Origin of the sequence: Sphingomonas sp. CD22 (assembly GCF_034556155.1) — a bacterium.
GTDB lineage: Bacteria > Pseudomonadota > Alphaproteobacteria > Sphingomonadales > Sphingomonadaceae > Sphingomonas.
On the sequence record NZ_JAYDYX010000005.1, the window covers coordinates 111,048 to 168,718 of the forward strand.

Genomic DNA, 57,671 nt, shown 5'->3' on the forward strand with positions numbered 1-57,671 from the left:
AGTTCGAACACCAGCAGCGTCGAGGTCGCCGTGGCGCAAATCTGACCCTTGTCGTTGTGCAGCGTGGCTTCGGTGAAGGCGGCGCGCCGGCCCATCGAGATCAGGCGGCCGGTCGCGCGGATCGTGCCGCTGGTGCTGCTCAGGCCCTTCACGAACGACACCTTCAACTCCAGCGTCGTATAGCCGTATCCGGGCTTGAGCGCGGTATGTGCCGCGATGCCACAGGCGCTGTCGAGGATCGTCGCGATATAGCCGCCGTGCACCGACCCCATCGGATTGTAGGCGCTTCCATCGGGGGTAGCTTCGAAGACGGCATGGCCATGATCCGCTTCGATCAGCGAGATACCCAGCTTCTCGCCGAGCGGCGGTTGCCGTCCGGTGGCGAGCAGCGCGCGAACCTGGGTGAGCCCGTCGGCACCTTCAGCGGCAATCGATGACATACGTCTCTCCTTCTAGTTGGTCCGGCTGGCCACCATCGCGCCTGTGCCTGGCGGAATATCTCTTTGTCCAAAGCAAATATGAAGCGTTCGATCAAAGAGCTCTCTCTGAAGGCCCTTGCTACACCGCTCCGCGGCGCTGGCATCGACTTCGGTTGGCGCGAAGCGGGCGACTACTGTATTCATCGCGCTGCCAGAAGCCCGGCTCTGCTTTTAACTCAAGGGGCCAGCCTTAGTGATTACGCGTGCAGCAAACCATAAGGAGGCTACATGATCGCGCCGCAAGTCATCATCGACAATCCCCCCACGGTCGCTGCGCCGGTCGGGGCGTACTCTCACCTCGCTGCCGTGCCGCCGGGAACACGGATGCTGTTCGGATGCCCGCGCGGTCGATTACGTGGCAGACATAATTGAGCCGTTTTTCATCACCAATTTGACGTGTTCAACGGCGGCGATGTCGGTGGTGGGATCGCCTGCCACGGCGATCAGATCGGCGAGCAGACCGGCTTTCACCGCACCGAGTTTCTCGGCAAGGTGGAGCCAGCGCGCGTTGCCGGAGGTCGCGGCGATCAGCACCTGCGCCGGTCGCATCCCCGCGCCGACGAGCAACTCCATCTCGCGCGCGTTCTTACCATGCGCGAATACCCCGACATCGCCGCCCATACAGATCGGCACGCCGGCTTTCAGCGCCATCCGCAGGCTCGCGCGATTGATTTCGACCGCACGCGGCGCAGGATCGCTGCCGTTCCAGCCGCGGTAGCGCGACGTCGCGTCCGACGCGGCGAGCGTCGGGCATAGCGCTATCCCCTTGGCTGCCATCGCCGCGAAGATTTCCGGCGTACCGCCATATCCGTGCTCGATCGTGTCGGCGCCGGCGGCGATTGCGCGCCGCATGCCCTCTGCGGTGGCGGCGTGGACCGCCACCGGGCGTCCTGCATCGTGCGCGGCGGCGACCGCCGCGGTCATCTCGGCGAGGCTCAGCGTCGCGCGGCTGTCCTCGCCCGCACGCCAGCGATAGTCGGCATAGAGCTTCACCCAATCGGCGCCCGCGGCGATCTGGCGGCGCACCGCCGCGACGATCTGATCGACGCCCGACACCTCCTCGGCGCCCTGCGGCACGGCGACGCCGGGTTCGAAGCCCTTCGGGCCGTAGGCGCCCAGCGCGACGATCGCACGCGTCGCGACCGACAGCCGCGGTCCGGGTACGATCCCCTGATCGATCGCCGCCTTCAGCCCGACATCGGCATAGCCCGCCCCCTCGGTGCCGAGATCGCGTTCGCTGGTGAAGCCGGCGAGCAGCGTCGCCTTCGCATGCGCGACCGCGCGGGCGGTACGCAAAGCGAGCGGCTCGTGCAGGACCTGATCGTCCCAGCTCGTCTCGTCATAGGGATGCAGGAACAGGTGGCCATGGCCCTCGATCATACCGGGCATCAGCGTATCCCCCGCCAGATCGACGATCCGGGTCCCGGCGGGCACCGGCAGGTTCGGCCCGACCGCGACGATCCGCTCGCCGCTGACGAGCACCTGCCAGCCGGGGTGGACGATCCCGTCGACGCCATCGAAGACGCCGGCCGGTTTCAGGAGGATCGACGCCGGCCCCGACGCTGGCCCCGACGCCGGCGGCGCTGCGGGCACCGCGCTCGCCGGGGTCAGCAGCAGCATTGCGAGCAGCAGTTCGATCGTTCGCCGACGCATGGTCTTTCCCCTTGTCCCGCCTTAGGCTGCGGGCATGGATAAGGTCCTTCGGCGCATGCGCAATCCGGTGATCCTGTTGGCGCTGCTGACGGCCGCCCCGAGCCCGCCGCCGACCGAAGCGACACGCTGGCAGGCGCAGGCCGCGCGCGTCACGATCACGCGCGACGATTGGGGCATCCCGCATGTCCGCGGCCAGACGGATGCCGACGCGGTGTTCGGCCTGATCTACGCGCAGGCCGAGGACGACTTCCCCCGCATCGAGGCCAATTACCTGACCGCGCTCGGCCGTACCGCGGAAGCGCTGGGCGAGGATGCGATCTGGGCCGATCTGCGCCAGCGGCTGTTCGTCGATCCGGCCGAGCTCCAGGCCGACTATGCCGCCAGCCCGGCCTGGCTGCGCACGCTGATGCAGGCCTGGGCCGACGGGCTGAACTGTTATCTGGCGACCCACCCGCAGACCAGACCCAAGGTCCTGACCCGCTTCGAACCCTGGATGGCGCTGAGCTTTACCGAGGGCAGCATCGGCGGCGATATCGAGCGGATCACGCTGAGCGACCTCAAGACCTTCTACGGCACGCCCACCCCGCCTACCCCGGAGGATCTGGGCGCGGTTCCGCGCGAGCCCGCGGGATCGAACGGTATCGCCATCGCGCCGCGCCTGACCGCGAACGGCAATGCGCTGCTGCTCATCAACCCGCACACCAGTTTCTATTTCCGGTCCGAGGCGCAGATGACGAGCGGCGAAGGCCTGAACGCTTACGGCGCCAGCACCTGGGGCCAGTTCTTCATCTATCAGGGCTTCAATCCCAAGGCAGGGTGGATGCACACCTCGTCGACGGTCGACAATATCGACGAATTCGCCGAGCGTATCGTGCGGGTCGGCGCGGGCTTTGCCTATCGCTACGGCAGCGACCAGCGCCTGGTCGCGACCCGCACGGTCACGCTGCGCTACCGTAGGGACGATGGCACGATCGGCGAGCGGCGCTTCACGACCTATCGCACGCATCACGGGCCGATCGTCGCGAAGAAGGCGGGGCGCTGGATCGCGACGGCGCTGATGTGGAAGCCCGTCCCCGCGCTCGAACAAAGCTATCTGCGCACCAAGGCGACCGATCTGGCGAGCTATACGGCGGTCGCCGACCGCAAGGCGAATTCATCCAACGACACGCTGTTCGCCGACGACAAGGGCGAGATCGCGTTCCTGATGCCGCAGTTCATGCCGGTCCGCAGCGACCGGTTCGACTATACCCGTCCCGTCGACGGCAGCGATCCGGCGACCGACTGGCACGGGCTGCACAGCCTCGCCAGCCTGCCGAACGTGGTGGGCCCGCGCACCGGCTGGGTGCACAATACCAACGACTGGCCGTGGAGCGCGGCGGGGCCGGACAGCCCGAAGGCGAAGGACTATCCGCGTTATATGGATCAGGTCGGCGGCAACGCGCGCGGCGTGCATGCCGATCTGCTGCTGACCGGAAAGAGCGGCTGGACGGCCGAGAGCCTGCGCGCCGCCGCCTTCGATCCTTATCTGCCCGCCTTCGCGCGATTGCTGCCCGGCCTCGTCGAGGCGTGGGACGCCCTGCCCGCCCGCGATCCGCGCCGTGCCTCGCTCGCCGCGCCGGTCGCCTTGCTGAAAGCGTGGGATCACCGCTGGAGCCGCGATTCGGCCGCGACCAGCCTCGCGGTGTTCTGGGGCGATCACCTGTGGCGCGAGGTCGGTGGGTTCGCGCAGGCCGAGCGGCTCAACGTCCCCGATTATATCGCCACCCGCGTCGGCGCGGACGCCAAGCTCGCCGCGCTGTCGGAGGCGGTCGACCGGCTGACCCGCGACTTCGGCGGCTGGCGCGTGCCGTGGGGAGACATCAATCGATTCCAGCGGATCGACGATGCGATCGCGCCGCACTTCGACGATGCGACGCCCTCCCTCCCCGTGCCCTTCACGTCGGCGCAATGGGGCAGCCTGGCCTCGTTCGGTGCGAAACGCTGGCCGGGCACGAAGCGCTATTACGGCACCAGCGGCAACAGCTTCGTCGCGATCGTCGAATTCGGTCCGCGCGTGAAGGCGATGGCGGTGATGGCCGGCGGGCAGAGCGGCGACGTGCGCTCGCGCCACTTCACCGACCAGGCGGCACGCTATGCGCAGGGCAGGCTCCGCCCGGTCTATTTCTATCCCGACGAATTGAACGGGCATATCGAACGTCGCTATCGGCCGGGCGGCTAGCGCCTACATTGCGCAGCGGCCCGGTCGAGCCGCGCAGGCGTCGCGGTGACGGCATGGGTGGGGCAGACGCCGGTCCCGACGGCGGATCGCGAAGACCGACATCTCCTCGCCGTCCCGCTCATCATGACAGTTGGATGAACTTCGCCGACGCATGGACACAAAAAGACACAAATCCAGTTATCACGGGCGGGTCGGCGCCGGGTCGTCCCCACGAATTGGGGTCATCCCGTATGGATCAAACTGCCTTCCTCCTCGGGTTCACGATCATGTCGCTGGGCTCGCTCGCGATATACGTCACCGGAAAAAAAACGCATCCCTCGGGCCATCATACCCTCCTGCACGCCAGCGTGCCGTTCATCGCGGCAACGGCCTATCTCGCCATGGCCTTCGGCATCGGGACGCTGTTCAAGCTCGACGGATCGATCACCTATCTCGCCCGGTATCTCGACTGGTCGGTGACGACACCCATCCTCCTGTCGAGCCTCGTTCTTCTCGCCTTTCACGAATGCGGCAGGACCGGCGAGGTCGGCGGTCACCTGACCGCGATCATCGTCCTCGACGTGTTGATGATCGTCACCGGTCTCGTCTCGTCGCTAGCGGGCCCTTCGCTGGCGAAGTGGGTTTGGTATGGCTGGTCCTGCGTCGCGTTCCTCGGCGTGCTGTATCTCCTGTGGGGACCGTTGCGCACGCTGGCGATGAGCCGCGGCGCCGCATTGGGGGCGGCCTATAACAAGAACGTCGCCTTTCTTACGATCATCTGGTTCCTGTATCCGATCGTCTTCCTGATCGGGCCGGAGGGGATGAAGATCATCGCGGACCCGGCATCGGTCTGGGCGATCCTGATCATGGATGTCATCGCGAAGGTCGTTTACGCTTTCTACGCCGCCAGCAACCTCGACAAGGCGCTGGCCGAACATGGTGACGAGCGCGGCCATCGGTCATGACGACGCGCGCGTCGGCGATCGGCGGCAGCCTATTGCTGGCGGCGGCCTCGGCCGCCGCCTTAGGGTCGCTGACCGTCCAGCTCGCCTTTGCCGTCGTGGCGATCGGCGTGATCGGCATGGCGCACGGTGCCAGCGACCTCGCGATCGTGGAGCGTCGCCGACGCCCGGTGTTCCTTGCGCTCTATGCGCTCGTCGGCATCCTCTGCCTCTCGTGGTGGATCGCCGATCCTGCGGTGGCGTTGCCCGCGTTCCTCGTCGCGTCCGCCGTGCATTTCGGGCTTGAAGATGCGCCCGACGGCGCGATCCTCGAGAAGATCGTGCGCGGAACGAGTCTCGTCGCGACGCCGGCGACGTTCCATATGGGCGCGCTCACCGAGCTGCTCAGCCTTGCTGGTACCCCGACCTTCGTGCCGCCGATGGTGGCGGTGATGGCCTTCGCCGGCGGCGGGGCCGCGGCCTGGCTGATCGCCGGCGCCATTCAGCATCGCGATGGTCGCCTTCTGACGGGGACGGCGGCGCTTCTCGTTCTGCCGCCTCTGGTCGGATTTTCGGTCGGCTTCCTTATGCTGCATGCGCTGCCGCAGACGGCCGAACGCAGCGATCAGCTCGGCTGCGCCGACATCGCCGACTATCTTCGGGCAACGGGGCCGATCCTGTTCAGTGCCGTGGTCCTGATCGGGATCACGGGCGGGCTGCTGCTGCGGCTCGATCCGTCGGGGGTACGCCCCTTGTTTGCCGGCATCGCCGCGCTCGCCGTACCGCATCTGCTCGTGACGCCATGGTTCGAACCGCTGGAGCGGCCGTTCGGGGCAATGCGGGGTCGGAGAAGGATGATGATCGGTATTAGCAACGGATAGAACGGACGCCGCGGCCCGGATCGTTCCGGGCGGCAATCGTCGCGCTATCGTCGCCCCGCCGAGATAATCCGGAACATCGTGGCACCTCAATACCTTGTCGATCAACGAACAGTGATCCTCAGGTGGAGACGGGTATTGAACGAGCGCACATGCGATGTGGCGATCATCGGAGCGGGCACCGCGGGGTTGAAGGCCTATAAGGCAGCGGTGGCGCGCGGCGCCGACGTGGTGATCGTCGAGCGCGGACCCGGCGGGTCGACCTGCACGCGTGTCGGCTGCATGCCCTCCAAACTGCTGATCGCCGCGGCGCGCGTCGCGTATCAGGCCCGCAAGGCCGGCGAATTCGGGATCGTGACGGGTGAGGTCTCCGTCGATGCCGCCAAACTGTGGAGCCGTGTCCGGCAGCAACGCGATCGCTTCGTCGACTCGATTCTCGACGATTATCATGCCATCCCTACGGACCGAGTCGTCCATGGCAGCGCCCGCTTCACCGGTCCGCGGACGATCGCGGTCGGCGACGACCGGATCACCGCGCGCCGCGGCATCATCATCGCGACCGGCGGACATCCGATCATCGCCGAGACGCTCGATCCGGTCCGCGACCTCGTCCATACCCACGAGACGATCTTCGAACTCGCCGATCTCCCTGAGACGATGGCGGTGCTCGGCGCCGGGGCGCTGGGGCTCGAACTGGCCCAGGCCTTCGCCAGGCTCGGCGTTGCGGTCACCGTCATCGATGAGGGCGAGATGATCGGCGGCCTCAAGGACCCGAAGACGAATGCGGCCGCCATCGCGGCGATCGGCGAGGAATTCGCATTCCAGCTCGGCGTCGACGCATCCGCGGCACTGACCGACGACGGTCGTGCACGACTGAGCTGGTCGGGCGGCGCGGTCGAGGTCGACCTCGTCCTCGCCGCGACCGGGCGGCCGCCGTCGCTCGACGGGCTCGATCTCGATACCACGGGCATCGCGCTGGACGATCATGGCACGCCGGTTTTCGAGAAAAATACACGCCGCTGCGGCGACAGCGACATCTTCATCGCCGGCGACGCCAATGCGTGGCGCCCCGTGCTGCACGAAGCGGCGCGCGGTGGTCGCATTGCCGGCGATGTCGCGATGGGCGGGCCATCCGCCAAGCCCCTCCCGGCCTTCGCGATCGCCTTCACCGAACCCAATCTGACGGAAGTCGGTATGTCGTTCGATGATTTGCCGGAGGATGTCCGGATCGGCGAGGCGAGTGTCGCCGACAACGGCCGGGCGACCGCGGATGGCGAGGATCAGGGGCTGGTCCGCCTGTATGCCGATGCCGACGGCAAGCTGCTGGGCGCCTCGATCGTCGCCCCCGAAGGCGAGCATCTCGGCCATCTCGTCGCGCTGGCGATCGAACGCGGCATGGATGCGGCGGCCTTCGCCGATCAGGCCTGGTATCATCCGACGCTCGAGGAACTGCTGCAAAGCGCCGCGCGCGATCTGCTCGGCGACGACGGATGACTGCGGCGTGACCCTGCTAACATAAGATAATTCGTCGCAGGGCGATATCTACCGGAACGGACCGGTCGCTGCATCGTCGGGGCATGCAGTTGATTTTGCGAGGGTGCATGACCGGACCGACGGTGGTATTTCTTCATGCGCTCGGCGCCAGTGCGGGTGAATGGACGCAGGTCGTCGACCGGCTGCCGGGGCGCGATTGCGTCGCGCTCGACCTTCCCGGATTCGGCGACAGGGCGGATGCCGGATATGCCGGTGTCGACGCGATGGCGGACTGGCTGGCGGACGAAATCCGCTCGCGTGCGCCGACGTCCTGCGTGCTCGTCGGCCACAGTATGGGCGGCAAGATCGTCACGCTCGTCGCGGCGCGCGCCGCCGCCGGAGAGATCGGCCTGTCGGGGGTGCTCGGCGTCGTGCTCGTCGCGGCCTCGCCCCCGTCGCCCGAACCGATGGACGAGGATCGCCGCGCCGAGATGATCGGCTGGTTCGCCGCGGGGCAGGCCTCCAGCACCGATGCGGCGACGTTCGTCGATGCCAATAGCGCGACGCCGCTGGCGGGTCCGCTACGCGACGCGGCGATCGGCGATGTGCGGCGGTCGAACCGGGAGGCCTGGCTCGGCTGGCTCGAACGCGGCAGCCGAGAGGATCGCGCCGCCGATACCGCCCGCATCGCGATCCCCGCGCTGATCGTCGCCGGTGCCGAGGACGGCGACCTCGGCGAGGACGCGCAACGCCGGCTCAACCTGCCGCATTATGTCACCGCCGACCTGCAAGTCGTGGCTGGCGCGGCGCATCTCATCCCGTACGAGCAGCCGGACGTGCTCGCCGCGCTGATCGACGGCCATGTGGCGACGGTCGCCGGCGCCGCCCTGCCCGCGGAGTTCGCGACGATCCTCGGCTCCGATCGTGTCAGTCGCGCGACGCGCGCGGCGATGCTGGCGCGGATGCGCCCGCCGGCCGCGGCAACGGGCTGGACGGCGGAGGAACGGGCGACGACCGCAGCGCTGGTCGCGCGCATCCTGCCCGACTGCGGCGGGGCCGATGCCTTGGCGGATCGCATCCTGGCCGGCATCGCCCAAGGTCCCGGCGACGGCTGGCGGTTCGCCGCCCTGCCGCCCGATCGCGCGGCATGGCAGCGCGGGCTCGCCACCCTGGCGACCGCATCCGGCAGCTTCGCCGCGCTCGCGCCCGATGCGCAGAGCGGGCTGCTGGAACGCATCGCCGGCGGTCAGATCGGCAGCGTCGACGACGCGGCGTGTCTCTCGCCCGGGCAGATGGCCTTGTGGTTCGAGGACGTGCGCGCCGAGACGGTGCGGGTGTGGATGTCGCTGCCGGCGACGATGGCGGCGATCGGCTATGACGGCTTTGCGGTCGGCGGCGACGGGCGGCGCAAACAGGGCTATACCCGCACCGGCGCCGACGATCCGGAAGCCTGGCAGCCTTCGTTGGAGCGCATCGCGTGACGGCATCGCGCTATGCCGCGGCGGAGGTGGTCGATGCCGTGGTGATCGGCACGGGCGCGGGCGGCGCGCCGCTCGCCGCGCGGCTCGCACAGGCGGGATTGTCGGTCGTCGCGATCGAGGCGGGCCGGGCCTTCCGGCCAGACGATCACGTCGCCGACGAGGTCGCGGCCGACATCTACTGGATGGAGGAGCGGCTGAGCGGGGGAGCGACGCCCACCGCCTTCGGTTCGAACAATTCGGGCATGGGGGTCGGCGGGTCGACGCTGCATTGGGGCGCCTTCTGCCCCCGCCCCGATCCGCGCGATCTGCAACTGAAGACGCTCACCGGCGAAGGCGCGGACTGGCCGATCGATCACGCCGAGCTGATCCGCTACATCGACGCGGTCGAGCGGTTCACCGGCGTATCGGGCCCGGCCGATTACCCCTGGGATGCCACCCGCCGCTACGCTTATCCCCCCGTCGCGCGCAACGCCGCGGCCGACGCGATGGCGCGGGGCTGCGCGGCAATCGGGATCACCGCCACCGACGCGCCCGCGGCCCTGGTCTCGCGCGACCATGACCAGCCGCATTGGGGACAGCGGCAGGCCTGCGTCAATTGCGGCACCTGCCATCAAGGCTGCCGCACCGCCGCCAAGACGAGCATGGACACGACCTATCTGCCCGTCGCGGTCGCCCATGGCGCCGAGATCCGCGCCGAGGCGCGCCTGCTGTCGTTCGAGTTCGACGGCAGTGGCCGGATCGGCGCAATCGTCTACCGGCAGGGCGGAGAGGAGCATCGCCAGCGCTGTGCCGCGGTCTTCCTGTGCGCCGGCGGCATCGAGACGCCGCGCCTGCTGCTCAACCTCGGCATCGCCAATTCGAGCGGTCAGGTCGGGCGCAACTTCATGGCGCATGTCGCGACGCAGATCTGGGGCCGGTTCGACGCCGACATGCGGATGAACCGCGGCTATCCCTCGTCGCTGATCAGCGAGGACATGATGCGGCCCGGCGATGCCGGCTGTGCCGGCGGCTATCTGATCCAGAGCCTCGGCGTGCTGCCCGTCACCCTCGCCACCGGCCTCGCCCGCGGGGCCGGCATCTGGGGCGAACGGCTGCAGAGCGTCCTGCGCGGATACAATCGGATGGCCGGGATCGGGATCAACGGCGAATGCCTGCCGCATGCCGACAATCGCCTGACGCTCAGCGACGAGGCCGACGCCTTCGGTCATCGCAAGGCGCGGATCGACTTCAGCTATCACGCCAACGAACAGGCGATCGACCGTCACGCCCGGCGGACGCTCGCCGACATCTGGGCCTCGGCGGGCGCGAGCGACATCTTCGCGGTCGATCGCTCCGCCCATACGATCGGTACGTGCCGCATGGGCCGGGACGGCGACGCCGCGGTGGTCGATCCCGACGGCCGCAGCTTCGACGTTCCCAATCTGCTGATCTGCGACAATTCCGTCTTTCCCAGTGCGCTGGCGGCCAACCCTGCGCTGACGATCATGGCGCTGTCGCTGCGCACCGCCGACCGTTTTCTCGCATCCGACCGTTGAGGAGTTCGTCATGGATTTGGGTATCAAGAACCGTATCGCGCTGATCAGCGGCGCCGATTCGGGCATGGGCAAGGAGACGGCGCGGCTGCTGCTGGAGGCGGGCGTGCGCGTCGCGATCACCGATCAGCCCGGCGGCACGCTGGACGAGGCGGTTGCCGAACTGGCCCCGCTCGGCGAGGTCGTCGCCGTGACCGGGGACGTGACCAGCCCCGATGACGTGCGGTCGATCTGGGCGGAGGTGCGCGACCGGCTCGGTCACCCCGATATCTACGTCAACGCCGCGGGGGTGACGGGGGCGACCGGCGACTTCCTCGACGTCGACGACGCCGGCTGGCAGCAGACGCTCGACATCAATCTGATGGGCGCGGTGCGGATGTGTCGCGAGGCGATCCCGGCGATGCGCGGGAACGGCTGGGGCCGGATCGTCCTGTTCGCGTCCGAGGATGCGGTGCAACCCTATGTCGACGAACTGGCCTATTGCGCGTCGAAGGCGGGCATCCTCGCCCTCGCGAAGGGGCTGTCCAAGGCCTATGGCGGCGACAACGTGCTGGTGAACACCGTCTCGCCGGCCTTCATCGCGACGCCGATGACCGACACGATGATGCGCAAGCGCGCCGAGGAACGCGGCGAGAGCTTCGACGCGGCGATCGAGAGCTTCCTCGACGAGGAACGGCCGGGCATGGTGCTCAAGCGACGTGGCCGCGCCGAGGAGGTCGCCGCGGCGGTCGCGTTCCTGTGCTCGGAGCGGGCCAGCTTCATCAACGGTGCCGGCCTCCGCGTCGACTCGGGCTCGGTCTTCACCATCGCCGGATGAAGCGCCGCGGTACCGCTGCGATCGCGGCGTTTCGTTGCGGTGGCGAGACCGTCAGGCGACACCATCAGCAACCGGCGCATACCGTCGGATACCGACGCCATCATATCCGTATCCGTCGGGCCCGGCGAGACGACGTTGACGCGTATGCCACGCGACGCGAGTTTCGCCACCGAGCTGTGCGTGTAGGGCCGCACAGCCGCCTTGGTCGCGGCATAGGTACGCAACGACGTCACGCCCATGCCGTCGGCGATCGACGCGACCAGCACCACCGAGGCTCCGTCGCTTAGCACCGGCAACGAGCCGGTGGAGGTGCAGGACGTCTATGGGCGGCGGTTGCGGTAGATGCGGGCAGGCGTGGCGGATCGTCCGTGCGCCGCATGACGCCGATCGGCACGCTACGTGAAGAACGCCGCGCGCATCGGCAGCATCGCGGCGCCGATGACGGGCGCGTCGGCGCCGATCGCGGAGGCGACGATCCGTGGCGCGGGACGATGATGGCCGCGACGTTCGGGGTTGGTGAAGCGGATGCGCGCGGCGATGCGATCGGCCAGCGCGGGCGGCAGCCTTCCCCCCAGCACGATCAATGCGGGATCGAGCGTCGCGGAGATCGCCGAGGCGACGAGGTTGAGCGAGGGCGCGCAAGCGTCGAGCCACCCGTCGACCACGGGATCGTGCGGATCGAAGCCGGCGAGCATCGCATGCAGGTCGGGCCACGGCTGCCCCCGCGCGGCGAGCCACAGCCGCAGCGTCTCCAGATTGGGTTGCGCCCAGCCTTCGGGCAGGATCGAGGCGAACTCGCCGGCGTTGCGATGGGCGCCGCGCAGCGGCGCGCCATCCGCGACCACGCCGCCGCCGAAACCCGCCGCGAAATAGAGATAGGCGAAGTCGCCGACCGTCCGCCCGACCCCCAGCATCGCCTCGCCCACCGCCGCGACGTTGCCGTCGTTGTCGACCCACAACGGCCCGCCGAGCCGATCGGCGAGCAGCGTATCGAGCGGGATCAACGCCCAGGGATCGAGCTGCGCGGGCGGATTGAGGCGCGCGCCGTCGCCGATGAAATAGCCGGTGACGCCCACGCCGACGCCGATCCGCCGCGCCGGGTCCAGCCCGGCGGTCCGGACCGTATCGTCGATCAGGCGCGCTAGCTGATCGGCCGCGCGCGGGAAATCCGTGCTTTCGAGCGGAGCCGATGCGCGGACCCGGATCGCGCCGGTAAGATCCATCAGGGCGAGCGATACCGCATCGGTCATCACCGAAATGCCGACGGCGAAGGCCGCATCGGCGCGCAGGCGCAGCGGCGCGCTCGGCTTGCCCCGGCCGCTGATCTCGGGCGCCCCCTCCCCCACCAGGCCGCGCTCCAGCAACGGCTCGACCAGCCGGGTGATCGAATGCGGCGCGAGACCGGTCGCCCGCGAGAGGTCGGCACGCGAGGCGGCGCCCCGCTTCGACAGCAGGGTCATCACCACACGCTCGTTGGCGGTCGCCGTCCGACGGCCGTCCTCGCGCAGGAAGGATGCCGGAAAGGCGCCGGCGAACTGGTCGGTCATCCGCCCCCGACACCGCGCCCGCCGCGCCTTGTCAACCGCATAGCGGCAACGGCGGCGCGGACCGCGACCGGGCAGCGTCGCCGACCTGGAGGCCGCGCGGCCGCCGCAGACAGCGCGCCGGGGCGGTGCCGGCTCATCGCACCCAGCGCACCTTGTAGAGGTGCAGATCGGGCACCGGCACGTGCCGCCGGTCGCTGCCGTCCCGCCGCATCACCGTGAAACCGCGTGCCCACCAGCTCCCTTCGGCTTGGACCCAGGCGACACGGTCTTCCACCGCGCTCACGGCCTTGACCTGCCGGCTGGGGTTGAGCGGCGCATAGGGGGCGAAGCCGCCACGATCGGGGTCGAAGCGCCATACGCCGTCGTCGGTCGTCAGATAATAGCCGCCGTCCGGGGCAGCCGACAGATCGTGGCCATCGTGCCGGCCCGGGAGCGACCAGCGCGCGCTTTCGACCAGCCGCGGGCCGGCGGCACCGCGGTCGAGGCGGAAGGCCTGGACGAGATCGTGCGACAGCGCGAACAGCCGCCGGCGGCGCGCATCCCACACTGCGCCATGACCGGACGGCAGCGGCAGCGACTGGATCACCTGCTCGCTGCGCCGGATGTCGTACAGGTCGAGCCGGTCGCCGGCGGGATCGATCGACAGCGCGACCGCGACCAGCCCGCCGGGCAGCAGCGCCGCCGAATGCGCCATCGGCACGCGCGCGCGAAACCGCACCCGCCCGGTCGTGCGATCGATCAGCACCGCGCCGCCGGTGGATGCGGTGACGAGGATCGCGCGACCGTTCTCGACCGGCTTGCACTCGTCGATATGGCCGAGCAGTCCGTCGCGATAGTCGAGCGGCAGATCGGCGGCGGCTTTCGCCGTCCAGCGCCACGACTCGGTGGTGCCGTTGCTGCCGATCGTCAGCTCACGCACCTGATCGTCGCCGCAGGCATAGACCAGGCCGGACACCTCCACCGACGCGGCGGCGAGCAGCATGCCGAGCAATATCATCGTCATAGGTCCCTTCGTCTGCACGGCTGCGCCAAATCGCGCCGCGTCACCGTTATGTCACCTATAGTGATTAAATGACGCTCCCATGTCAGACCTAGGGGGAAATTTCATGCTGCTACGAACCACCTGCCGTATCCTGTTGTTGCTATCCGCCGCGACGCCCGCGATCGCCGTCGCGCAGACCGGCGCGCTCCCGCCAGCGCCCGATCAAAGCGCGTCGGCCACCGCCGGACCGGAGACGGAGGGCGATATCGTCGTCACGGGGGCGCGGCTGCAGGCGAAGAAGGACATCGCCGCCAAGCGCGAGATCGCGGTCATCTCGGACAGCATCAGTTCCGACGAAGTCGGCACGCTGCCGGACTTCGGGCTCGGCGAGGCGCTGACCCGCGTCCCCGGCGTCTCGACGATCCAGAACAATGGCCGCGGCGAGGCGCAATTCCTGTCGATCCGCGGGCTCAACGCCGATTACAATCTGGTCGAGATCGACGGCGTGCCGCTGCCCGCCAACGAAATCTCGCGCCGCAACGTCTCCCTCGACGTGATCCCGTCGTCGCTCGCGAGCCGGGTCGAGGTCTATAAGTCGATGACCGCGGCGATGAACGGCAATGCGATCGGCGGTATCGCCAATCTGCGCACGCGCAGCGCGTTCGACAACGGCGGCAAGAGCTTCGTCGGCGGTCGCGTCGATATCGGCCGCTGGGACTTCCGGCGTACGCGCGGCGGCAATCCGCCCTCGGGCCAGGCCGAGCTGGTCGGCGCGACGACCTTCGGTCCCGACCGCAAATTCGGCATCGTCGTCGCCGGCAGCTATTTCCGCCGGGTGAGCGCGTCGCTCGACAGCGCGAGCACGACGCCGCTCTACGTCGATCCCGCGACCGGCCAGCGGCTGAACCCGGCGGTCAGCGATGCCGGCAACGCCGCCGTCGTGCCGTCGGTCCGCCGCTGGCTGCACTATGACAATCTTCGCCAGCGTTACGGCGGCTTCGCCAAGCTGGAGTTCGACGATCATGCGATGTTCAGCGGCGCGCTGACCGTCGCCGAATTCCATCACACCAACGACGAGGATCGGCAGGCGAACAGGGTCACACCGAACAATGCCTTCATCGCGGCAACCAACAAATACACTTATATCACCAATGTCACGCAGTCGGGCGGCAAGGTGACCAGCGGCAATTACGCACAGGCCGACGAGTCCCGCTTCTTCCAGAAGCGCGGGATCAAATATGCCGATCTGCATGGCGAGCTGACGCCCGGCGACCATATCCGTGCCGATTTCGGGGTCAATTACGCGATCGCCACCTATCGTCAGGACGCGACGACATCGGTCTTTCGCATCCCCGCCGGCACGCGTCTCGCTTATACTTACGCGATCACGCCGGGCGGATTCCCGCAATTCACCTTCGCCGAGCCGGCCTATGTCGCCGATCCGACGAGGTACAATTTCTATGATTACCAGACCACGCCCGACGATCAGAAGGAGAAGGCGCTGACCGCGCGGGCCAATCTGGCGGTCAACATGGCGAATGAGGATGACGGATTCGGCTTTGCGGCGGGCGCCTATGCGCGCTTCCTCGACCGCCGCTACGATCGCACCGTCAGCGACTACACGCCCATCGCCGGAGCCGCATCGCTCTCCAGCTTCATCGCGCCGCAGCGTTATACGCCGTATAACGGCGGCGGGCAGCGCGTGATGTTCTTCGATCCGGCCGCGGTCACCGCCTATTTCGCCGCCAACCCGACCAAATTCACCGCGAACGCGAGCAACGCTCAGGCGAGCCTGCAATCGGATTATACGCTGACCGAAGAGATCAAGGCCGGCTATCTCATGGGACGCTACGCCCGCGACGCGTTGCGGCTGACCGCCGGCGTACGGTACGAGGACACCGGCCTGTCGACGGGCTCTTATAATCTTACCACGATCGGCAAGACGGTGCGTCTCGGCTATGGGCAGCAGCGTCAGCATTACCGCGATTGGCTCCCTTCCGCACAGCTCGACTGGAACGTGACCGCGGACCTGCGCGCCCGTGCCGCCTTCAGCCGCACGCTCGCCCGGCCCAATTACAACGATCTGGCGGGCCGGCAGACGATTGCGATCAACGCGGGGACCAACTTCGTCACCATCACCACCGGCAACGCGCAGCTCCGTCCCCGCCGCAGCGACAATTACGACGTCAGCCTCGAATATTATCTCAACCGCGACGTCCTGTTCTCGGCGGCGGGCTTCATCAAGTCGGTGCGCGACGAGATCCTGACGGTCAGCAACACCGCGCTGCAACCGTTCAACGGCGTCGTCACGCAGGTCACCACCACCCGCCCGGTCAACGCCAGCGGCACGGTGATCCACGGCGTCGAACTCAATGCGGTGATCACCCGCATGGCCTTCCTGCCGCAGCCGCTCGACGGCTTCGGCATCGCCGCCAACGTCACGCTGCTGCAACCGACGCCGCCGACGATCATGATGACCAACGGCATCAGCCGCCGCCTGTCCAGCCTCGTCGAAAGTGCGAACGTCGTCGGCAACGTCCGTGCCTTCTATACGGTCGGACCGGTGACGGTGCAGGGCGCGTGGAACCACCTCTCGCCGCTGCTGCTGACCGCTTCGACCGCCGACCCGACCCAGGACGTCCGCTACAAGGCGAGCGACACGTTCGACGCGCAGATCCGCCTCCGCCTCTCGCGCGCGATCACCATCGTGGCGCAGGGCAAGAATCTGTCGGACAATCGCCCGACGCGCGTGACCGGCCCCGCCTTCAACCTGCTCAGCGAAGAGCTGGAAAACGGCCGGGCTTATAATATCGGCACGCTGTTCCGCTTCTTATCGAATGAAGACCGCCGCTGCCGTACGAGCCGATCCGCCGTACGGCAGCGGCGGCCGGTTGCCGTGGCAACCAGCCTTCAAGCCAAATGCGATTGACTCGCAACGATCCTGTCGGCAGAGCGCCGCCAGGGGGTGCTAATGCGAACTATTCACATCACTGCGCTGGGTTGCGCCTTGTTCTGGGCCGGGACGGCGCAGGCGCAGCAGGCAACCGACGGCGCGCCGGACGGCGACATCATCGTCACCGGCGAAAAGTCGAACCGCACGGTGCAGGAAACGACGACGAGCGTCGCCGTCACCACGCCGGCGCGGATCGAACAGGAAAATATCCTGACGATCCAGGACATCTACAATCGCACCGCGAACGTGTCGGAGACCTACGGCTCGGCCGGGTTCACGATCCGCGGCATCAACAACATGGGGGTCGGCGGCGGCGGCAATGCCGATACCGCGACCGTCTATGTCGATCGCGCGCCGATCCCGCGCGAGGCCCTGTTCGGCGGCCCGACCGACCTGTGGGACGTCGCGCAGGTCGAGATCCTGCGCGGACCGCAATCGACGATCCAGGGGCTGAACGCGCTGGCGGGGGCGGTCGTGCTCACCACGCGCGATGCCTCGACCACCGACTATAGCGCCGACGGACGCGTGCTGTGGAGCGAATATGACGACCGCACGCTCTCGGCCGCGGTCGGCGGGCCGCTGGTTAGGGATCAACTCGGGTTTCGCCTCTCGGCGGAGCGCCGCGCCGATCGCGGGCTGATCCGCAACATCACCCGCGGCGGCTACGACGATGCGCTGCGCTCGCTCAACCTTCGCGGCAAGCTGAAGTGGACGCCGATCGCGCTGCCGGGGCTGGAGGTCCGCGCGAGCTACAATCGCGTCCGGCGCGATGGCGGCTATCTGTACGAATATGCCCGCATCGACCGGCCCGATTACTTCCACGACCGTGTCTCCACCGGTGATGCGCCGAGCCGCGGCAAGATCGACAGCGACATCGCGTTGCTGGACGTCGGCTATACGATCGCCCCGCGGCTGCGGCTGTCCAGTGTCACGTCGTTCAACAAGACGCATTCACATGCTCAGATCGACACCGACGGCACCGCCGCCGACCTGCAGGTGGTCGACAACACCAACGATTTCCGCACCTGGACGCAGGAACTGCGGCTTAATTACGACGGGGAACGGCTGAGCGGCGTGCTCGGCGGCTGGGCCTATCGCCGCGGCGGCGGGCTGATCGCCGCCAACCGGCTCAACATCACCACGCCGACCGGCACGATCGCCGCCCTGTTGCAGGGTGGAGGGTTCCCGGCCGCGGCGGCGAGGCAGATCGCCACGCTCTACACCAATGCGCTGCCGGTGATCCCGATCGCTTATGCTGCGGATTCGCCGCAGCAGGTGCGCACGGCGGCGCTGTTCGGCGACGGGCGCTACAGGGTGACCGACCGGCTCTCGCTGATCGGCGGCTTCCGCTACGATCACGAGGAGAACCGGTATACCGCGGAGACGGTGGCACGCTTCACCGGCACGCTGCCGAACCCCGCCACGTTCGGCGCGACGGGAACGCCGCTGTTCCAGGCGATCACGGCGGTCAATCGCGGCGTGCTCGGGCTGGTGTCGAGCGCCTCGTCGGCGCGGGCGAGCAATGCGCGCAGCTTCGATGCGTTCCTGCCCAAGGCGGGCGTCAACGTCGACTGGACGCGCGATCTCAGCACCGCCGTCACCGTGCAGCGCGCCTATCGCTCGGGCGGGTCGAGCCAGAACCCGGCGCGCGCGCTGCTCGTCGCCTATGATCCCGAATATAGCTGGAATTACGAGGGATCGCTGCGGTCGCGCTGGCTGGGCGGGCGGCTGACGCTGAACGCCAACGTCTTCTATATCGACTGGCGGGATCAGCAGACCAACGCGCTGTTCGGGTTGAACGAATATGATTACAACACGGTCAACGCCGCCAAATCGCACCTCTATGGCTTCGAGGTCGAGGCGCAGGGTCGGATCAGCCGTGCGGTCGATGCCTATGCCTCGGTCGGGCATGTCGTCACCAAGTTCGACGGTTTCACGCTGCCGAGCGGATCGACTAGCGTGATCGATCTGGCCGGATCGCAATTTCCCTATGCCGCGCGCTGGACGCTCGCCGGCGGCGTCAACGCGCGGGTCGGGCCGATCGTTGGCAACATCAACGCCAGCTACCGCGGTCCGGTGTTCAGCGATGTCGGCGTGACGCAGACGCAGACGCGCCTACCGGGGCGGACGCTGGTGAACGCGCGGCTGGGCTGGGAGCGCGACGGCGTCACCCTCTTCGCCTTCGCCCGCAATCTGCTCGACGAAGACTATAGCCAATATCGATATGCCAGCACCGGCCGCGCGATCCTCGGCGAACCGCAGACGTTCGGCGCGGGGGTGGAATTCCACCTGTGATCGCGGCGATGGCGTCGTTTCGCCGATCGTCGGGATGACCATCTCCGGATCGGCTCAAGACGAGACGATCCGGAGGCGTTGGCCGTTCTAGAAGTTGACCGCGGCGCTGAAGCGGAACGAACGGCCCAGGATCGGACGGGCGAGGATCGGCCCCGCCCCCTGCGATCCGATGGTCCGCGGATTGCCCTCGGTCAGCCCGATCTCGTTGGTCAGGTTGTTGCCCGTGACCTGGAGGCGCACATGGTCGAGCACGTCCACCGAAACGCCCGCGTCGAGCTGATAGAAATGCGGCAATAGTTGCTGGTTTTCGGGGTCGGAGAAGCGATCGCCGGTATATTGCAGCGTGGCGAACAGCGCCGGCCGCAGCGTGCCGATCGGCAGCTCATAGGCGGGGGTGACGCGCCAGCCCCATTTCGGCTGACGCTGCACGCGGTTGCCGGTGTTGTCGATCAGGCCGTTGTTCGAGAAGAAGCCGCGATAGGTCGCGTCGAGATACGTCCCCGACGCGTTCAGGCTGAAGCCGCGGAACGGGCGCAGCGTGCCTTCGAGTTCGACGCCGGTCGCCTTCGCGCCGCCGGTCTGGCTCGACGGCACGTTGTTGATGATCTGCGTCGTCGCCAGCCCGTCGAAGGTGTTGTGGAAGCCGGTGGCGTAGAGGTTGATCCACGGCAGCGAGAGCTTGAGCCCGCCCTCATAGGTGTCGACCTGCGCCACGATGGTCAGCCCTTCGCGCAGATTGTCGAACGCCGGGAAGCTGTTGCCGCGGCTGTATCGGCCGAACACGCCGATGGTCCGGGTAAAGTCGTAATTGACACCGGCGGTCCACGACCATTTCGAATCGCCATAATCGATCCGTGTCGGTGCACCGATCACCGCAACGGCATTGTCGTAGAGCGTGGCGGCGTTGCCATCGAGATTGGCCGCCGCCGCGGCCGGGGTGCGGACGGTGCCGGTGACCTCGTGCCGCTGCCAGCGAACGCCGCCGTCGACGCGCAGTTTGGGCGTGATCTGCAGCTCGTCGACGCCGTACAAAGCGTAATCATTGCCTTCATAGCCCGCATTGACGAGGAAGGTCGGGCCGCTGGTGAAACCACGCAGCGTCGCGGCGCGGCCGCCGTTCAGCGTCATGTCGACGACACGGGCATTGGGCGTCGCGGTCAGCAGGATCTGGTTGCCGAGCGACCAATTATCGCGCGTCGTGTAGTTGGCGTAATAGAAGCCGCCGGTCAGCTTGTTCGATCCCGCGGTCCATTCGAGCGCGCTGTCGCTCACGAACGAGCTGATCTTCTTGCGGACTTCCCAGATACCGGCGCGCATCAGCGGCGTCGCCGCGCCGCCCGCCACCGCGCCGCCGCCATTGGCATAGGTCAGGCTGGCGACCGTCGAACCGGCACCGCCCAGCGTCGTCGCCAGTGCCGATGCGGCGGTCGGTGCATCCGCGGGAACGAGGCCGACGGTGTCGGCATCGCCGCCGAGATAGCTCAGCCGCTCGCGCAGGCGGACGCCGCCGGCGACCTCGTAATCGAAGGTCAGGCCGGTGTTGACGACCTTGGCGCCGCGGCCCTCGGCAAGATCTAGCGTGCGGCCGACGAGATTGGTCGTCACCCGCGTTTCGGGTCCGGCGAGCGTGCCGGTGCCCGCGTCGAAGCCGGTATATTCGCTGATCTTGCTGCCGTTCTGGACGATCGGGATCGGCAGCAGCCACTGGCCGTGGTCGTTCAGATAGCGCGCATAGACCTCGACCGAGCCGCGATCATCGTCGAAATCGTGGTGGATGTTGGCGGTGACCTGTCCGCCCTTCTCGGCGCGGTAGCGGGGGTCGCGTATGCCATTGCCCTGCGCGTAATAGCCGCCGACCATGAAGCTGGTGTTGCCGCCGAGCGGGCCGGACACCCAGGCATCGCCACGCGCCTCGTCATAATCGGTGTAGGAGAATTTGGCGAAGCCCTTGAACGTGTCGCCGCCGACGCGCGGCACGACGTTGACGGTCAGGCCGGGCTGTCCGTTCGAGAATAGCGAGCCGGTACCGCCGCGGACGGCCTCGACGCGCTGCACCGTCTCATCGAGGCGAATCAGCTGCGAATTCTCGAGGAACGACAAGGTCGAGGGTGGGAAGATCGGCACGCCGCCGAGCTGGAAGGTGACGAATTGCGCGTCGCCGCCCGAGGGATAGCCGCGCACGAAGATGTTCGCGCCGTTCTGGCCGCCCGAGCTTTCCGCCATGACGCCAGGCACGGTGCGCAGCAGGTCGGCGGTGCTGTTCGGCGCGGCACGCTCGATCGCATCGTTGCTGAGCGTGGTGACCGCGAACGCTGCATTCTGCCGCCGCGTGCCGCCGCCCGCGGTGCCGACGACGATGATGTCCTCACCGGCCTGCGCGTCCGGATCGACGATCCCCGCATCGGGGGCAGCGCGCTGCGCGGTGCTCGTGGCGGGAACGGCCGCGTCGGCCGGGGCGGTCTGCGCATGGGCCTGTCCCGCGATCAGCAGCGCCAGCGGCGCGGCGCTCGCCCACAGATAGCCATTCCCCAGGATCTTGTTCATATCGTCCTCCCTGAACGTTCCGATGTCTACCCGGAACCGTAGCCTCAGCCCTTAGGACCGTTACGGCCATTCGCCAATGCGGCACCGAAGATCGGCTGCATAAATTCGCCGCTCGCCAGCCCTCCAAAAAATCTACCGACACCCTCTTGATCTCCCGATCGGCATTCCCAGTTTTCGCGCGCCGGACGCCGCACCGGGTCCGGACCGGACATCGAGGGCGCCGACTCCCGCGCCGGTGCCGCTCATGTCCAGATCGCTTCACAGGAGGATTTGGAGATGAGGACCAATTTCGACTTCACGCCCTATCGCCGCTCGACGGTGGGCTTCGACCGGCTGTTCGACCTGCTCGAAACCGGGCGCGGCGACGTCGCCGACGGCTATCCGCCCTTCGACATCGTCCGCGAGGGCGAGGATCGCTATCGCATCACGCTGGCGGTCGCCGGCTTCCGCCCCGACCAGATCGAGGTGGTCGCGCAGCAGAACCAGTTGATCGTCACCGGCAAGCGCGAGGCCGAGCAGGACGACGCGCGCTACCTGCACCACGGCATCGCCGCGCGGCCGTTCGAACGGCGCTTCCAGCTCGCCGATTTCATCGAGGTGGACGAGGCGCGCTGCGACAACGGCCTGCTCAGCATCGCACTCAGGCGCGTCGTTCCCGATGCGATGAAGCCGCGCCGGATCGCGATCGGCGGCGGAACGCCCGCCGCTGCCACCCGCATCGGCGAGGGCGACAGCGAGGCGCTCCGCGCCGCCTGATCGCAGCCCCGCCGCATCGATCGACCCGCATCATCTTACTGACCAGAAAGGAGACAGGACCCATGGCCATTCGTGATCTGATCCCCTGGAGCCGCACGGACGAGCGTGTCCCGGCGGCGTTCGGCGTCGAGCAGGACCGGCGCGATCCGCTGCTCTCGCTGCATCGCGAGATGAACCGGCTGTTCGACGACGTCGTCCGCGGTTTCGGCGTTCCCACCTTCGCCGGCACGGAGCGCGCGTTGCTCTCGCCGAAGCTCGAACTCGGCGAGACCGACGACGAGATCCGCGTCACCGCGGAACTGCCCGGACTCGACGAGAAGGATGTCGAGATCGTCGCCGAGGACGGCGTGCTGACGCTGCGCGGCGAGAAGAAATCGGAGGTCGAGGACAGGGATCGCGGCTATTCCGAACGCAGCTACGGCCGGTTCGAACGCCGGATCGGCCTGCCGCGCACCGTCGAGGCCGACAAGGCGAGCGCCAGCTTCCGCAATGGCGTGCTCACCATCACCTTGCCCAAATCGGCCGCCGCCACCGACAACGTCCGCCGCATCCCGATCCATAGCGATGCCGCCTGACGGCTACGCCCGGCCGCGGCGTCGCGGCCGGGCACCGGGCCATGCGGGCAAGCACCAGCGGTGGCGGCGCGCTATTGCGCCTCTCTTGTCGTTGTCACTTTGCCGAACACCGGGGCGTCGACCGTCGTCAGACGATCGCTGGGGTCGCCTGTGACGTCGAAGGCGATGATGCGGTTGACGCCGCGCTGCAGCCACGGTGCGGGCGTGTAGAGCGTGTGGACCGGCCCGATCGACCAGAAGCGGCCGAGATTGTGGCTGCCGAGCCAGAGCTGCCCCTTATGCAGGCCGCGCACGTCGAGATAGGTGTCGCCCGGCTGATCCACCGTCATCTCCGCCTCGTAGAAGCACGGTCCGACGCAGGGCGCGGCCGTGAAGCGAAGGCTCGACGGATCGTCCATGGGCAGGCGGTACATCCGCCAGTCCTCCAGCGTCTTGCCGTCGAGCGTCACCGCGCCGGTCAGCCCGGTCTGTTCGGTGCGGATCGCGTGCGAATAGTTCACCCGCCCGGTATTCTCGACCAGCACGTCGAGCGTCGCGACCCCGGCGCGGGCCGGCAGCGTCACGGTCTCCTGCCCCAGCCTGCGGTCGAGCGTGCCCGCGAGTTTACGGTCGACATAGACCTGCGCATAACTGTGCATGCCCTTGAGCGTCAGCGTCCCGCCCCCGCCCGCCGGCAGCGCGACGCGATAAAGGACATAGCCGTAATTCTGGTCGAGTTCCTCGAAGGTCAGCGGCAGGCGCGCGCGCACCGGATCGGGCAGATTGTCCCATAGCGACGCGCTACGCCGGATCGGCGAGACCGGGAAGGTGACCGCGACCGTCGGCGCCGGGGTGGGCGCGGCGGGCTTGCCCGTCACCTCGGCGATCGCCTTGGCGATCAGGGCATATTTGTAGCGCGGATTGCCCGCCTCATCGATCTGCGCATCGTAATCGTAGCTGGTCGTATCGGGATGGTAATCGGTGCCGGTGTGCGAATCGGCGCCGTTCATCCAGCCGAACGTCGTGCCGCCGTGAACCATGTACAGCGAGATCGAATAGCCGCGCTGGAGCATGAAGCGCATCTCCTCGGCTTCCTTGTGGCCGTCGGTTTCGTGATGGTCCTCGCCCCATTTGTCGAACCAGCCGGCCCAATATTCGCCGACCATGCGCAGCCCCCCGGGCCGATACGCCTCGAGCTTGGCGACCGCATTGGCCGCGCCGCCCGAGCCGAAATTGACCACCGAGGGGAGTTGCGGCAGCGAGCCCTTGGCGAGGTCCGACGCCTGGTTCGAGGTGAACAGCACGCCATCGGCGAGGCCGGCGCGGCGATAGGTCGCCTCCAGCCCCCGCAGATACGCCTTGTCGTCGCCGAAGGCGCCATATTCGTTCTCGAGCTGCACCGCGACGATCGGGCCGCCGTTGGCGAGCAGCAGTGGCTTCACCTCCTGCCCCAGCCGGACGATCCAGCGCTCCACCGCGGCGGTATAGGCGGGGTCGGTCGAGCGCAGGACGAGCTTGCGGTCCTTGAGCAGCCACGAAGGATAGCCGCCCAATTCCCATTCGGCGCAGACATAGGGGCCGGGCCGCAGGATGACGTCGAGCCCCTCCGCCTGCGCGTCGCGGATGAAGGCGGCGATGTCGTTCTGGCCGCTGAAATCGTAGACGCCGGGCCGCGGCTCGTGGACGTTCCAGAAGGCGTAGGTGGTGATGGTGTTGAGCCCCATCGCCTTCGCCTTGCGCAGCCGGTCGCGCCAATAGGCGCGCGGGATGCGGACGTAATGGATCTCGCCGGAGATGACCTGATAGGGCTCGCCGTCCTTGACGAAGCCGGTGCCGGCGACCGCGAAGCCGGGCGCCGGGGCCGCCGGTTGCGCACCCGCCGCCGTCGCCGCCATGGCGAGCGCCGCCCCCGATAAAAGTCGCTTCGCCAGGATCATCCGTCGTTCCCCTTATTGATTGGCCGTCGCCGCGAGCGCCGCGTCGATATCCGCCGCCTCGTGCCGTTCGCGCAGGATGCTGCCCGGCTCGCCCATGATGCGGTTGACGATACGGCCGCGCCGCACCGGTTCGCGCGCCGCGATCCGGTCGGCCCAGCGTTGCAGATCGGGATAGTCGCCGGCACTCAGGAACGTGCTCGCGCCATAGGTGCCGGTGAGCAGTCCGCCATACCAGGGCCAGACCGCGATATCGGCGATCGAATAGTCGTCGCCCGCCAGATAGCTATGCTCCGCCAGATGCGTGTCGAGCACGTGGAGCTGACGCTTGGCCTCCATCGCATAGCGGTCAATCGCATATTGGATCTTGATCGGCGCATAAGCGTAGAAATGGCCGAAGCCGCCGCCGACGAACGGCGCCGAGCCCATCTGCCACATCAGCCAGTTGATCGCCTGTACCCGCGCCGCCGGATCGGCCGGCAGGAAGGCGCCGAATTTTTCGGCGAGATACAGCAGGATCGATCCGCTCTCGAACACCCGCGTCGGCGGGGTCGTGGCGTGATCGGCGAGCGCCGGGATTTTCGAATTGGGATTGAGCGCGACGAAGCCGCTGCCGAACTGGTCGCCCTTGCCGATCTCGATCAGCCACGCGTCGTATTCGGCACCGGCATGGCCCGCGGCGAGCAATTCCTCGAGCAGGATCGTCACCTTCTGCCCGTTCGGCGTGCCGAGCGAATAGAGCTGGAGCGGATGCCGCCCGATCGGCAGCGGCGCATCGTGCGTCGCGCCCGAGACGGGGCGGTTGATGCTGGCGAACTGGCCGCCGTTCGACCGGTCCCACGTCCACACCGCGGGCGGCACATAGCCCGCGGGCAGATTGTTCGCGCCATCCTCGTCAGCCATGATCTTCCTTTCGTCCATGTCCTATCGCCGGGGCCGGCGATCGCCAAGATCGCCGGCCTAGCATGCTGTTTGGCAAGAGTTTTGTCGGTCGCCGAGGCGGCTATGCCACGGCGCGATCGAGTGCCTGGCGCAGATCGGCAAGGATGTCCTCCTCATGCTCCAGCCCGACCGACAGGCGGACGTAGCCGTCGGAGACGCCAGTCGCGAGCCGCTCCTCGGGCGAAAGCTGCGAATGGGTAGTCGAGGCCGGATGGATCGCGAGGCTGCGCGCGTCGCCGATATTGGCGACATGGTAGAACAATGCGAGCGCATTGATGAACGCGCGCCCCGCCGCCTCGCCGCCGGCCAGTTCGAAGCCGACGAGCCCGCCCTGCCCGCCGGTCAGGTAGCGTGCGGCGCGCTCCGCCTGCACGCCGGTCTGCACAGAGGGGTGGATGACCCGCGTCACCTCGGGCCGGGACTGGAGGAAGGCGACGACCGCCGCCGCATTGGCGCAATGGCGCGGCATGCGCAGCGGCAGCGTCTCGAGCCCTTGCAGGATCTGGAAGGCGTTGAACGGCGACAGCGCCGCACCGAGATCGCGGAGCAGCACGGTGCGCGCGCGCAGGATATAGGCGATCGGCCCCAAGGGTTTGGCCGCCTGGCTCCACACCGCGCCGTGATAGCTGGCGTCGGGCGTGTTGAGCAGCGGCTGACGCTCGGGAAACGCCGCCCAGTCGAAATTGCCGCCGTCGACGATGATCCCGCCGATCGACGTGCCGTGGCCGCCGATATATTTCGTGGTCGAATAGACGACGATCGCCGCGCCGTGGTCGAACGGCCGCGCGAGCAGCGGCGCCGCGGTATTGTCGACGATCAGCGGGTTGCCCAGCGGCCGGCCGAGCGCCGCGATCTCGGCGATCGGCCCGACGATCAGCTTGGGATTGGGCAAGGTCTCGACATACCAGGCGCGCGTCCGCGCGTCGCTCGCCCGCGAAAACGCGTGCGGATCGGCGGGATCGACGAAGCGCACCTCGATCCCCTGATCCTTCAGCGTGTTGGCGAACAGGTTCCAGGTGCCGCCGTACAGATCGGTGCCGCTGACGATATTGTCGCCGGCCCGCGCGAGGTTCTGCACCGCATAAGCGGACGCCGCCTGCCCCGATGCCACCGCCAGCGCCGCCGCGCCGCCCTCGATCGCGGCGATCCGCTGTTCGAGCACGTCGGTCGTCGGATTGCCGAGCCGGGTGTAGATATTGCCCAGCTCGCGCAGCGCGAACAGGTCGGCGGCGTGATCGGTGTCGCGGAACTGGTAGGAGGTGGTCTGATAGACCGGCGGCGCCACCGCGCCGGTCGCCGGATCGGCGCGCCAGCCGGCATGCAGCGCGAGCGTTTCGGGGTGCAGCGTATGATCGACCATGGCCATCGTCCTCTTCGAGCGGGTGCTGTGTCGGCCGCGATGCTAGCCACGCGCCCACCGAAGGGGAGATACTTTTGCTTGCCGGTGCCAAGCCGCGGCATCGGCCGCGTCGGCACCGCGCGGGTCAGCCGGACGTCACGTCGACGGGGAAATCGGCGCGCGCGGCGCTCCGTTCGATCCGGACGGCGTTCGGCTCGTCGGTGTGGTCGATCCAGGCGAGCGCCGCCGCGCGGCTGCGGCCGAACGCCATATGCCGGGCGAGCAGCCAGTCGCGGCGCTGCGCCGGCGGCGTGCGGACGTAGCAGCAGCGATCGAGCAGATCGCGCACCGGCGACCAGGGTCCGTCGAGGAGCAGATAATTGCCCTCGACCAGGACGAGCGGCGTGTCCGCCGGAACCGGGATCGCGCCGGCGATCGCCTCCTCGATCGTGCGCTCGAACCTGGGGGCGTAGACGGTCTCGCCGGCGAGCGGGTGCCGCAGGCGATCGAGCAGCGCGACGAACCCCGCCACGTCGAAGGTGTCGGCCGCGCCTTTCCGGTCGCGGCGGCCGAGCCGGTCGAGTTCCGCATTGGCGAGGTGGAAACCGTCCATCGGTACGACGACCGTCTGGTCCGCGAATTGCGCCGCGATCCGTTCGGCGAGCGTCGACTTGCCCGCGCCGGGCGGGCCGACGATGCCGAACAATGCGCGGCCGCCGCGGGCGATCAGCGCGCCGATCGCATTGTGGAGGACGGTGGGCAGCGCGTCGGTCATCGTGCCGCCGCGAAGGTGCCGTTCTGCAAGCTCGCCTCGATCTCCTCGAGCGAACGCCCCTTCGTCTCGGGGACGAAGCGCCAGACGAACCCCCAGGCGAGCAGGTTCATTCCGGCGAACAGCCAGAAGGTCGCGGCGGTGCCCAGCCCCTGGACGAGGCTGAGCGTCGTCAGCGTCACCAGCAGGTCGAAGCTCCAGTGCGACAAAGCGACGAGGCTCATCCCCTTGCCGCGTACCGACAGCGGGAACACCTCTGCACCGACCAGCCAGATCGCCGCCGAGATGCTGCCGACGTTGAACACCTCATAGCCGAGCAGCCCCGCCGCCGCGACCCAGCGCATGGCGCCGGTCGGCGCGCCGTGCGCGAAGGCGACCCCGATCATCGCCAGCCCGATCACCGCCCCCGGCAGGAACCGCAGCATCAATCGCCGCCGCCCCCAGTGGTCGACCGCCCAGGTGCCGAAGATCGTCGTCAGCACGATCGTCACGCCGACTACGAGCGAGGTCAGCAGCGCGGCATTCTGGCCGAGCCCGGCGTTGGTCGCGATGGTGGGCGCATAATAGATCACGGCATTGGTGCCGGTGATCTGCGAGAACATCGCGACGCCGGCCCCGGCGATCAACGCCGGGCGCATCCGGCCCGACAGGAGCGTGCGCCAGCGACCCTCGACGTGCACCGTCTCGCCGATCGCGGCGAGTTCGGTTTCGACCTCCGCCGCGCTCGGCCGCAGCCGCGCGAGGATGGCGCGCGCCTTCGCCACGTCGCCCTTGAGCGCGAGATAGCGCGGGCTTTCGGGCAGCACGATCATGCCGATCAGCAAGATCGCCGCCGGCACCACGCCGAGCAGGAACATCAGCCGCCAGTCGCCCCCCTCGCCCAACAACCCGTCGGCGACGCGGCTGCCGCCGAGCAGCCAGCCGACGATCGTCGACACCAGGATGCCGCCGACGACCGCGAGCTGGAACATCACCACCATCGCACCGCGCCGCGCCGCCGGCGCCAGCTCGGCGATATAGACCGGGATGATCTGGCTCGCCGCGCCGACCGCGAGGCCGAGGACGAGACGCGCGGCGGTCAGCGACGCCACCGACCCGGCGACGGTCGACGCCACGGAGGCGATCATGAAGACGATGGCGGCGACCATGACGGTCGGCCGCCGGCCGATCCGGTCCGACAGCGGCCCGGCGCCCATGCATCCGACGAGCGCGCCGGCGACGATCGCGGCGGTCACGATCTGCTTGCCGACGACGGTGATCGGGAAGCTCTCACCGATGAACAGCAACGCCGCCGAGATGATGCCGGTATCGTAGCCGAACAGCAGACCGCCCAGCGCGGCGATGCCGGCGATCAACAGCACATGTGCACGCATCCACTATCCTCCGTTCCGGCCGATCGACGGCTGACGCCCGGCCGTAATCCCCAATCGCCGCATGTTCCAGAGGGGCGGCGATCTTCGTATCCTGCGGATCGCGATGCCGTGACCGGAGATGCTCCTCGGGCTAAGTCCGAAGCCTGCGCGGCCGCAACGCCGCTTGACGGCGGGGTGGGGCGTCGGCCTAATCGCGCGATGCGCGGCCGCACTTGGGTATCACTGCTGCTCGCCCTGACGGCGTGCCGACCATCGCCGCCGGCGCCTTCCCCGCTCGTCCTGTGGGCATGGGAACGGCCGGAGGACCTGCGCTTCGCCAGGGGCCGCGCGGAGGTCGCGGTCGAGAGTGGCTCGATCGTGCTCGACGGCGAGGCGGTCGAGGCGCGCGGGCGGCGCTTTCCGCTGCTCGTCGCCGAACCACCGACGACGAGCGTCGTCCATGTCGAGATCCGCCGCGATCGCCCCCTCGTCTGGAATGCGGCGATGCGCGCGACGACGGCCGCGGCGATCCTGCATTACGCTACCCGCCTGCCCGTACGCCGCGTGCAGGTCGACTTCGAGGTTCGCGCGTCCGAACGCGCGATATTGCTCGATATCCTCGGCGACGTGCGCCGCGCGCTGCCGGGCGGTACCTTGTTGTCGATGACCGCGCTGGCGTCGTGGTGCGGCGAGAACTGGCTGGCGGGGGCACCGGTCGACGAGGTGGTCCCCATGCTCTTCCGCATGGGCCGGGGCGGCGAGGACGTGCGCGCGATGCTGGCGGAGGGAGGTGATCTGCGTCATGATCGCTGCAGAGGCGCGCTGGGGGTGGCGGTCGGCACGCCGGTGCCGCGTGCGCCGCCGGGGCGGCGGGTGTATCTGTTCGATCCGCGAAGCTGGACGCCGCGCGACTTCGCCGCGGTAGAGCAAGAGGTGAAGCGATGGCGGTGAGGTGGCGCGGTCCGGTCGGCTTTGCATTGGCGGCGGCGCTTGCGACGCGGGCGCTCGGCTCGGGCGATCCGACGCCGCGGCCCGTGTACGTCTTCGCCGATCCGCAGGACGCGGGCGAACGCGCCGCGATGGCGCAAGGGCGGCTGCCGATCGTCAAGGGTGCGACGAGCGATGCATTGCTGTTCCTCGACTGGCGGCGGCTGAACGGGCTGACGGTGGGGCAGCCCGCTGCCGATGCGCTTGCCGCCCCGTGCTGCGGCACCCCCGCGACCAAGCAGCGCGAGTGGCTGGACGCACGCCGCACGATACCGGGGGTGACGGACGTCTATTGGATCGCGGCGGAGCGCAACGGTCCGGCCTTCGTCGCGATCCCCACCTGCTTCGACGATGCCTTCGCGACCGCCGCTGCGACCCTGGCCGAGCGGGTGCGGCGTTACGGTAGCGCGGCACCGGCCGTCCGCGCGTGGGTCGACGCGCAGGACGCCGTATTCACGGCCTGTTCCAAGCCGGTCGCGGCGCTGCCGCCGCTGGCGGCCGACGCGCCGCCGTGGCTGCGCGCCGATCGCGCTTATCAGGACGCGGCCTTGGCGCTCTACAACGGGAACGCCGACGAGGCCGCGCGCCGCTTCGCCGCCATCGCCGGGGATGCGGCATCGCCCTGGCATCGGTCCGGCCTCTACCTGTCGGCACGCGCGCTGCTGCACGCCGCGATCGACACCCCTGCGCCTGCGCGCTTCGCCGCGGCGCATGCGGCGCTCGACCGGCTTGCCACCGCGCCTGCCGGCACGTTCGGACAGGGCGAGCTTGCGCGGATGCGCCAGATACTGGCCTTCCACGAACATCCCGAGCAGCTCCTCGCGCGGCTGGACCGGGAATTGAACGCGCCCGCGCCGCTGCCCGAGCCCGCAATTGCCCTTCGCGACTATCTCACGCTTGCCGACCGGCATCCGGCCAAGCCGGAGGCGGCGGATTGGATACGGACGATCCAGGCGAAGGATCGTGTCGCCGCGCTGTCGCATGCGGAGGAAGGCTGGCGGGCCAGCCGCAGGACCGCCTGGCTCGTCGCCGCCTTGATGCTCGCCGACCCCATGGATGCGGGCGCGGGCGCGCTGGCGGAAGCGGCCCGGCGGGTGCCGCCCGCCGATCCGGCATGGCTGACCGTGCAATATCACCGGCTTCGCTTGCTGACGCCGAATGCGGACGCGGCGCCGATCCGGGCGGAGGTGGACGCGGTGTTGGCGCGCAACGACCTCATCCGGTCGGACCGGAACGTCTTCGAAGCCGTACGGGCGCAAATGGCCTCGTCGCTCGCCGATTTCGCCGCGCATGTGCTGCGCGCGCCTTATTGCCGGACGGGAATCGCCACCTGCACCGCCGACTTCCGAACGGCGGGCGACGGCCTGATCGGCCGACGTCCCTCGGGTGACTTCGCAGGTTTGGGACCGGACGCGCGGGCGATGATCGACCGGCTTCCCCAGCGCGAACGGATGGCAATCGCCGACATGGCCGCGTTGCCGCGCGAAATTCGGCTCGACATCGCGCTCACCAGCTTCGTGCGCGCGGTGCAGCTTCGCGACGATGCTGCGGTGGATCATCTCGCCGGGCGGCTGACGACGCTGCTTCCGCAGGTCGCCGCCGACTGGCGCCGGATCGCGAATACGCCGCCGGGCGCGGACAAGCTGTTCGCCGAGGCGTTCGTGATGATGAAGATACCGAGCCTGCGGGCCGATCTGGCGGATTATGCGCGCCCGACCGGCACACTAGGCCAGTTCGGCGGCTATTGGGTGGATCTGCTGCTGCCACTGCCCGGCCGCAAAGGCGCCTCCCGCCCGTTTCCGCCCGACAGCGCGTATCTGCCCGACGGCTATTGGGACAGCGCCGCTGCGCCGAATCGCATGCAGGATCGGGTCGACCTGCCCTGTCTGGAAAAGTGCGGCCCCGGCATCTTTCCGCTGCATTATCCGCCGTTCGCGCTGCCGCTGCTGCCCCGCGCACAGGAGGAGCGCCGCTCGTTCCTCGTCTCCACCCGGCATTTCGACGCCAGCGGGAATCCGGTGACGATCCGGCCGCCGGGCGCATCGCTCTGGGAGAGCGGTCTCGCCTATGTCGCCAGGCATCCTAACGACTCCCGGGCGCCCGAAGCCTTGTACCGCCTGATCCGGGTCGCACGCTGGGGCGGCGGCCACGACCATCTCGGTCGCCGTGCGTTCCTGCTACTGCACCGGCGGTATCCCCGATCCAGATGGACGACGCGCTCTCCCTATTATTACGATTGAGCGCGATCTTCCGGACCTCGAACACTGCTGAGGACACCGTTGCGCTCTTCGTAGCTACCGCGCCTTATCCCAGCGTGTAGCGCAAGGTCGCGAAGACCGTGCGGGGGCTGCCGTAGTAATTGCCGCGGGCGGTCGAGAAGATGCGCGCATAATAGGTGCGATCCAGCACGTTGTTGACGTTGATCGACACGCCGAGCTGCTCGGTGAGTTTGTAGCCCGCGCGCAGGTCGAACACGGCATAGCTGCCCTGCCGGACCAGCGTCGACAGCACACGCGTGCCGTTGGCGGCGATCGACGACGGCGTCCCGCCGGAGGTGGCACCGAACACGGTCAGCCCGCCGCCGAAGCTCGCGCCGGCCAGCACGCCGGCCGTCGGCGCGTAATTGGTGAATGCCTTGCCCATATGGCGGGGGATGACCGGGACCAGCGATGTGCCCTCCAGCGCCGGGTTGATGTCCTCGAGCAATTTGGTCCGCGCGTAGCTGTAGCCGCCGTTGATCCGCCAGCCCGGCAGGATCTCGCCCGTCGCCTCCAGCTCGATGCCGCGTGCGCGCACCTTGCCGAGCTGATAGTAGAGATTGACGTCGACGGGGTCGTTGACCAGCCGGTTGCGCTGCGTGATCTGATAGGCCGCGGCGGAGAGCAGCAGCCGGTCCTGCATCAGCGACACCTTGCTGCCCGCCTCATATTGCTCGCCGACCATCGGCTGGATGCTGCCGCCGTCGCCCCGCTGGCGGCCGACCGGCTGCGCCTGCGGCGTGAAGCTGTCGGCGTAGCTGGCGTAGAGGTTGAGGTGGCGGGTCACGTCCCAGACCAATCCCGCATAAGGCGTGAAGCGGTTGTCGATCGTATAGCCGGTGCGCGCGCCCGCTGTCGGCAGCACGGTGCGCGTGTCGGTATCGAACCAGGTCAGGCGGCCGCCGCCGATCAGCGTCAGCCCGGCGAGCGGGCTCAGCCGCATCTGGCCGTACAGGCCATATTGTTCGAGGTGGGTGACCGACCCGCCATAAACCTGCGTGACGCATTGCGCCGGAGTCTGCACCGGCGTGCAGATGCCCGCGGCGCCCTGCACGGGATAGGGCGGCAGCGGGCCGTAGGGATCGAGCGGCGGCTCGGCCGGCGAGACGGGATCGAAGACGTCGATCCGCGCATAGTTCGACAGGCGGGTGAAATAGGAGGTGCCGGCACTCGCCTGGTAATCGGCGCCGAGGATCAGCGTCTGGTCGCGGCCGAACAGCGGGAAGCTGCCGATGCCGTTGACGTCGAACGAGCGCGTCTGCTGCTTGCTATCGCCGCGATAGGCGATCTGGTTGGTCAGGCCACGATTGGCCGGCGTCACCGGCTGCGCGCCGATATAGCTGTAGACGTCGACCCGATCGACGTCGGTGTAGAGCCCGGTCGCGCGCAACGTCCAGCGATCGGAAACGCGATGCGCCAGCTCGACGAAGCCCGACCAGGTCTCGGCATCGAAGCGGTTCCAGTCGGCGCCCAGATAGGTCGACCGCCGCACGTCGAGCAGCCGCCCGTCGCTGCCGTCGGCGCCGCCGGCATAGCCGGGCAGGCCGGACTGGACCGCCGGACGGAAGCGATCGTAATTCGCGCCTGCGGTCAACGTCGTCCGCGACCCGATCTCCAGCGTACCGACTGCGAAGGCCGCGAGCCGGTTGCGATGCGCCGTGTCGAAGAATTGATCCTGATCCTGCGCCATCACGCCGGCGCGGAGCGCGGCGATGCCGGCGATCGGTGTCGAGACGTCCAGTTCCAGACGGAGATTGTCGTAGCTGCCATAGCCGGCGCTCGCCTGCATCCGGGCGGTATCGAGCGGCCGCTTGCGCACCAGATTGATGCTGCCCGCGGGATTGCCCGATCCGCTGAACAGCCCGGCCGGCCCGCGCAGCACCTCTAGGCGGTCGTAGAAGAACAGGTCGGGCACCGCCGAAGGGAAGTTGACCGACAGCGTCGGGACGCCGTCGATCAGGTAATTGTTGATCGCGAAGCCGCGCGAAAGGAACGACGGGTCCTCGCTGCCGACGCCGTTGACGGTGATGCCGTTGGTCGCGGTCAGCGCGTCTTCGAGCGTGAAGAGGTTCTGCGCCTCGATCTGCTCGCGGTCGACCACGGTGATCGTGTTGGGCGTGTCCTTCAGCGGCGTGACGGTCTTGCCGACGCCGCGGCCATAGCTCTTGCCGACGACGAGTATCTCGTCCTCGCGCTGCGGAGCGGCCGCGCCCGTTTCCGACGGTTCGCCCGTGGCCGCCGGGGCGGGCACGGGCGCCGCGCCGCTCACCGGAGCCACGCCTGCGAGTAGAACGCTGAGATAGATCACTTGAATTCCCCTTCGATGCGCGGGGACCTAGCGTCATCATTGTTGCGAGTCACTAGCAATATCAATTGCTGGACTATGTCTGATTGTTAACGGCGTGTGGCCGCGGCGTGCGTTGGCGCCGCCTTGCCGATTGCCTGCACCCGCACCCCGCGCTACCCGCCGAAGATGCATCGCGCCCGCCCGCCCCTGTCCTGCCGCGTTCCGGATGAGCCGGCCGCGGATGCCGATACCGACATTTGCGTGGCCGCCGACGGCGCGGCGTTCGACGCCGCCGCGCCGATGACCCGCGCGTTCAACCATGTCGTCGCCGGCCCACATTTCCGCCGCCGTTTCGGACGCTGGCCCCTGCCCGCGGCCGATCCGCGATCGACGATCAACGACGTGATCTTCGGCCGGATGATCAATCCGCGCTGGACGGCGCTCGAACGCGCCTTCGTCGACAAGGAGACCGCGAAACGGGAAGCGCAACGGCTGTCGCCCGGATTGCGCGTGCCGGAGACGCAATCGGTGGTGGCGATGGAGGACGTCCCCTCGCCCGAGGCGCTGTTCGAGACGCTGCGCCCGTTCGTCGGCACCGAGACGATCGCCAAGCCGACGCATGCGAGCGGCGGCACCGTTTTCCTGCGCGACGTCACCGGACCCGACGACCTGCGTCGCCTGTTCTGGCTGGCGCAGGGCGATTACGCCGCGATCCTGCGCGAGATGCAATATTGGCGATTGCCGCGGAAGATCATAGTCGAGGCGCTGGTGCCGAGCGCCGCCGGGACCCTTCCCGACGATTACAAATTCCACTGCGTGCGCGGGCAGCCGCTGGTCTGCCAGGTCGATCACAGCCGCTTCGGCAAGCCGTGGAGCCGGCTCTATCGCGTCCCGAGCTTCGAGCCGATGGACCGCGACGACGGGCTCGAGCCGCCCCCGGGCCACGCGCTGCCCGCCGCCGAGCGGATCGCGGCGATGATGGCGGCGGCCAGGGCGCTGTCCGCGCCGTTCGATTTCGTCCGCGTCGACCTCTACGACGGCAGCGACGGCATCTATTTCGGCGAGCTGACCTTCACCCCGGCGGCATCGCTCGGCATCGCGCCGGCCGCGGCGGGCGACCATGCCGAGAATGCGACGCATCGGGTCTATAGCGGGATCGTGATGGCGGCGCTCGCGGGTGACCGGCGGGGCTGACCGCTAGAGAGGATTTACATCAAGCAAAATCCTCCCCCTGGCGGGGGAGGACTTTCAGCAAACCCGGATGTCGATCCGTTCCTCACCGCCGTCGCGGCGGCATCACCCTACGCGTCAGAACAGGCCGATCTTCGCCCCCAGCGCGTAGATCATGCCGCCGAAGCCCGCCAGAAACAGCACGGTGGCGACCGTCGCGCCGAGATCGATCCCGGCGTGGCGCCGCTTCACAGACCCGGCGCCGCTTTCACGATGCCGTGCACCTGCTCCAGCGTATCGAGGATGAGGTGGAGGTCGTCGGCGGTCAGCGCGCTCGCCTCGTCGACATAGTCGCCGGCGTCGAAGGTCGCGGCGAAGGCGTGGAGATGGTTGAGGGCTTCGCCCAACCGGTGGGTCGCTGCATCTTCGGTCATGCCGCCAGCCTAGCCATCCGCCGGTGATTCGCACAAGCGCGGCGCGGCCGGAGCGCGGTCCGGCCAACCTACGTCAGTAACTTTGGTTTGACAGCGGCCACCGCCCCCCCGCAGGACCGATCCGCGGGAGACGAGCGTGGCCAGCGTCGAAATAACAGGACTGACCAAGGGCTTCGGCGGCGTGACCGTGTTGCAGCCGACCGACCTCGTCGTCGAGGACGGCGAATTCCTCGTGCTGGTCGGCCCGTCGGGATGCGGCAAGTCGACGCTGTTGCGGATGATCGCCGGGCTCGAAGACCCCAGCGGCGGCCACGTCGCGATCGGCGGGCGCGACGTCACCCACGCGGCCCCGTCGGAACGCGGCGTCGCGATGGTCTTCCAATCCTATGCGCTCTATCCGCAGATGACCGTCGCACAGAACATCGCCTTTCCGCTCAAGGTCGCGGGCGTGGCGAAGCGCGAGATCACCGAGCGGGTGGCGGCGGTGGCGGCGATGCTCGACCTTTCCGACCTGCTCGATCGCCGTCCTCGCGCGCTATCCGGCGGTCAGCGCCAGCGCGTCTCGATCGCGCGCGCGGTGGTGCGCCGGCCGCGCGTGCTGCTGCTCGACGAGCCTTTGTCCAACCTCGACACCGCGCTGCGCGCGCGGATGCGGCACGAATTCGCGCGGCTGCACCAGCAGCTCGGCGCGACGATGATCTACGTGACGCACGACCAATTGGAGGCGATGACGCTCGCCAACCGCATCGTCGTGATGAGCGAGGGACGGGTCGAACAGGTCGGCGCGCCGCTCGACGTCTATCGCCGCCCGGCCAGCCTGGCCGTCGCCGCGGCGATCGGCTCGCCGGGGATGAACCTGCTGCCGGTGACGATCGCGCAGGCGAACGCGGACGGGGCCGTGGTCCGTCTGGCGGGCGGTGCCACGGTGCGCAGCGCCGCGCGCGTGCCCGCCGATGCGGTGGGCGCCGCCGCGACGCTGGGGGTGCGGCCGGAGCATCTCGTCGCGGCCGTGGACGGTGCGTTCGCCGGCACGGTCGAGCTGTTCGAGCGGCTGGGGCCGCTGTCGTTCGCGCATCTCGGCGCGCAGGGCGCGATCGGGACCATCGTCGCGCAATTGCCGGGGGATCGCGCGGTGACGCTCGGCGAGACGCTACGCTTCGACGTCGCCGCGGCGGATACGCATCTGTTCGCCGCCGACGGCCGCGCCTATCCCTTGATGCTGCCGCCGAGCAGCCCGGTCAGATAATAACGCTGGAGCGCGAGGAACAGCAGCAGCACCGGCATCGTCGTCACCACCGCCGCCGCCATCATCAATTCGCCGTCCGCGGCGTGTTCCCGCCCGATCGCGGCGATCGCCACCGGCAAGGTGTAGAGATGCTGGTCGGCGAGCACGATCAGCGGCCACAGGAAGTCGTTCCAGCTTCCCAGGAACAGGAACAGCGCCAGCGTGACGACGATCGGGGTGAGCAGCGGCAGCACGATGCTGACGAAGATCCGCGCCTCGCCCGCGCCGTCGATACGCGCCGCGTCGATCATCTCGTCGGGGATCGCCAGCGTCGCCTGGCGGACGAACAGGATCGCGAAGATGCCGGCGAGGCTGGGCAGGATGACGCCGGCATAGCTGTTGACCAGCCCCAGCTCCTTGAAGATCAGGAACAGGGGCAGCATCGCCACCTGCCCCGGCACGACCAGCGACGCGATCAATATCTGCAAGAGCCGCGCCCGCCCGCGGAAGCGCAGCTTGGCGAAGGCATAGCCCGCCGGCACGGTGAGCAGCAGCCCGAGCAGCGTGGAGGCCGCGGCGATCCCCAGGCTGTTCATCAGCGCCGGGACGATGCGATAGTCGAACCAGGCGCCGTCGATCGATCGCCGGACCAGCAGCTCGTAATAATTCTCGCCCGACCACCGCGATGGCCACAACGGCGTCGGCAGCGTGGTCGATTCGCCGCGCGGCATGAACGAGACGACGACCATATAGACGAGTGGCACGATGGTCAGCGCGGTCAGCACCGCCGCCGCGCCGGTCGAGACGATCGTGCGCAGCCGCCTCACAGCCATTCGTGGCGCCTCCCGATCCGCGTCTGCACGATCGTCACCGCGAGGATCATCAGGAACAGCACGAACGCGACCGCGCTCGCCTGCCCCAAATTCCACCATTTGAAGCCTTCGTCGAACATGAAATACAACACCGTCGTCGTGCTCTGCGCCGGGCCGCCGAGCGTCATCACATAGGGTTCGGCGAAGATCTGCAGGAAGCCGGCGACGCTCATCACCGTCGCCAGCAGCAGCGTCGGGCCGATCGCCGGCAGGGTGACGTGCCGGAAGCGGCCCCAGCGCCCCGCCCCGTCGAGCCGCGCCGCCTCGATCAGCTCGCCGGGCACAGCCGACAGCGCGGCGGTGAAGACGATCATGTTGTAGCCGAAGATCTTCCACGTCACGAAGAGCAGGATCGCGGGGATCGACATATGCGGGTCGCCCAGCCAGTCGACCGGCGCGATGCCGACCGCGGCGAGCGCGCGGTTGATCAGGCCGAAGCGCTGGTTGAACAGGATCCGCCACACCACCGCGGTGGCGACGACGCTGGTCACATAAGGCGCGAACAGCAGCACGCGCCACAGCGGCTTCCACCGCACGGTCGCATCGTTGAGCAACAAGGCGACGAACAGCGAGGTGCCGATCGCCATCGGCACGCCGAGCCCGGCGAACAGCAGGGTGTTGCCGAGCGCGCGCCAGAACAACGGCGTCGACAGCAATTCGGTGAAATTGCCGAGGCCGACGAAATGCAGGTTCGACCAGTCGGCGAGCGCGTAGATCGAATAATCGGTGACCGACAGCGCCAGCGCGAGCGCGGTCGGCAGCACGAAGACGAGCGCGATGATCGCCAGCACCGGCGCGGTGAACAGCCAGCCGGTCCGCTCCTGCCGCGTCATGCGATCCGCCCCGCCTCGACCAGCGCGCGGCGTCTGGCCAACAGGCGGTCGACCTGCCGGTCGAGCGCGGCGAGGGCCTGGTCGATCGTCTGCACCTGGCGGACGACGCGTTCGGCGGCGAACTGGATTTCGATCTTGATACGCTCCCATTCGATGACTGGCGGCGTGACGGCGGGCCAGCGCATCTGCTCGGCGAAAGGGCGCAAGATCGGATCGGCGAGCTGCGGCGACGTCCACGCGGCCGCCCGCGCCGGCAGATTGCCGATCAGCCGCTGATAGCGCAATTCGCTCTGTACGGAGGTCAGGTGGCGGACCAGTGCCCAGGCCTCGCGGGGGCGCCTCGTCTGGGTCGATACGCACAGGCTCGTGCTCAACCCGGAGACAACGCCGGCGCCGTGCGGACCGGGCAGCCGTGCCGTCGCCCAGCGATCGGCGGGGATCAGGTCTGCGCGGCGGGCGAAATCCTTCAGCGTCGTCGGCCCGCTCGGCCAGACCGCGCAATAGCCGGTGGCGAAGGCGGCGACCGGGTCCTGGATCTCGGTCGACAGCGCCATCGGGGCGTACCCGTCGGCGTAGAGCGAGGCATAATAACCGAAGGCGGCGCGCACCTCGGGCGTCTGGAAATCGCCGCGCGTGTTGCGGTCGCGCAGCAGCGTCGCGCCCGCCTGCGACAGCATCGTGATCAACCCGTCGGGCCAATTGAGCAGCATCAAAACGACGTAATCTTCGGGCCGGCGGCGTTTGATCGCGCGCGCCATCGTGCGCCAGCCGTCCCAATCCTCGGGCGGGCGGTCATAGCCGGCCTGTGCGAGGATATCGCGGCGGTAGAATTGCACCTGTGGCGCGACCGACCACGGCACCGCGTAACTGCGGCCCGCAAAGCGCGTCGCCGCCAGCACGCCGGGGACCAAGTCGGCGACGAGGTCGGGCGATTGCAGCGGCGCGATCGCCCCGATCATCGCGAACTCCTGGACCCAATCGTCATAGAGCATCAGCACGTCGGGCATCGCGCCGCCGGCGAAGGCGGTGAGCAGCTTCTCGTGGCTCGCGGTGGTCGGCAGCGACTGCACCTCGACGTCGATGCCCGTCGCGGCGGTGAAGGCGGGGATCAGCAGCGGCGAATAGTCGCCTTCGTAGCTCATCGCCCATAACGACAGTGGCTGGCGTGTCGCGCCGGTTCCGGCACAACCCGCGAGCGCCAGCGCGGGGATCAGCCCGAGCGCGGACCTGCGCGTCCATGCGACGTCCGTGCTGCCCTCTCCCATCGCCGCGACGATGGCGCATCCGGCGCTGCCGCACCACCCACGCTTTCGATTAAATTATTCAGATACCAACTGTTTTATCTACTACGCGCGACACACAGCGATTGAACCGCGGGGCGATGGCCTTAAGGATCGCGACAACAGAATGCCGGCGGAACCGAGCCGGTACACAGGGGAAATACCATGTCGCGCCGCATTCATCGCAGCCGCTGCCTGCTGTCAGGTGCGGCGCTCCTCGTCGCGCCGTTGGCGCAGGCCCAAACCACCGTACCTGCACCTGCACCTGCACCTGCCCCCGCAGCCGCCGCCGAGCCGGCCGCCGAGGCGCCCGCCGCCGACATCGTCGTCACCGGGTCGCGCATCCAGCGCCCCGATTACGCCGCGCCCAACCCGATCGTGTCGTTCGGCGCCGCCGATCTCCAGCAATCGGGCAACACCAACGTCACCACCTTCCTCCAGCGGGTGCCGGCGCTGACCAACTCGCTCGACAGCACGCGGACCGCGGGCAGCAACCAGGCGGACGGCAGCTTCGGCCAGGTCGGCCTCAATCTGCTCGACCTGCGCGGGCTCGGTCCCAACCGCACGCTGGTGCTGGTCAACGGCCGCCGCCATGTCGCCGGCCAGCCCGACACCGCCGCGGTCGACATCAACGCGATCCCGACCGATTTGATCGACCGCGTCGACGTGCTGACCGGCGCCGCCTCCGCGGTCTACGGCGCCGACGGCGTGTCGGGCGTCGTCAATTTCGTGATGAAGCGCGACTTCGACGGCATCTCGGCACGCTCGCAATTCGGCATCTCCGACCGCGGCGATGCCGCCAACCGCTTCGCCTCGATCGTCGCCGGCCGCAATTTCGCCGATGGCCGCGCCAATGTGACGCTCGCCTACGAATATAACGCCGACGAGCCGCTCGCCAACGACGACCGCTCCTACCTCACCGCCGCGCAGCGCCAGTATTTCGTCAACGTCGACAGCTACGTTCCCGGCCAGGCGGGCAGCTACCAGAAGGCGCCGCTCGGCGACCTGCGCTACCCTTCCAGCTCGAACCAGGGCATCATCTATATCGGCAACCTGACGTTCCGCGGCGACGGCGCGATCTACACGCCGGGCCGCGTCCTCCAGAACGACGGGTACAGCATCGGCGGCGACGACACACCGGTGGCGGGCTATATCGGCGACATCCTGCCGCGCACCCGCCGCCACGCGGTCAACGCGCTGGCGCATTACGATGCCTCCGACGCGTTCAAGATCAGCCTGGAAGGCAAGTTCGTCCAGTCGACGATCACCAGCTTCAGCGGCTATGGCGGCAATTATCCCGCGACGATCGCGCTCGACAATCCGTTCATCCCTGCGACCATCCTCACCGCGGCGCGCGCGGCGGGGCTGACCTCGGTCGACGTCAATCGCAACAATTTCGACATTCCCCGCCGCGGCGAGACCGATCGCCGACGCACCTATCGCGGCGTCGTCGACATCGCCGGGCGGCTGAACGACCATGCCAGCTACGACGTGTCCTACACCTACGGCCAGACCGACGTCCGCGCGACCAAGCTCAACGACCGGGTCAACACGCGCTTCCTCGAAGCGCTCGACGCGGTGCGCGGCCCCGGCGGCACGATCGTCTGCCGATCGGCGGCGGCGCAGGCGGCGGGCTGCGTTCCGGTCAACACCTTCGGCGGCGGCACCGTCGATCCCGCCTCCTACGCTTATTATCTCGACAATCCGGTGAGCAACGCGCGGATCACCCAGCATGTCGTCAATGCCGCGCTGACGGGCGACTTCGGCCAGTTCTTCGAATTGCCCGGCGGCCCGGTCGCCTTTGCCGCGGGTGGCGAATATCGGCGCGAATCGAGCCGCTTCACGCCCGCCCAATCGCTCGTCGACAACGCCTTCTACCAATATGACGAATATATCATCCCGACCGCGTCGCGCGGCCGTTTCGACGTATGGGAGGCGTTCGGCGAGCTGAACGCGCCGCTGATCAAGGATCGGCCGTTCTTCCACCTGCTCTCGGTCGGCGCGGCGGGACGCTATTCGGACTATTCGACGGTCGGCTCGACCAGGGCCTATCAGTTCAACGGCATCTGGGCGCCGATCCGCGCGATCAGCTTCCGCGGCTCCTATGGACGTTCCGTGCGCGCACCCAATATCGGCGAGCTGTTCCGCCCGACGACCGGATCGAGCGCCTTCTTCTCCGACCCCTGCTACGTCGGCAACCGCAATCTCGGCAGCACCTCGCGTGCCGCCAATTGCGTCGCGCTGATCAGCGGGCTGGGCGGCAATCCTGCGGCCTTCACCGCGGCCAACAATCCCGATGCCGCGATCTTCATCCCCGGATCGGTGTCGGGCAACCCCGATCTGAAGGCGGAGGTGGCGCGGACGTGGACCGCGGGCGTGGTGCTGCGCCCCGACTTCGTTCCCGGCCTGTCGATCGGTGTCGACTGGTACGACATCCGCCTGCGCGATGCGATCAACAACCCCAATGGCGATGCCGCCAACAGCATCGCCGCGCTCTGCGTCGACCAGCCGACGCTCGCCAATCCGTTCTGCGGGCAGATCAGCCGGCGCACCGGCAGCGGCTTCATCAACGGCTATACGATCACGCCGCAGAACGTCTCCGCCTTCCGCACCTCGGGCGCCGAACTCAACGTCGCCTATCGCTTCCGCACCAGCGGCGCCGGCACCTTCGACGTGCGCCTGGTCGGCGGCTATCTGAACACGCTCGAACAGGTGGCGACGCCGGGCGCCGAGGTCGAGAACAACGTCGACCAGATCTTCCGCCCGCGGTGGAACGCGACGCTGTCGCCGACGTGGAGCGACGGCCCGCTGACGCTGAGCTACAATCTGCGCTGGCAGAACGGCGTGCGCCGCTTCAGCCGATTCGAGAGCGACGGCAACGCCAACCTCGTCGATCCCCGCTATTTCCGCTACAAGGCGCTGTGGCAGCACGACGTGCAGGCGCAGATCGAGGTCGCCCGCGATTTCGCCTTCTACGGCGGGGTCAACAATCTGACCGACCAGAAACCCGATATCGGCTTCCAGACCAATGTGCCGATCTCGCCGGTCGGCCGCTACCTCTATGCGGGCGCCAAGGTGCGGTTCGGCGGCAGCTGAGTTGCCCGGCGCTTGATCGTGCGGCGGAAACTGGCAATGAGCGGCGATGCTCCACGTTCCGCTGCTGTTCGCGCCGCTCGCGACCTATGACGTCGTCATCCCCTGCCACAACCGCGCCCATGTCGTGGCCGATGCGGTCGCCAGCGTGCTGGCGCAGGATCATCCGCCCGCCCGCGTGATCGTCGTCGACGATGGCTCGTCCGACGACAGCGCGGCGGTGATCCGCGCGCTCGCCGCGGCGCATCCGTCGGTCGAGGCGATCGTGCTGCCCCGCAACGTCGGCGCGTCGCAGGCGCGCAACACCGGCGCGGGCGCGGCGCGATCCGACTGGATCGCGTTCCTCGACAGCGACGACGTCTGGCTGCCCGGCGCGGCGCGCGCGCTGCTCGACGGCACCGCGGGCGGGCTGCACGACATCGTCGTCGGCCATTTCGCCCGCGTCGAGGGCGACGGCGCGCCGCAAGCGCCCGAATGCGGCTGGGACGGCGGCTGCATCCGTCGCGGGCTGGCGAGCGGCGGCGTCATCGGCCCGAGCTGGTCGATCGTCCGCCGCGCTGTGGTGGCGCAGGTCGAGGGGTTCGACCCCAGCTTCCACAATTGCAACGACTGGGATTTCTACACCCGTGCCGCCGCGGCGGGCGCCCGCTTCGCGCGGATCGAAGCCTGCGTCGCGCTCTATCGCACCGTCGCGGGCAGCCGGCTGGTCAACGACACCGCGATCGGCGCGCGCAACGCCGACCGCGTCCTCGCGCACCCCTATCTGATGGCGCTGACCGCCTGATCAATTGGTCGCGGCCGCCGCCGGCAAGGCGCGGAACAGCGGCGGCGGCGCTTCGACCAACGTGTCCGCCGGCACGTCCTGGCGCAGCCAGACGCCGCCGCCGATCCGCGAGCGCGCGCCGATCGTCACCCGGCCGACGATCGTCGCATTGGCGTGGATCACCACATCGTCCGCGACGATCGGATGGCGCGGCGCGCCCGATTTGTCGCCGAACAGATCGGGGTCGCCGCCCAGCGTGACGCCCTGGTAGAGGCGGACGCGGTCGCCGAGGATCGCGGTCTCGCCGATCACCACGCCGGTGCCGTGATCGATGAAGAACCGCCGGCCGATGCGGGCGGCGGGGTGGATGTCGATCCCCGTTCCGGCATGCGCGATCTCCGCGATCAGCCGCGCGACCAGCGGCGCGCCGAGGCGGTACAGCAGATGCGCGATGCGATGATGGATGATCGCGGTGAACGACGGATAGGCGACGAGCACCTCGTCGACGCTGCGCGCCGCGGGATCGGCGGCATAGGCCGCCTCCACATCGCTGTCGAGGATGCGGCGGATCTCCGGCAGCCCAGCCGCGAACGCGCCGATCAGCCACTCGGCGCGCACCGCCGTCGCATGGCTGTCGCCGTCGCTGCCGCTATAGCCGAGTTCGAGATCGACCTGCGCGGCGAGCTGCGCCAGCGTCGATTCGACCGAGGCGGCGATGAACGCATTCTCGTTGGCGACGGTCAGCTCCGACGGGCCGAGACGCAGCGGGAACAGCGCGGTACCGAGCTCCCCGGTGATCCGCTTGAGCGCCTGGCGCGAGGGAAAGCGGCTGCCGCGTTCGTCGTTGTGCGGATGCGCGGTGCGCCACTCGATCCGCGCGCGCTGCAATCGCTCGACGACGACGTCGATCTCCTGCGGGAAGGCGATCGACGGAAAATCGTCGGCGCTGGGCTCAACCATGGTTTCGATCCTTGCTGCGGCCTGCCATCTCGGCGGAGCATGGCGGCTTGGCAAAGCAGCTTGGTTTGCCCCGCGGATAGGCTGGATTTCAGCGCTCGCCGGATCAGTGCAGCTTGAGCCGCGGCCGGACGATCCGGTTGACGTGGCCGATCACGATCAGCGCGCAGCCCTTGATCCAGCCATGGATGGCGATCAGGTGCATCCGGTACAAAGAGAGATAGACGAACCGCGCCAGCCGCCCCTCGATCGCGAGCTTGCCGCCGACCAGATTGCCCATCAGCGTGCCGACGGTCGAGAAGCGGCTCAGCGACACCAGCGAGCCATGATCCCGATAGACGAATGGCCGCAACGGTTTGCCTGCCATCAGCTGCCTGAGATTGACGAAGACCGCCGCCGCCATCTGATGCGCGGCCTGCGCGCGCGGCGGCACCGGTCGATCGCTGCCCGGCAGCGTGCACGCCGCGCAATCGCCGATCGCGAAGATCCGCGCGTCGCCGACGCTCTGCAAGGTCGGCGTCACCACCACCTGCCCGCCGCGGGCAAGGTCGAGGCCGTCGAGACCGTCGGCGATCGGGACCGCCTTCACCCCCGCCGCCCAGACCATCAGATCGGCATCGATCCGCTCGCCGCCGCCGGTGGTCAGGCCGTCGCGGTCCGCGGCGGTCACCGGCGTTCCGGTCAACACGCGCACGCCGAGCGCTTCCAATTCGCCGCGGGCGGCATCGGCGAGCCGGTCGGGCAAAGCGGGAAGGATGCGCGGACCCGCCTCGATCAGTGTCACCGCGAGCCGGCTCTCATCGAACACCTCCAGCCCGTAATGACCGAGCGCGGCGGCGGCGTTGAACAATTCGGCGGCCAGCTCGACCCCGGTCGCGCCGCCGCCGACGATGGCGATGCGGACGTGCGCGTCGCTGGCCGGGTCGGCGGTCATCGTCCGCGAGACGCGCAGGCAATGATCGAGCAGCCGGTCGCGGAAACGGTCGGCCTGCGCGCGGCTGTCGAGGAAGGTGCAATTCTCCGCCACGCCGGGCGTGCCGAAATCGTTGGTCACCGAGCCGTAGGCGAGCACCAGATAATCGTAGCGGATCGAATGCGCGGCGATCACCTCGCGCCCCCGATCGTCGAACACCGGCGCCAGATGGACCTGCCGCGCGGTCCGGTCGATCGCGCGCAGCGTGCCGTAGAAGAAGCGATAGCCCCAGCGATGGCAATGGCTGCGATAGCCGACCTCGTCCATGTTGGCGTCGAGCGAGCCGGTCGCCACCTCGTGCAGCAGCGGCTTCCAGATGTGCGTGCGGTTGCGATCGACGACGATGATGTCGTGCCGCCTGCGGCCGTAGCGCGCGCCCAGCCGGGTGGCGAGTTCGAGCCCCGCCGCGCCGCCGCCGACGATGACGATCTGGATCTTCGACGTCATGGGTCCGTCTCCGCGTCGAACGCGCGGGCGGCCGGTGCCGCCTGCGCGTAGGTTACGGCATCCCCTCGCTCCCGGTCACCGGACCGGGCCGGTGCGGCGACCATGAACGCGGTCGACCTGCTCGTCTTGCGGCGCAGTATATCGTCCGAGGACGGTTTGGGTAGATGTCGAACCTTGGCGTCATGCTTTCAACCACGCCGTCATTATGGTGAGCGCGAAGACTTGGAGGAATGCCTTATGTACCCCGGCGGAGGCCGGGCCCAGTTGGGTGACGGTTCGGAACTACTTACAACGACCTTCCCAACTGGGCCCCGGCCTTCGCAGGGTACAGCCTTTGGGGTTTGTGGCGACTCTCGCAGAGCTGCCGAAAGCGCGGCGCCTTCGGCCAAACTTCACCAATGCTCCCGCGCAGGCGGGAGCCCAGGAGTCACGCGCATGGTGGGTCGTTGCTCTGCTTGGCCCTGGGTTCCCGCATCCGCGGGAACACAGGATGGGAAATCGGCTGTCGCAAAACCCCGCGGAAGCACGAGCACCGGCGTCCAAAGCGCCGGCGCCCCCGCGGCTCACGCCGCGCGGAACATCTCCGGCGGCAGTGCCATCAGGCTCTCCGCGCCGCCCTCGATCTTGCGGCGCAGCGCACCCGCGTCGGGCGCGATCCGCTCGGCGAAGAAGCGGGCGGTGACCAGCTTGGCGTCGAGGAACGCGGTGTCGCCCTCTCCCGCAGTCTTCAGTTCGGCGGCGGCCTTGGCCATCCGCAGCCACATCAGGCCGGTGGCGACGATGCCCATCAAATGCATGTACGGCACCGCGCCGGCGCCGACATTCTCCGGGTTCTTCATGCCGTTCGCCATGAACCACATCGTCGCCGCCTGCAGCTCGCCGAGTGCCTTCTTGAGCGCGACGGCGATCGCCGCGGTCGCCTCGACGCCCTCGGCGGCCGTCGTTTCCTCGGTCACGATCTTGAACAGGGCCTGCACCGCACGGCCGCCCTTCAGCGCGAGCTTGCGGCCGACGAGGTCCATCGCCTGCACGCCGTTGGTGCCCTCGTAGATCATCGCGATGCGGGCATCGCGGACATATTGCTCCATGCCCCATTCGGCGATGTAGCCGTGGCCGCCATAGACCTGCTGCGCGTTGGTCGCGACCTCATAGCCCTTGTCGGTGCCGACACCCTTGATCACCGGCGTGAGCAGGCCGATCAGGTCGCCCGCCATCTCCCGCTCCTCGTCGGTGCCGGCATGATGCTCCAGATCGACCTGCAACGCGCCCCACAGGCAGAGCGCGCGCAGACCCTCGGTCCACGCCTTGCCCTCCATCAACATGCGGCGGATGTCGGGGTGGACGAACAACGTGTCCGCTTTCTCCTCGGGCTGCTTCGGGCCGGTGAGCGCGCGGCCCTGACGGCGGTCCTCGGCATATTGGACGGCGTTCTGATAGGCGACCTCGGCGATGCCGAGCCCTTGCAGGCCGACGCCGAGCCGTGCCGCGTTCATCATGATGAACATCGCGGCAAGGCCCTTCATCTCCTCGCCGACCAGCCAGCCCTTGGCGCCGTCATAGTTCATCACGCAGGTCGAATTGGCGTGGATGCCCATCTTGTGCTCGATCGAGCCGCAGGTGACCGCGTTGCGCTCGCCGAGGCTGCCGTCGTCGTTGACCAGCACTTTGGGGACGACGAACAGCGAGATGCCCTTCGAACTGTCCGGCGCGCCCGGCGTCTTGGCCAGCACGAGATGGATGATGTTGTCGGTCAGGTCATGCTCGCCGGCCGAGATGAAGATCTTGGTGCCGGTGATCGCATAGGAGCCATCCGCCTGCGGCTCCGCCTTGGTGCGGATCAGGCCGAGGTCGGTGCCGCATTGCGGCTCGGTGAGGTTCATCGTGCCGCCCCATTCGCCCGACACCATCTTGGGGACGTACATCCGCTGCTGCTCGGGGCTGCCCTTGGCGACCAGCGCGGCGATCGCGCCGTGCGTCAGGCCGGGGTACATGGCGAAGGCCATGTTGGACGAAATCATATATTCCTGGAAGGCGATCGACACGACGTGCGGCATGCCCTGGCCGCCATATTCCGGCGCATTGCCCAGCGTCGCCCAGCCGCTCTCGACATATCGGCTATAGGCTTCCTTGAAGCCGGCGGGCGTGGTGACGCTGCCGTCCTCGTTCCGGGTGCAGCCTTCGAGGTCGCCCGACTGGTTGAGCGGGAACAGCACCTCGGCGACGAAGCGGCCGCCCTCCTCCAGCACCGCCTCGACCACGTCTGGGGTGGCGGCGTCGAAACCGGGCAAATTGGCGTAATTCTGCAGGCCGACGACATGTTCGAGGATGAAGCGCGTGTCGCGGACGGGGGGCGTATACTGGGGCATCCGATTATCCTTGTGTGTCGGCGATATGGACGGCCTCGACGACCGCCACGAATTCGGTGAGCTCGGCGATGGCGGCGTCGATGTCCTGCTTCTGGCGTTCGAGCAGCTCGATCCGCGCGCGACAGCGGTCGATCGACACCTGCCGCTGGAGACGGCGGCCGTCGTCGAGATCGTAGAGGTCGATCATCTCGCGGATCTCGCCCAGGCTGAAGCCGACGCGCTTGCCGCGCAGGATCCAGGCGAGCCGCGCGCGGTCGCGATGCGAATAGATGCGCTGGGTGCCGCGCCGCTCGGGCGCGATCAGCCCCTCGTCCTCGTAGAAGCGCAGCGCCCGCGCGGTAACGCCGAACTCCTCGCAAAGATCGGAAATCGTGAAGGAGTCGCGATCGTGGCGATGTTCGATCACGGCATAAGCGGGTGACGAGGCCATGCGCGGATCGTTACGTCACGTTTACGTCAACGTCAACTCACTCCCCCACGCTGCACAGCCGTTTTCCCGATGGCGTGCGCAGCGTCGCCGCCTCGGCCAGCGCGCCGCTGAGCCGCTCGACGGTGAGCGAATCGAGCGAGGCGCGACCGGTGCAATAACGATCGCAGGCGGCGGGCATCGCGGCGGGGAAGACGATGCGCTCGCCATCGAAATGCGCGTCGAAGCGACACGGGCCGAAGGCGACGGCGACCCGCTCCCCGCTGCGGCGCGCGGTGCCCGCGGCGGCACAGCCCTGCCCCTCGCCGTAATCGATCAGCGCGCCGATCCGGAACGTGTCGCGGCCGGCGGGGACGATGCAAAGCCGGTCGGTATCGGCGGCCCACGACCCGGCGAGGCCGGCGCGCGCGGGGTCGCCGACGAGGCCGGCCCGCTGCGCCGCGCGTTCCAGCCGGCTGCCCGGCGTATCCTGCGGCGGCGGCGGCGGCGATCCGCAGCCGGCGAGCAGCAGCGTCGCCAGCAGCGCGCGCCTCATCCGATCGCCTGCAACCGATCGCCGTCGACGCGGCGGTAGAAACAGCTCGCCGCGCCGGTGTGACAGGCGGGGCCGGCGGGATCGGCGATGATCCACAGCGCATCCTGATCACAGTCGATCCGCATCTCGACCACGCGCAGCACGTTGCCCGAGGTCTCGCCCTTCTTCCACAGCCGCGCGCGGCTGCGCGACCAGAAGGTCGCCTCGCCGCTCGCCTGCGTCGCGGCGAGCGCCTCGGCATTCATATGCGCGACCATCAGCAGCGCGCCGTCGCGGGTGGTGACGACCGCGGTGATCAGCCCGGCGGCATCGTATTTTGGATCGAGGACGAGTTCGGTTTCGCGGGGGTCGGCCATATCGGCACGTATAGCGGGTGCGGCGGCGGCGTCATCCTCCCGTACGCGGTGACGCGACCCCCGTCCGTCGCGGCAGCCGAACCCCGATCAAGTGCAACTATGTTGCCCTTCCGTTGCGCACGCGGCAAAGCTGCGCGCCACATGGCCACCCATCCCTTCCGTATCGCCAATTTCCGCAGCTATTGGCTGTCGCGCCTGTCGGGTACGATCGCGCAGACCGCGCTGGCGATCGTCATCGGCTGGCAGGTCTATGGCCTTGCCCGCGAGACGATGGACGTGCGCCAGTCGGCATTCCTGCTCGGCATGATCGGCGCGGCGCAGTTCGTGCCTTTGTTCCTGCTCACCCCCGTCACCGGCCTCGTCGCCGACAGCGTCGACCGGCGCTGGATCGTCCGCGCGACGACGGCGGTAATCGCGCTGGTCGCGGCGTTCCTCGGCGTGCTGACCTATTGGGGCGACCTGACGCTGCCGGCCTTGTTCTTCGCGGCGGTGGTGATCGGGGTGGTGCGCGCCTTCACCGGCCCGGCTTATTCGGCGCTCGCCCCCAATCTGGTGCCGCGCGAGAGCCTGCCGACCGCGATCGCGATCTCGTCGATCGCCTGGCAGGTCGGCTCGATCGCCGGTCCCAGCGTCGGCGGCCTGCTCTACGCCATCCACCCCGACGTCGCTTATGCGACGATCACCGGGCTGTTCGTTCTCGCGCTGGCGACGATGTTCCTGATCGGCCCGGTGCCGCAGCCGCCGGCGCAGACTGACAAACATCCGCTCACGCGTATCCTCGACGGCTTCCGGTACGTCCGCAACAACCGGCTGGTGCTGGCGACGATCACGCTCGACCTGTTCGTCGTGCTGCTCGCCGGCGCGACCGCCCTGCTGCCGATCTACGCGCGCGACATCCTGCACGTCGGCGCGCAGGGGCTGGGCGTGCTCGCCGCGGGCATGGGGATCGGCGCGGCGGTGACCGCGGTGTGGTTCTCGGTGCGGCCGATGGACAGCAACGTCGGCACCAAGATGCTGATCGCGGTGATCGTCTTCGCAGTCGCCGTCCTCACCTTCGGCCTGTCGACCTCCTTCCCGCTGAGCCTCGCCGCGCTGATCGTCGCGGGCGGCTCCGACATGGTGTCGGTCTACGTCCGCCAGTCGCTGATCCAGCTCCACACCCCCGACGAGATGCGCGGCCGGGTGAGCGCGGTGTCGCAGCTCACCATCTCGGCATCCAACGAGCTCGGCGAGGCGGAGAGCGGGCTGATGGCGTCGTTGCTCGGCCCGGTCGGCGCAGTCGCGTTCGGCGGGATCGCGGCGATCGTCGTCACCTTGCTGTGGGCGCGGCTGTTCCCCGAACTGCGCGCCGCACGGACCTTCGACCCGCCAGACATGTTACAGATCGAACCGCAGCACGGAGAAGCCAAGCCATGAAGGCCAACACCATCCTGGAAACGATCGGCAATACGCCGCACATCCGCGTCGCCAAGCTGTTCCCCGATTCGGAAGTCTGGATCAAATCCGAACGCTCCAACCCGGGCGGATCGATCAAGGACCGTATCGCGCTCGCGATGGTCGAGGCCGCGGAAGCCAATGGCGACCTGAAGCCCGGCGGCACGATCATCGAGCCGACCAGCGGCAACACCGGCGTCGGCCTGGCGATGGTCGCCGCGGTGAAGGGCTACAAGCTCGTCCTCGTCATGCCCGAATCGATGTCGCTCGAGCGGCGGCGGCTGATGCTCGCTTATGGCGCGACCTTCGACCTCACCCCGCGCGAAAAGGGCATGAAGGGCGCGATCGAGCGTGCGCTCGAGCTGGTCCATCAGACGCCGGGTTCGTGGATGCCGCAGCAGTTCGAGAACGGCGCCAACATCGACGTCCACGTCCGCACCACCGCGCAGGAGATCCTCAACGATTTCCGCGATTCGCCGATCGATGTCATCATCACTGGCGTCGGCACGGGCGGCCATATCACCGGCGTCGCCGAGACGCTGAAGAAGCATTGGCCGAACCTCAAGGTCTTCGCGGTCGAGCCCGCCGCCTCGCCGGTCATCGCCGGCGGCCAGCCGGGGCCGCACCCGATCCAGGGGATCGGCGCCGGCTTCATCCCCCGCAACCTGCACACGCAGGCGCTCGACGGGGTGATCGAGGTCGACGCCGCGGTCGCCAAGGACATGGCACGGCGGTCGGCATCGGAAGAAGGCATCCTCGTCGGCATTTCGTCGGGCGCGACGCTCGCCGCGATCCTGCAGAAGCTGCCCGACCTGCCCGATGGCGTCCGCGTACTCGGCTTCAACTATGACACGGGCGAGCGCTATCTGTCGGTGCCGGACTTCCTGCCCGAACAGTGACGCGTCCTTCACAGGCGCGCAGCCCGGCGTGGCTGTGCGCGGTGCTGGCGGCGACCGCGATCGTCGCGGTCGCCGTCCCCGCCCTCGTCGTCACCCATCCGCCCGCCATTTCGCAGCCGCACACGCGTGTCGCGGTGCATCGCCGGGTCGTGCCCGCCGCCGAACTGCCGCCGGTCGAGCCGGTGACGTTCATCGACCTGACGCCGGAGGACGCCAAGGCGTTCAACGCCAGCGTTCTCTTTTCTGACTTGCCCAATCCCGCGGCGCGGCCGTTCCGCTTCGCCGGCGGTTCGGAGGATCGCGCGCGCGCGACCGACTGCCTCGCGGCCGGCGTCCTCTACGAGGCGGGCGACGATACCGAAGGCGAGCGCGCGGTCGCGCAGGTGGTGCTCAACCGCCTGCGCCATCCCGCTTTCCCCAAGACCGTCTGCGGCGTCATCTTCGAGGGGCAGGAGCGCAGCACCGGCTGCCAGTTCAGCTTCGCCTGCGATCACGCGCTGACCCGCTGGACGCCGACCGCCGATGCGTGGCGGCGCGCGCGCGAGATCGCGACGATGGCGCTGGCCGGTACGGTCTATCGCCCGGTCGGCTATGCGACGCATTACCATACCGACTGGGTGGTGCCGTACTGGCAGGCGAGCCTCGACAAGGTCGTCGCGGTCCACAGCCATCTGTTCTTCCGCTGGACCGGCTGGTGGGGAACGCCGCCCGCGTTCAACCGCCAGGTGAGTTCGAGCGAACCGGTGATCGCGCAGCTCGCGCCGATTTCGGACGCGCACAAGATGGGCGGCGCGCTCGCCGAGGCGGATGCGGCGCTGCTCGATGCATCGGCGGCGCTCGGGCTGGTCGCGGCGGACGGCGTGGCGGGCGAGACGGCGCCGTTCACCGCCTCGGCCGGCGACGGCGACAGCTTCTTCGTGACGCTGCCATGGGGCGTGCAGCCCGAATTGTATCCGACGATCGCCGCCAAGGCGTGCGGCGAGCGCAAGGCGTGCCGCTTCTCGGCGTGGAGCGATGCGGCGAAGACCCCGGCCGCCGCGCCGCTGACTGCGGATCAGGTCGCGGCGATGGCATTCAGCTATCTGCGCGACCGCGATGCGGGGGTGGAGCGGACGCTGTGGAATTGCACCAAATATCCGCGCCCGGACCGGCACCAGTGCATGAAGCAGCAGGTGCTGCTGACGGCCGTGCCGGTCGCTACGGCGACGCCCGTCCCGACCGCGACGCCGGTGGCGGAGCTGGGCGGCGTGCGGCGCAAGGGGGATGCGGCGGCACCCGACACTGCCGGGGCGAAACGGCCCAGTTCCGCCTTCCCGTCCGCCGCATCGTCGGCTCGGCACCTGCCGCTCGCCGGTCAGCCATAGACGCACCGTTAATTCCTCCCCCTGGCGGGGGAGGAATTCCAGTTACTTGTGGCTGCAAATCGCCTTGATCAGCGCCGCCTTGTCCATCTTCGATCGGCCCTCGATGCCGATCTCGCGCGCTTCCTTCATCAGGTCCGCCTTGCTGCGCGCGTCCAACGTCCCGCCCGGGTGGTCCAGCGTGCCGGCCGCCTTGGCATTGGCGATTCGCGCCGCTTTCTCCTTGGAATTGCCCTGTTTCAGCAATTCCTCGTACAAAGCGTCGTCCTTGATCTGCGCGCCGTGCTCCTTGGCCATCACCCTCTCCTTCCGGCGCCCGAAACGCGTATCGCGACAATCGGTTCGATTTGCGCATTACAAATACGCGACAAACGCGGAATGCGCTCCTATATGGCCACCCGCACGATGTGAGCCCCCGCCACCATGCTGACGACCCATCCGTTTGAAGACGACAAGCTGCACGAAGAGTGCGGCGTATTCGGTGTATCCGGCAGCGACAGCGCCGCGGCGCTCGTCGCGCTCGGCCTGCACGCGCTGCAGCACCGCGGCCAGGAGGCGGCTGGGATCAGCAGCTTCGACGGCCATCACTTCCACACCCATCGCGCGATGGGCCATGTCGCCGGCAATTTCGACCGCGACGACGTGATCCGCGCGCTGCCCGGCGACTATGCGGTCGGCCACGTCCGCTATTCGACGAGCGGCGAGACCGCGCTGCGCAACGTCCAGCCGCTGTATGCCGAACTCGCCAGCGGCGGCTTCGCGGTCGCGCATAACGGCAACATCTCCAACGCCATGAAGCTGCGGCGCGAGCTGATCCGGCGCGGCTCGATCTTCCAGTCGACCAGCGATACCGAGACGATCATTCATCTCGTCGCGACGTCGAACTATCGCACCCTGCTCGACCGCTTCATCGATGCGCTGAAGCAGATCGAGGGCGCCTACAGCCTCGTCGTGATGACGCCCGAGGGGATGATCGCCTGTCGCGATCCGCTCGGCATCCGGCCGCTGGTGATGGGCAAGCTCGACGGCGCGGTGATCTTCGCCTCCGAAACGGTGGCGCTCGACGTCTGCGGCGCGACCTTCGAACGGCAGGTCGAGCCGGGCGAGCTGGTCATCGTCCAGAACGGCGAGGTACGCTCGATCCGCCCGTTCGCGCCGATGGCGCCACGGCCGTGCATCTTCGAATGGGTCTATTTCAGCCGCCCTGATTCGATCGCCGGCGACCAGTCGGTCTATACCGTGCGCAAGGAGATCGGCGCGCAGCTCGCGATCGAGACGCCGGTCGACGCCGACCTCGTCATCCCGGTGCCTGATTCGGGCGTGCCGGCGGCGATCGGTTATGCGCAGCAATCGGGCATTCCGTTCGAGCTCGGCATCATCCGCTCGCATTACGTCGGCCGCACCTTCATCCAGCCGGGCGACAAGGTCCGTCACCTCGGCGTCAAGCTCAAGCACAACGCCAATCGCGCGCTCATCAAGGGCAAAAGGATCATCCTCGTCGACGATTCGATCGTGCGTGGCACCACCAGCCTCAAGATCGTGCAGATGATGCGCGATGCCGGCGCCGCCGAGGTGCATATGCGTATCGCCAGTCCGCCGACGCGGCATAGCTGCTTCTATGGCGTCGACACGCCCGAGCGCGCCAAATTGCTCGCCGCCAAGCTGGACCTCGGCGGGATGACCGACTTCATCCATGCCGACAGCCTGTCGTTCGTTTCGATCGACGGCCTCTACAAGGCGCTGGGCGAGGCGAAGCGCGCCGAGATCCGCCCGAAATATTGCGATGCCTGTTTCACCGGCGATTATCCGACGACGCTGACCGACCAGGACGACAGCGTTGCGGTCGACCAGTTCGCGATGCTGGCGGAGCGGGTCAACTAACGCATGGCCCAGCCGCTTGCGAACCAACTCGCGCTGGTCACCGGCGCGAGCCGCGGCATCGGCGCCGCCACCGCGATCGCGCTGGGTGCGGCGGGCGCGCATGTCGTGCTGACCGCGCGCACCGCGAAGGATCTGGAAGCGGTCGAGGAGACGATCTTCGACGCCGGCGGCTCGGCGACGATCGCGCCGCTCGACCTGACGCAGACCGACAGTATCGCGCGGCTCGCCGCCGCGGTCGGCGAGCGCTGGCAGGCGCTGGACGTGCTGGTGCTCAACGCGGCGATGCTGGGCAGCCTCGCGGCGGTGCCGGCGATCGACGCCAAGGAATTGGCGCAGGTGCTGACGCTCAACGTCAGCGCGCAGGTGGCGATGATCCAGGCGTTCGACCCGATGCTGCGCAAGGCGGCGGCGGGCAAGGTGATCGGCCTTACCTCCAGCGTCGGCCGCAATGCCCGCGCGTATTGGGGGGCTTATGGCGCCTCGAAAGCGGCGTTCGAGACGATGCTCGGCGCTTATGGCGACGAAACCGCGGACATCAGCAAGATCCGCACCGCGATCGTCGATCCCGGCGCGACGCGGACGAAGATGCGCGCGCGCGCCTATCCGGGCGAGGCACCGGATTCGGTCAAGCCACCCGAGGTGGTCGCCGAGCGGATCGTCGCACTGGCGATCGCCGGCTTCGAGGCAGGACACCGCGAACGCGTGGGGTGACGCCAAATCCTCCCCCGCCAGGGGGAGGTGGCAGGCCGAAGGCCTGACGGAGGGGGAGGATACGGTAAGGTCCGTATTTGTGGAAACGCCCCCTCCACCATTCGCTTCGCGAACGGTCCCCCTCCCCCGCTAAAGCGAGGGAGGAATTAGGTACGCTTTACCAGTGTCACCTGCGCGACGTCGATGCCGCGGCCGCGGAAGCCGCCTTCGCAATACATCAGGTAATAGCGCCACAGGTCGCGGAAGCGCGCGTCGAGCCGCGCCGGCAAACGCCCCGCCTTGTCGGCATTCTCGAACCGTTCGCGCCAGTGGCGCAGCGTCTGCGCATAATCGAGGCCGAAGCTGTGATGGTCGGTCCACGCCAGCCCCCGCGCTTCGCACAGCGCACGAAAGCGGCTCTCCGACAACAACATGCCACCTGGGAAGACATAGCGCTGGATGAAGTCGACGCTCGCCGCGTAGCGGTCGAACACGTCGTCCGCGATGCTGATATATTGCAGCGCCGCGCGCCCACCGGGTTTCAGCACCCGCGCCAGCGTGTCGCAATAGGCGGGCCAATAGGCCTGCCCGACCGCCTCGACCATCTCGATGCTCGCGACCGCGTCGAACTGCCCGGCGACGTCGCGGTAATCGGTCAGCGCCACGCTCACGCCGGGCAAGCCGCGCGCATCGACCGCCGCCTTCTGCTCGGTCGACAGCGT

Annotated in this window: 45 protein-coding genes and 1 pseudogene (2 of these 46 cut by a window edge); 22 read left to right on the forward strand and 24 right to left on the reverse strand. The window is 68.4% G+C overall.

Annotation, left to right across the window (positions count from 1 at the left end; genetic code table 11):
* Positions 1 to 440 carry the 5' portion of a PaaI family thioesterase gene (locus SFC76_RS11315; protein ID WP_322849574.1) on the reverse strand. 16 nt of this gene lie to the left of the window's left edge, so only the first 440 of its 456 coding nucleotides appear in the window; it begins with the start codon at positions 438 to 440; its stop codon lies beyond the left edge, outside the window.
* A gap of 390 nt (positions 441 to 830) precedes the next feature.
* Positions 831 to 2,132, reverse strand: coding sequence for an amidohydrolase family protein (locus SFC76_RS11320; protein ID WP_416222413.1), 1,302 nt, complete (start codon positions 2,130 to 2,132; stop codon positions 831 to 833).
* 34 nt (positions 2,133 to 2,166) lie between these two features.
* Between SFC76_RS11320 and SFC76_RS11325 the strand changes: the two genes are divergently transcribed.
* The 7 genes from SFC76_RS11325 (at position 2,167) to SFC76_RS11355 (ending at position 11,451) form a co-directional block, all read left to right on the forward strand.
* The gene (locus SFC76_RS11325) at positions 2,167 to 4,350 is read left to right on the forward strand and encodes a penicillin acylase family protein (protein WP_322849575.1); all 2,184 of its coding nucleotides are present in this window, start codon (positions 2,167 to 2,169) and stop codon (positions 4,348 to 4,350) included.
* A gap of 230 nt (positions 4,351 to 4,580) precedes the next feature.
* Complete coding sequence (locus SFC76_RS11330) at positions 4,581 to 5,294, forward strand: bacteriorhodopsin (protein WP_322849576.1); 714 nt, start codon at positions 4,581 to 4,583, stop codon at positions 5,292 to 5,294.
* Positions 5,291 to 6,151 (forward strand): Brp/Blh family beta-carotene 15,15'-dioxygenase, encoded by an 861-nt coding sequence (locus SFC76_RS11335; protein WP_322849577.1) that lies wholly within the window; start codon positions 5,291 to 5,293, stop codon positions 6,149 to 6,151. Before SFC76_RS11330 ends, SFC76_RS11335 begins: the two co-directional genes overlap by 4 nt.
* A 111-nt stretch (positions 6,152 to 6,262) precedes the next feature.
* Complete coding sequence (locus SFC76_RS11340; RefSeq protein ID WP_322849578.1) at positions 6,263 to 7,642, forward strand: dihydrolipoyl dehydrogenase; 1,380 nt, start codon at positions 6,263 to 6,265, stop codon at positions 7,640 to 7,642.
* A gap of 107 nt (positions 7,643 to 7,749) precedes the next feature.
* Complete coding sequence (locus tag SFC76_RS11345; RefSeq protein WP_322849579.1) at positions 7,750 to 9,102, forward strand: alpha/beta hydrolase; 1,353 nt, start codon at positions 7,750 to 7,752, stop codon at positions 9,100 to 9,102.
* The gene (locus SFC76_RS11350; RefSeq protein WP_322849580.1) at positions 9,099 to 10,637 is read left to right on the forward strand and encodes a GMC family oxidoreductase; all 1,539 of its coding nucleotides are present in this window, start codon (positions 9,099 to 9,101) and stop codon (positions 10,635 to 10,637) included. Before SFC76_RS11345 ends, SFC76_RS11350 begins: the two co-directional genes overlap by 4 nt.
* 10 nt (positions 10,638 to 10,647) lie before the next feature.
* Complete coding sequence (locus tag SFC76_RS11355; RefSeq protein ID WP_322849581.1) at positions 10,648 to 11,451, forward strand: SDR family oxidoreductase; 804 nt, start codon at positions 10,648 to 10,650, stop codon at positions 11,449 to 11,451.
* A 92-nt stretch (positions 11,452 to 11,543) separates the two neighbouring features.
* Here the strand turns inward: SFC76_RS11355 and SFC76_RS11360 are convergent.
* The 3 genes and pseudogenes from SFC76_RS11360 to SFC76_RS11370 all read right to left on the reverse strand — a co-directional run.
* A pseudogene (locus tag SFC76_RS11360) lies at positions 11,544 to 11,741 on the reverse strand (SDR family oxidoreductase); the annotation flags it as partial.
* Between the two features lie 105 nt (positions 11,742 to 11,846).
* A complete protein-coding gene (locus SFC76_RS11365) occupies positions 11,847 to 12,998 on the reverse strand; it encodes an ROK family transcriptional regulator (protein ID WP_322849582.1) in 1,152 nt (383 codons plus the stop codon).
* A 133-nt stretch (positions 12,999 to 13,131) separates the two neighbouring features.
* Positions 13,132 to 14,001 (reverse strand): DUF6528 family protein, encoded by an 870-nt coding sequence (locus SFC76_RS11370; RefSeq protein WP_322849583.1) that lies wholly within the window; start codon positions 13,999 to 14,001, stop codon positions 13,132 to 13,134.
* Between the two features lie 103 nt (positions 14,002 to 14,104).
* On the opposite strand from SFC76_RS11370, the gene SFC76_RS11375 reads away from it, so the two are divergent.
* Together SFC76_RS11375 and SFC76_RS11380 are read left to right on the forward strand one after the other, a co-directional pair.
* Positions 14,105 to 16,909 carry a TonB-dependent receptor gene (locus tag SFC76_RS11375; protein WP_322849584.1) on the forward strand — a complete coding sequence of 935 codons (2,805 nt, stop codon included), beginning with the start codon at positions 14,105 to 14,107 and terminating at the stop codon, positions 16,907 to 16,909.
* 42 nt (positions 16,910 to 16,951) lie between these two features.
* The gene (locus tag SFC76_RS11380) at positions 16,952 to 19,228 is read left to right on the forward strand and encodes a TonB-dependent receptor (RefSeq protein ID WP_322849585.1); all 2,277 of its coding nucleotides are present in this window, start codon (positions 16,952 to 16,954) and stop codon (positions 19,226 to 19,228) included.
* An 87-nt stretch (positions 19,229 to 19,315) separates the two neighbouring features.
* Here the strand turns inward: SFC76_RS11380 and SFC76_RS11385 are convergent, their stop codons facing one another.
* Positions 19,316 to 21,772, reverse strand: coding sequence for a TonB-dependent receptor (locus tag SFC76_RS11385; RefSeq protein ID WP_322849586.1), 2,457 nt, complete (start codon positions 21,770 to 21,772; stop codon positions 19,316 to 19,318).
* 276 nt (positions 21,773 to 22,048) lie between these two features.
* On the opposite strand from SFC76_RS11385, the gene SFC76_RS11390 reads away from it, so the two are divergent.
* Positions 22,049 to 22,528, forward strand: a complete 480-nt coding sequence (locus tag SFC76_RS11390; protein ID WP_322849587.1) for an Hsp20 family protein — start codon at positions 22,049 to 22,051, stop codon at positions 22,526 to 22,528.
* Positions 22,529 to 22,590: 62 nt separating this feature from the next.
* Entirely contained in the window at positions 22,591 to 23,103 is a 513-nt protein-coding gene (locus SFC76_RS11395) for an Hsp20/alpha crystallin family protein (RefSeq protein WP_322849588.1), read from the forward strand.
* Between the two features lie 71 nt (positions 23,104 to 23,174).
* On the opposite strand, the gene SFC76_RS11400 is transcribed toward SFC76_RS11395, so the two are convergent.
* The 5 genes from SFC76_RS11400 to SFC76_RS11420 all read right to left on the reverse strand — a co-directional run bounded on the left by SFC76_RS11400 (position 23,175) and on the right by SFC76_RS11420 (position 29,442).
* A complete protein-coding gene (locus SFC76_RS11400; RefSeq protein ID WP_322849589.1) occupies positions 23,175 to 25,019 on the reverse strand; it encodes a beta-galactosidase family protein in 1,845 nt (614 codons plus the stop codon).
* A gap of 12 nt (positions 25,020 to 25,031) precedes the next feature.
* Positions 25,032 to 25,919, reverse strand: coding sequence for a glutathione-dependent disulfide-bond oxidoreductase (yghU, locus tag SFC76_RS11405; RefSeq protein ID WP_322849590.1), 888 nt, complete (start codon positions 25,917 to 25,919; stop codon positions 25,032 to 25,034).
* A 100-nt stretch (positions 25,920 to 26,019) separates the two neighbouring features.
* Entirely contained in the window at positions 26,020 to 27,318 is a 1,299-nt protein-coding gene (locus SFC76_RS11410) for an O-acetylhomoserine aminocarboxypropyltransferase/cysteine synthase family protein (protein WP_322849591.1), read from the reverse strand.
* Positions 27,319 to 27,442: 124 nt separating this feature from the next.
* Positions 27,443 to 28,072: a nucleoside/nucleotide kinase family protein gene (locus tag SFC76_RS11415; RefSeq protein WP_322849592.1), complete on the reverse strand. Its 630-nt coding sequence runs from the start codon at positions 28,070 to 28,072 to the stop codon at positions 27,443 to 27,445.
* Positions 28,069 to 29,442 (reverse strand): sugar porter family MFS transporter, encoded by a 1,374-nt coding sequence (locus tag SFC76_RS11420; RefSeq protein ID WP_322849593.1) that lies wholly within the window; start codon positions 29,440 to 29,442, stop codon positions 28,069 to 28,071. Before SFC76_RS11420 ends, SFC76_RS11415 begins: the two co-directional genes overlap by 4 nt.
* Positions 29,443 to 29,640: 198 nt before the next feature.
* Between SFC76_RS11420 and SFC76_RS11425 the strand changes: the two genes are divergently transcribed.
* On the forward strand, positions 29,641 to 30,372 hold the full coding sequence (locus SFC76_RS11425; RefSeq protein WP_322849594.1) for a hypothetical protein: 732 nt from the start codon (positions 29,641 to 29,643) through the stop codon (positions 30,370 to 30,372).
* Positions 30,363 to 32,648, forward strand: coding sequence for a hypothetical protein (locus SFC76_RS11430; RefSeq protein WP_322849595.1), 2,286 nt, complete (start codon positions 30,363 to 30,365; stop codon positions 32,646 to 32,648). Before SFC76_RS11425 ends, SFC76_RS11430 begins: the two co-directional genes overlap by 10 nt.
* 64 nt (positions 32,649 to 32,712) lie before the next feature.
* Here SFC76_RS11430 and SFC76_RS11435 read toward each other — a convergent pair whose 3' ends face one another.
* Positions 32,713 to 34,974, reverse strand: coding sequence for a TonB-dependent siderophore receptor (locus tag SFC76_RS11435; RefSeq protein ID WP_322849596.1), 2,262 nt, complete (start codon positions 34,972 to 34,974; stop codon positions 32,713 to 32,715).
* A gap of 240 nt (positions 34,975 to 35,214) precedes the next feature.
* On the opposite strand from SFC76_RS11435, the gene SFC76_RS11440 reads away from it, so the two are divergent.
* On the forward strand, positions 35,215 to 36,147 hold the full coding sequence (locus tag SFC76_RS11440; RefSeq protein ID WP_322849597.1) for an ATP-grasp fold amidoligase family protein: 933 nt from the start codon (positions 35,215 to 35,217) through the stop codon (positions 36,145 to 36,147).
* 224 nt (positions 36,148 to 36,371) lie between these two features.
* Here the strand turns inward: SFC76_RS11440 and SFC76_RS11445 are convergent, their stop codons facing one another.
* Positions 36,372 to 36,557: a hypothetical protein gene (locus tag SFC76_RS11445; protein ID WP_322849598.1), complete on the reverse strand. Its 186-nt coding sequence runs from the start codon at positions 36,555 to 36,557 to the stop codon at positions 36,372 to 36,374.
* Between the two features lie 136 nt (positions 36,558 to 36,693).
* Between SFC76_RS11445 and SFC76_RS11450 the strand changes: the two genes are divergently transcribed.
* On the forward strand, positions 36,694 to 37,803 hold the full coding sequence (locus tag SFC76_RS11450; RefSeq protein WP_322849599.1) for an ABC transporter ATP-binding protein: 1,110 nt from the start codon (positions 36,694 to 36,696) through the stop codon (positions 37,801 to 37,803).
* Here the strand turns inward: SFC76_RS11450 and SFC76_RS11455 are convergent.
* From SFC76_RS11455 to SFC76_RS11465, 3 genes are read right to left on the reverse strand one after another with little or no spacing between them, the layout of a single operon-like run.
* Positions 37,764 to 38,615 carry a carbohydrate ABC transporter permease gene (locus tag SFC76_RS11455; RefSeq protein ID WP_322849600.1) on the reverse strand — a complete coding sequence of 284 codons (852 nt, stop codon included), beginning with the start codon at positions 38,613 to 38,615 and terminating at the stop codon, positions 37,764 to 37,766. The genes SFC76_RS11450 and SFC76_RS11455 overlap by 40 nt on opposite strands.
* Positions 38,606 to 39,487 (reverse strand): carbohydrate ABC transporter permease, encoded by an 882-nt coding sequence (locus SFC76_RS11460; protein ID WP_322849601.1) that lies wholly within the window; start codon positions 39,485 to 39,487, stop codon positions 38,606 to 38,608. The genes SFC76_RS11455 and SFC76_RS11460 overlap by 10 nt, the downstream gene beginning before the upstream one ends.
* Complete coding sequence (locus SFC76_RS11465; protein WP_322849602.1) at positions 39,484 to 40,752, reverse strand: extracellular solute-binding protein; 1,269 nt, start codon at positions 40,750 to 40,752, stop codon at positions 39,484 to 39,486. The genes SFC76_RS11460 and SFC76_RS11465 overlap by 4 nt, the downstream gene beginning before the upstream one ends.
* A 180-nt stretch (positions 40,753 to 40,932) precedes the next feature.
* Here SFC76_RS11465 and SFC76_RS11470 point away from each other — a divergent pair, with 180 nt between their 5' ends.
* Both SFC76_RS11470 and SFC76_RS11475 read left to right on the forward strand, forming a co-directional pair.
* Entirely contained in the window at positions 40,933 to 43,863 is a 2,931-nt protein-coding gene (locus SFC76_RS11470) for a TonB-dependent receptor domain-containing protein (RefSeq protein ID WP_322849603.1), read from the forward strand.
* A gap of 46 nt (positions 43,864 to 43,909) precedes the next feature.
* Entirely contained in the window at positions 43,910 to 44,644 is a 735-nt protein-coding gene (locus tag SFC76_RS11475) for a glycosyltransferase family 2 protein (RefSeq protein WP_322849604.1), read from the forward strand.
* On the opposite strand, the gene epsC is transcribed toward SFC76_RS11475, so the two are convergent.
* The 6 genes from epsC to hisI all read right to left on the reverse strand — a co-directional run bounded on the left by epsC (position 44,645) and on the right by hisI (position 50,684).
* Positions 44,645 to 45,583, reverse strand: coding sequence for a serine O-acetyltransferase EpsC (gene epsC / locus SFC76_RS11480; RefSeq protein WP_322849605.1), 939 nt, complete (start codon positions 45,581 to 45,583; stop codon positions 44,645 to 44,647).
* Between the two features lie 103 nt (positions 45,584 to 45,686).
* A complete protein-coding gene (locus tag SFC76_RS11485) occupies positions 45,687 to 47,000 on the reverse strand; it encodes an NAD(P)/FAD-dependent oxidoreductase (RefSeq protein ID WP_322849606.1) in 1,314 nt (437 codons plus the stop codon).
* Between the two features lie 563 nt (positions 47,001 to 47,563).
* Positions 47,564 to 49,366 carry an acyl-CoA dehydrogenase C-terminal domain-containing protein gene (locus SFC76_RS11490; RefSeq protein WP_322849607.1) on the reverse strand — a complete coding sequence of 601 codons (1,803 nt, stop codon included), beginning with the start codon at positions 49,364 to 49,366 and terminating at the stop codon, positions 47,564 to 47,566.
* Between the two features lie 4 nt (positions 49,367 to 49,370).
* Positions 49,371 to 49,796 (reverse strand): MerR family transcriptional regulator, encoded by a 426-nt coding sequence (locus tag SFC76_RS11495; RefSeq protein WP_322849608.1) that lies wholly within the window; start codon positions 49,794 to 49,796, stop codon positions 49,371 to 49,373.
* A gap of 37 nt (positions 49,797 to 49,833) precedes the next feature.
* A complete protein-coding gene (locus tag SFC76_RS11500) occupies positions 49,834 to 50,328 on the reverse strand; it encodes a hypothetical protein (RefSeq protein ID WP_322849609.1) in 495 nt (164 codons plus the stop codon).
* Positions 50,325 to 50,684, reverse strand: a complete 360-nt coding sequence (gene hisI, locus SFC76_RS11505; RefSeq protein WP_038659086.1) for a phosphoribosyl-AMP cyclohydrolase — start codon at positions 50,682 to 50,684, stop codon at positions 50,325 to 50,327. Before hisI ends, SFC76_RS11500 begins: the two co-directional genes overlap by 4 nt.
* 141 nt (positions 50,685 to 50,825) lie before the next feature.
* On the opposite strand from hisI, the gene SFC76_RS11510 reads away from it, so the two are divergent.
* From SFC76_RS11510 to SFC76_RS11520, 3 genes are read left to right on the forward strand one after another with little or no spacing between them, the layout of a single operon-like run.
* Positions 50,826 to 52,100 (forward strand): MFS transporter, encoded by a 1,275-nt coding sequence (locus tag SFC76_RS11510; protein ID WP_322849610.1) that lies wholly within the window; start codon positions 50,826 to 50,828, stop codon positions 52,098 to 52,100.
* Positions 52,097 to 53,017, forward strand: coding sequence for a cysteine synthase A (cysK, locus tag SFC76_RS11515; protein WP_322849611.1), 921 nt, complete (start codon positions 52,097 to 52,099; stop codon positions 53,015 to 53,017). The genes SFC76_RS11510 and cysK overlap by 4 nt, the downstream gene beginning before the upstream one ends.
* Positions 53,014 to 54,381 carry a cell wall hydrolase gene (locus tag SFC76_RS11520; protein WP_322849612.1) on the forward strand — a complete coding sequence of 456 codons (1,368 nt, stop codon included), beginning with the start codon at positions 53,014 to 53,016 and terminating at the stop codon, positions 54,379 to 54,381. The genes cysK and SFC76_RS11520 overlap by 4 nt, the downstream gene beginning before the upstream one ends.
* Before the next feature lie 42 nt (positions 54,382 to 54,423).
* Here SFC76_RS11520 and SFC76_RS11525 read toward each other — a convergent pair whose 3' ends face one another.
* A complete protein-coding gene (locus tag SFC76_RS11525; RefSeq protein WP_322849613.1) occupies positions 54,424 to 54,675 on the reverse strand; it encodes a Rho termination factor in 252 nt (83 codons plus the stop codon).
* A 126-nt stretch (positions 54,676 to 54,801) separates the two neighbouring features.
* On the opposite strand from SFC76_RS11525, the gene purF reads away from it, so the two are divergent.
* Together purF and SFC76_RS11535 are read left to right on the forward strand one after the other, a co-directional pair.
* Positions 54,802 to 56,259: an amidophosphoribosyltransferase gene (gene purF / locus SFC76_RS11530; protein ID WP_322849614.1), complete on the forward strand. Its 1,458-nt coding sequence runs from the start codon at positions 54,802 to 54,804 to the stop codon at positions 56,257 to 56,259.
* A gap of 3 nt (positions 56,260 to 56,262) precedes the next feature.
* Positions 56,263 to 56,970, forward strand: coding sequence for an SDR family NAD(P)-dependent oxidoreductase (locus SFC76_RS11535; protein ID WP_322849615.1), 708 nt, complete (start codon positions 56,263 to 56,265; stop codon positions 56,968 to 56,970).
* A gap of 146 nt (positions 56,971 to 57,116) precedes the next feature.
* Here the strand turns inward: SFC76_RS11535 and SFC76_RS11540 are convergent, their stop codons facing one another.
* Positions 57,117 to 57,671: the end of a cyclopropane-fatty-acyl-phospholipid synthase family protein gene (locus SFC76_RS11540; protein WP_322849616.1), read on the reverse strand. 636 nt of this gene lie beyond the right edge of the window; the window shows 555 of its 1,191 coding nt (coding positions 637-1,191); its start codon lies beyond the right edge, outside the window; the stop codon is at positions 57,117 to 57,119.

Coding starts and splice junctions, on each gene's coding strand:
- SFC76_RS11320 (WP_416222413.1), bottom strand. CDS start 2,132: ATGCGTCGGCGAACGATCGAACTGCTGCTCGCAATGCTGCTGCTGACC.
- SFC76_RS11325 (WP_322849575.1), top strand. CDS start 2,167: ATGGATAAGGTCCTTCGGCGCATGCGCAATCCGGTGATCCTGTTGGCG.
- SFC76_RS11330 (WP_322849576.1), top strand. CDS start 4,581: ATGGATCAAACTGCCTTCCTCCTCGGGTTCACGATCATGTCGCTGGGC.
- SFC76_RS11335 (WP_322849577.1), top strand. CDS start 5,291: ATGACGACGCGCGCGTCGGCGATCGGCGGCAGCCTATTGCTGGCGGCG.
- SFC76_RS11345 (WP_322849579.1), top strand. CDS start 7,750: ATGACCGGACCGACGGTGGTATTTCTTCATGCGCTCGGCGCCAGTGCG.
- SFC76_RS11355 (WP_322849581.1), top strand. CDS start 10,648: ATGGATTTGGGTATCAAGAACCGTATCGCGCTGATCAGCGGCGCCGAT.
- SFC76_RS11365 (WP_322849582.1), bottom strand. CDS start 12,998: ATGACCGACCAGTTCGCCGGCGCCTTTCCGGCATCCTTCCTGCGCGAG.
- SFC76_RS11370 (WP_322849583.1), bottom strand. CDS start 14,001: ATGACGATGATATTGCTCGGCATGCTGCTCGCCGCCGCGTCGGTGGAG.
- SFC76_RS11375 (WP_322849584.1), top strand. CDS start 14,105: ATGCTGCTACGAACCACCTGCCGTATCCTGTTGTTGCTATCCGCCGCG.
- SFC76_RS11380 (WP_322849585.1), top strand. CDS start 16,952: ATGCGAACTATTCACATCACTGCGCTGGGTTGCGCCTTGTTCTGGGCC.
- SFC76_RS11385 (WP_322849586.1), bottom strand. CDS start 21,772: ATGAACAAGATCCTGGGGAATGGCTATCTGTGGGCGAGCGCCGCGCCG.
- SFC76_RS11390 (WP_322849587.1), top strand. CDS start 22,049: ATGAGGACCAATTTCGACTTCACGCCCTATCGCCGCTCGACGGTGGGC.
- SFC76_RS11395 (WP_322849588.1), top strand. CDS start 22,591: ATGGCCATTCGTGATCTGATCCCCTGGAGCCGCACGGACGAGCGTGTC.
- SFC76_RS11400 (WP_322849589.1), bottom strand. CDS start 25,019: ATGATCCTGGCGAAGCGACTTTTATCGGGGGCGGCGCTCGCCATGGCG.
- yghU (WP_322849590.1), bottom strand. CDS start 25,919: ATGGCTGACGAGGATGGCGCGAACAATCTGCCCGCGGGCTATGTGCCG.
- SFC76_RS11410 (WP_322849591.1), bottom strand. CDS start 27,318: ATGGTCGATCATACGCTGCACCCCGAAACGCTCGCGCTGCATGCCGGC.
- SFC76_RS11415 (WP_322849592.1), bottom strand. CDS start 28,072: ATGACCGACGCGCTGCCCACCGTCCTCCACAATGCGATCGGCGCGCTG.
- SFC76_RS11420 (WP_322849593.1), bottom strand. CDS start 29,442: ATGCGTGCACATGTGCTGTTGATCGCCGGCATCGCCGCGCTGGGCGGT.
- SFC76_RS11425 (WP_322849594.1), top strand. CDS start 29,641: ATGCGCGGCCGCACTTGGGTATCACTGCTGCTCGCCCTGACGGCGTGC.
- SFC76_RS11430 (WP_322849595.1), top strand. CDS start 30,363: ATGGCGGTGAGGTGGCGCGGTCCGGTCGGCTTTGCATTGGCGGCGGCG.
- SFC76_RS11445 (WP_322849598.1), bottom strand. CDS start 36,557: ATGACCGAAGATGCAGCGACCCACCGGTTGGGCGAAGCCCTCAACCAT.
- SFC76_RS11455 (WP_322849600.1), bottom strand. CDS start 38,615: ATGGCTGTGAGGCGGCTGCGCACGATCGTCTCGACCGGCGCGGCGGCG.
- SFC76_RS11460 (WP_322849601.1), bottom strand. CDS start 39,487: ATGACGCGGCAGGAGCGGACCGGCTGGCTGTTCACCGCGCCGGTGCTG.
- SFC76_RS11465 (WP_322849602.1), bottom strand. CDS start 40,752: ATGGGAGAGGGCAGCACGGACGTCGCATGGACGCGCAGGTCCGCGCTC.
- SFC76_RS11470 (WP_322849603.1), top strand. CDS start 40,933: ATGTCGCGCCGCATTCATCGCAGCCGCTGCCTGCTGTCAGGTGCGGCG.
- SFC76_RS11475 (WP_322849604.1), top strand. CDS start 43,910: ATGCTCCACGTTCCGCTGCTGTTCGCGCCGCTCGCGACCTATGACGTC.
- epsC (WP_322849605.1), bottom strand. CDS start 45,583: ATGGTTGAGCCCAGCGCCGACGATTTTCCGTCGATCGCCTTCCCGCAG.
- SFC76_RS11485 (WP_322849606.1), bottom strand. CDS start 47,000: ATGACGTCGAAGATCCAGATCGTCATCGTCGGCGGCGGCGCGGCGGGG.
- SFC76_RS11490 (WP_322849607.1), bottom strand. CDS start 49,366: ATGCCCCAGTATACGCCCCCCGTCCGCGACACGCGCTTCATCCTCGAA.
- SFC76_RS11495 (WP_322849608.1), bottom strand. CDS start 49,796: ATGGCCTCGTCACCCGCTTATGCCGTGATCGAACATCGCCACGATCGC.
- SFC76_RS11500 (WP_322849609.1), bottom strand. CDS start 50,328: ATGAGGCGCGCGCTGCTGGCGACGCTGCTGCTCGCCGGCTGCGGATCG.
- hisI (WP_038659086.1), bottom strand. CDS start 50,684: ATGGCCGACCCCCGCGAAACCGAACTCGTCCTCGATCCAAAATACGAT.
- SFC76_RS11510 (WP_322849610.1), top strand. CDS start 50,826: ATGGCCACCCATCCCTTCCGTATCGCCAATTTCCGCAGCTATTGGCTG.
- cysK (WP_322849611.1), top strand. CDS start 52,097: ATGAAGGCCAACACCATCCTGGAAACGATCGGCAATACGCCGCACATC.
- SFC76_RS11525 (WP_322849613.1), bottom strand. CDS start 54,675: ATGGCCAAGGAGCACGGCGCGCAGATCAAGGACGACGCTTTGTACGAG.
- purF (WP_322849614.1), top strand. CDS start 54,802: ATGCTGACGACCCATCCGTTTGAAGACGACAAGCTGCACGAAGAGTGC.
- SFC76_RS11535 (WP_322849615.1), top strand. CDS start 56,263: ATGGCCCAGCCGCTTGCGAACCAACTCGCGCTGGTCACCGGCGCGAGC.